General features: G+C 68.9%; 43 protein-coding genes and 4 pseudogenes (1 of these 47 running past the window's edge). 21 read left to right on the forward strand and 26 right to left on the reverse strand.

What is annotated here, in order from left to right:
* The first annotated feature begins 457 nt into the window (after positions 1-457).
* From ACH34Q_RS05465 to ACH34Q_RS05480, 4 genes are read left to right on the forward strand one after another with little or no spacing between them, the layout of a single operon-like run.
* Positions 458-4,003, forward strand: coding sequence for a WD40 repeat domain-containing serine/threonine protein kinase (locus tag ACH34Q_RS05465; RefSeq protein ID WP_395981640.1), 3,546 nt, complete (start codon positions 458-460; stop codon positions 4,001-4,003).
* 37 nt (positions 4,004-4,040) lie between these two features.
* Positions 4,041-6,356: an AAA family ATPase gene (locus ACH34Q_RS05470; protein WP_395981641.1), complete on the forward strand. Its 2,316-nt coding sequence runs from the start codon at positions 4,041-4,043 to the stop codon at positions 6,354-6,356.
* Positions 6,356-7,666: a protein kinase gene (locus tag ACH34Q_RS05475; protein ID WP_395981642.1), complete on the forward strand. Its 1,311-nt coding sequence runs from the start codon at positions 6,356-6,358 to the stop codon at positions 7,664-7,666. The genes ACH34Q_RS05470 and ACH34Q_RS05475 overlap by 1 nt, the downstream gene beginning before the upstream one ends.
* Positions 7,667-7,714: 48 nt before the next feature.
* A complete protein-coding gene (locus tag ACH34Q_RS05480; RefSeq protein ID WP_395981643.1) occupies positions 7,715-7,846 on the forward strand; it encodes a hypothetical protein in 132 nt (43 codons plus the stop codon).
* Between the two features lie 53 nt (positions 7,847-7,899).
* On the opposite strand, the gene ACH34Q_RS05485 is transcribed toward ACH34Q_RS05480, so the two are convergent.
* The gene (locus ACH34Q_RS05485) at positions 7,900-10,119 is read right to left on the reverse strand and encodes a hypothetical protein (protein WP_395981644.1); all 2,220 of its coding nucleotides are present in this window, start codon (positions 10,117-10,119) and stop codon (positions 7,900-7,902) included.
* 1,720 nt (positions 10,120-11,839) lie between these two features.
* On the opposite strand from ACH34Q_RS05485, the gene ACH34Q_RS05490 reads away from it, so the two are divergent.
* Positions 11,840-12,382 carry a hypothetical protein gene (locus tag ACH34Q_RS05490; RefSeq protein WP_395981645.1) on the forward strand — a complete coding sequence of 181 codons (543 nt, stop codon included), beginning with the start codon at positions 11,840-11,842 and terminating at the stop codon, positions 12,380-12,382.
* 351 nt (positions 12,383-12,733) lie between these two features.
* On the opposite strand, the gene ACH34Q_RS05495 is transcribed toward ACH34Q_RS05490, so the two are convergent.
* The 3 genes from ACH34Q_RS05495 to ACH34Q_RS05505 form a co-directional block, all read right to left on the reverse strand.
* Positions 12,734-14,932, reverse strand: coding sequence for a DUF6461 domain-containing protein (locus tag ACH34Q_RS05495; RefSeq protein WP_395981646.1), 2,199 nt, complete (start codon positions 14,930-14,932; stop codon positions 12,734-12,736).
* Between the two features lie 1,053 nt (positions 14,933-15,985).
* Positions 15,986-16,927: a tyrosine recombinase XerC gene (gene xerC / locus ACH34Q_RS05500; RefSeq protein WP_395981647.1), complete on the reverse strand. Its 942-nt coding sequence runs from the start codon at positions 16,925-16,927 to the stop codon at positions 15,986-15,988.
* 81 nt (positions 16,928-17,008) lie between these two features.
* Positions 17,009-17,770 (reverse strand): alpha/beta fold hydrolase, encoded by a 762-nt coding sequence (locus ACH34Q_RS05505; RefSeq protein WP_395981648.1) that lies wholly within the window; start codon positions 17,768-17,770, stop codon positions 17,009-17,011.
* 324 nt (positions 17,771-18,094) lie between these two features.
* On the opposite strand from ACH34Q_RS05505, the pseudogene ACH34Q_RS05510 reads away from it, so the two are divergent.
* From ACH34Q_RS05510 to ACH34Q_RS05525, 4 genes and pseudogenes are all read left to right on the forward strand, one after another.
* Positions 18,095-18,417: pseudogene (locus ACH34Q_RS05510) on the forward strand (Tn3 family transposase); the annotation flags it as partial.
* 90 nt (positions 18,418-18,507) lie between these two features.
* Positions 18,508-19,533: a hypothetical protein gene (locus tag ACH34Q_RS05515; protein ID WP_395981649.1), complete on the forward strand. Its 1,026-nt coding sequence runs from the start codon at positions 18,508-18,510 to the stop codon at positions 19,531-19,533.
* Between the two features lie 139 nt (positions 19,534-19,672).
* Positions 19,673-20,437, forward strand: coding sequence for a recombinase family protein (locus ACH34Q_RS05520; RefSeq protein WP_395981650.1), 765 nt, complete (start codon positions 19,673-19,675; stop codon positions 20,435-20,437).
* Between the two features lie 631 nt (positions 20,438-21,068).
* Positions 21,069-21,413 (forward strand): annotated as a pseudogene (locus ACH34Q_RS05525) (SAM-dependent methyltransferase); the annotation flags it as partial.
* A gap of 383 nt (positions 21,414-21,796) precedes the next feature.
* Here ACH34Q_RS05525 and ACH34Q_RS05530 read toward each other — a convergent pair.
* A complete protein-coding gene (locus ACH34Q_RS05530; protein ID WP_395981651.1) occupies positions 21,797-23,215 on the reverse strand; it encodes a GntP family permease in 1,419 nt (472 codons plus the stop codon).
* Between the two features lie 193 nt (positions 23,216-23,408).
* On the reverse strand, positions 23,409-24,104 hold the full coding sequence (locus ACH34Q_RS05535; protein WP_395981652.1) for a GntR family transcriptional regulator: 696 nt from the start codon (positions 24,102-24,104) through the stop codon (positions 23,409-23,411).
* Positions 24,105-24,302: 198 nt separating this feature from the next.
* Here ACH34Q_RS05535 and ACH34Q_RS05540 point away from each other — a divergent pair, with 198 nt between their 5' ends.
* Genes ACH34Q_RS05540 through ACH34Q_RS05550 form a run of 3 tightly spaced genes read left to right on the forward strand, consistent with a single transcriptional unit; the run spans position 24,303 to position 26,946 of the window.
* On the forward strand, positions 24,303-25,061 hold the full coding sequence (locus ACH34Q_RS05540) for an SDR family NAD(P)-dependent oxidoreductase (RefSeq protein WP_395981653.1): 759 nt from the start codon (positions 24,303-24,305) through the stop codon (positions 25,059-25,061).
* 23 nt (positions 25,062-25,084) lie between these two features.
* Entirely contained in the window at positions 25,085-25,957 is an 873-nt protein-coding gene (locus tag ACH34Q_RS05545; RefSeq protein ID WP_395981654.1) for a transketolase, read from the forward strand.
* Complete coding sequence (locus ACH34Q_RS05550) at positions 25,954-26,946, forward strand: transketolase family protein (protein WP_395981655.1); 993 nt, start codon at positions 25,954-25,956, stop codon at positions 26,944-26,946. Before ACH34Q_RS05545 ends, ACH34Q_RS05550 begins: the two co-directional genes overlap by 4 nt.
* Positions 26,947-27,743: 797 nt before the next feature.
* Here ACH34Q_RS05550 and ACH34Q_RS05555 read toward each other — a convergent pair.
* A pseudogene (locus tag ACH34Q_RS05555) lies at positions 27,744-27,962 on the reverse strand (transposase); the annotation flags it as partial.
* Between the two features lie 292 nt (positions 27,963-28,254).
* Here ACH34Q_RS05555 and ACH34Q_RS05560 point away from each other — a divergent pair.
* Complete coding sequence (locus ACH34Q_RS05560) at positions 28,255-28,812, forward strand: hypothetical protein (RefSeq protein ID WP_395981656.1); 558 nt, start codon at positions 28,255-28,257, stop codon at positions 28,810-28,812.
* Positions 28,813-29,039: 227 nt separating this feature from the next.
* On the opposite strand, the pseudogene ACH34Q_RS05565 reads toward ACH34Q_RS05560, so the two are convergent.
* Positions 29,040-30,137 (reverse strand): annotated as a pseudogene (locus tag ACH34Q_RS05565) (IS3 family transposase).
* 766 nt (positions 30,138-30,903) lie between these two features.
* On the opposite strand from ACH34Q_RS05565, the gene ACH34Q_RS05570 reads away from it, so the two are divergent.
* Entirely contained in the window at positions 30,904-31,473 is a 570-nt protein-coding gene (locus ACH34Q_RS05570; protein ID WP_395981657.1) for a hypothetical protein, read from the forward strand.
* Positions 31,474-31,542: 69 nt separating this feature from the next.
* On the opposite strand, the gene ACH34Q_RS05575 is transcribed toward ACH34Q_RS05570, so the two are convergent.
* A complete protein-coding gene (locus ACH34Q_RS05575) occupies positions 31,543-32,289 on the reverse strand; it encodes a hypothetical protein (protein WP_395981658.1) in 747 nt (248 codons plus the stop codon).
* A gap of 557 nt (positions 32,290-32,846) precedes the next feature.
* On the reverse strand, positions 32,847-33,272 hold the full coding sequence (locus ACH34Q_RS05580; protein ID WP_395981659.1) for a hypothetical protein: 426 nt from the start codon (positions 33,270-33,272) through the stop codon (positions 32,847-32,849).
* A gap of 475 nt (positions 33,273-33,747) precedes the next feature.
* On the opposite strand from ACH34Q_RS05580, the gene ACH34Q_RS05585 reads away from it, so the two are divergent.
* Positions 33,748-34,158 carry a hypothetical protein gene (locus ACH34Q_RS05585; RefSeq protein WP_395981660.1) on the forward strand — a complete coding sequence of 137 codons (411 nt, stop codon included), beginning with the start codon at positions 33,748-33,750 and terminating at the stop codon, positions 34,156-34,158.
* Between the two features lie 1,114 nt (positions 34,159-35,272).
* Here the strand turns inward: ACH34Q_RS05585 and ACH34Q_RS05590 are convergent.
* Both ACH34Q_RS05590 and ACH34Q_RS05595 read right to left on the reverse strand, forming a co-directional pair.
* Positions 35,273-35,839 carry a DUF1772 domain-containing protein gene (locus ACH34Q_RS05590; RefSeq protein WP_395981661.1) on the reverse strand — a complete coding sequence of 189 codons (567 nt, stop codon included), beginning with the start codon at positions 35,837-35,839 and terminating at the stop codon, positions 35,273-35,275.
* Positions 35,836-36,750: an NAD(P)H-binding protein gene (locus tag ACH34Q_RS05595; protein ID WP_395981663.1), complete on the reverse strand. Its 915-nt coding sequence runs from the start codon at positions 36,748-36,750 to the stop codon at positions 35,836-35,838. Before ACH34Q_RS05595 ends, ACH34Q_RS05590 begins: the two co-directional genes overlap by 4 nt.
* 39 nt (positions 36,751-36,789) lie before the next feature.
* Here ACH34Q_RS05595 and ACH34Q_RS05600 point away from each other — a divergent pair, with 39 nt between their 5' ends.
* The gene (locus ACH34Q_RS05600; RefSeq protein ID WP_395981664.1) at positions 36,790-37,704 is read left to right on the forward strand and encodes a LysR family transcriptional regulator; all 915 of its coding nucleotides are present in this window, start codon (positions 36,790-36,792) and stop codon (positions 37,702-37,704) included.
* Between the two features lie 95 nt (positions 37,705-37,799).
* On the opposite strand, the gene ACH34Q_RS05605 is transcribed toward ACH34Q_RS05600, so the two are convergent.
* From ACH34Q_RS05605 to ACH34Q_RS05625, 5 genes are all read right to left on the reverse strand, one after another.
* Complete coding sequence (locus ACH34Q_RS05605) at positions 37,800-38,084, reverse strand: hypothetical protein (RefSeq protein WP_395981665.1); 285 nt, start codon at positions 38,082-38,084, stop codon at positions 37,800-37,802.
* 69 nt (positions 38,085-38,153) lie between these two features.
* Positions 38,154-39,053 (reverse strand): DUF4158 domain-containing protein, encoded by a 900-nt coding sequence (locus ACH34Q_RS05610; protein WP_395981666.1) that lies wholly within the window; start codon positions 39,051-39,053, stop codon positions 38,154-38,156.
* 206 nt (positions 39,054-39,259) lie between these two features.
* Positions 39,260-39,421 carry a hypothetical protein gene (locus tag ACH34Q_RS05615; protein ID WP_395981667.1) on the reverse strand — a complete coding sequence of 54 codons (162 nt, stop codon included), beginning with the start codon at positions 39,419-39,421 and terminating at the stop codon, positions 39,260-39,262.
* A 158-nt stretch (positions 39,422-39,579) separates the two neighbouring features.
* Complete coding sequence (locus tag ACH34Q_RS05620) at positions 39,580-42,339, reverse strand: AAA family ATPase (RefSeq protein ID WP_395981668.1); 2,760 nt, start codon at positions 42,337-42,339, stop codon at positions 39,580-39,582.
* Positions 42,340-42,794: 455 nt separating this feature from the next.
* Positions 42,795-43,289 (reverse strand): hypothetical protein, encoded by a 495-nt coding sequence (locus tag ACH34Q_RS05625; protein WP_395981669.1) that lies wholly within the window; start codon positions 43,287-43,289, stop codon positions 42,795-42,797.
* A gap of 86 nt (positions 43,290-43,375) precedes the next feature.
* Here ACH34Q_RS05625 and ACH34Q_RS05630 point away from each other — a divergent pair, with 86 nt between their 5' ends.
* Complete coding sequence (locus ACH34Q_RS05630) at positions 43,376-43,660, forward strand: hypothetical protein (protein WP_395981670.1); 285 nt, start codon at positions 43,376-43,378, stop codon at positions 43,658-43,660.
* Positions 43,661-43,957: 297 nt separating this feature from the next.
* Here ACH34Q_RS05630 and ACH34Q_RS05635 read toward each other — a convergent pair whose 3' ends face one another.
* The 4 genes from ACH34Q_RS05635 to ACH34Q_RS05650 all read right to left on the reverse strand — a co-directional run bounded on the left by ACH34Q_RS05635 (position 43,958) and on the right by ACH34Q_RS05650 (position 46,745).
* Positions 43,958-44,731 carry an SDR family NAD(P)-dependent oxidoreductase gene (locus ACH34Q_RS05635; RefSeq protein ID WP_395981671.1) on the reverse strand — a complete coding sequence of 258 codons (774 nt, stop codon included), beginning with the start codon at positions 44,729-44,731 and terminating at the stop codon, positions 43,958-43,960.
* A gap of 294 nt (positions 44,732-45,025) precedes the next feature.
* A complete protein-coding gene (locus ACH34Q_RS05640; RefSeq protein ID WP_395981672.1) occupies positions 45,026-45,373 on the reverse strand; it encodes a hypothetical protein in 348 nt (115 codons plus the stop codon).
* Between the two features lie 285 nt (positions 45,374-45,658).
* Entirely contained in the window at positions 45,659-46,048 is a 390-nt protein-coding gene (locus ACH34Q_RS05645; RefSeq protein ID WP_395981673.1) for a DUF4260 family protein, read from the reverse strand.
* 1 nt (position 46,049) lies between these two features.
* A complete protein-coding gene (locus ACH34Q_RS05650; RefSeq protein ID WP_395981674.1) occupies positions 46,050-46,745 on the reverse strand; it encodes an NAD(P)H-binding protein in 696 nt (231 codons plus the stop codon).
* A 157-nt stretch (positions 46,746-46,902) separates the two neighbouring features.
* On the opposite strand from ACH34Q_RS05650, the gene ACH34Q_RS05655 reads away from it, so the two are divergent.
* The 4 genes from ACH34Q_RS05655 to ACH34Q_RS05670 all read left to right on the forward strand — a co-directional run bounded on the left by ACH34Q_RS05655 (position 46,903) and on the right by ACH34Q_RS05670 (position 51,209).
* Positions 46,903-47,358: a hypothetical protein gene (locus ACH34Q_RS05655; RefSeq protein ID WP_395981675.1), complete on the forward strand. Its 456-nt coding sequence runs from the start codon at positions 46,903-46,905 to the stop codon at positions 47,356-47,358.
* A 272-nt stretch (positions 47,359-47,630) separates the two neighbouring features.
* Positions 47,631-49,049, forward strand: coding sequence for a hypothetical protein (locus ACH34Q_RS05660; RefSeq protein ID WP_395981676.1), 1,419 nt, complete (start codon positions 47,631-47,633; stop codon positions 49,047-49,049).
* Positions 49,042-49,785, forward strand: coding sequence for a hypothetical protein (locus ACH34Q_RS05665; RefSeq protein ID WP_395981677.1), 744 nt, complete (start codon positions 49,042-49,044; stop codon positions 49,783-49,785). Before ACH34Q_RS05660 ends, ACH34Q_RS05665 begins: the two co-directional genes overlap by 8 nt.
* A 998-nt stretch (positions 49,786-50,783) precedes the next feature.
* Positions 50,784-51,209, forward strand: a complete 426-nt coding sequence (locus tag ACH34Q_RS05670) for a hypothetical protein (protein WP_395981678.1) — start codon at positions 50,784-50,786, stop codon at positions 51,207-51,209.
* Between the two features lie 36 nt (positions 51,210-51,245).
* On the opposite strand, the gene ACH34Q_RS05675 is transcribed toward ACH34Q_RS05670, so the two are convergent.
* From ACH34Q_RS05675 to ACH34Q_RS05695, 5 genes are all read right to left on the reverse strand, one after another.
* Positions 51,246-53,528, reverse strand: coding sequence for a PQQ-binding-like beta-propeller repeat protein (locus tag ACH34Q_RS05675; RefSeq protein ID WP_395981679.1), 2,283 nt, complete (start codon positions 53,526-53,528; stop codon positions 51,246-51,248).
* A 28-nt stretch (positions 53,529-53,556) separates the two neighbouring features.
* Positions 53,557-54,087 (reverse strand): PQQ-binding-like beta-propeller repeat protein, encoded by a 531-nt coding sequence (locus ACH34Q_RS05680; protein ID WP_395981680.1) that lies wholly within the window; start codon positions 54,085-54,087, stop codon positions 53,557-53,559.
* Entirely contained in the window at positions 54,081-55,565 is a 1,485-nt protein-coding gene (locus ACH34Q_RS05685; RefSeq protein ID WP_395981681.1) for a protein kinase, read from the reverse strand. Before ACH34Q_RS05685 ends, ACH34Q_RS05680 begins: the two co-directional genes overlap by 7 nt.
* A gap of 39 nt (positions 55,566-55,604) precedes the next feature.
* Positions 55,605-56,309: a hypothetical protein gene (locus tag ACH34Q_RS05690; protein ID WP_395981682.1), complete on the reverse strand. Its 705-nt coding sequence runs from the start codon at positions 56,307-56,309 to the stop codon at positions 55,605-55,607.
* A 369-nt stretch (positions 56,310-56,678) separates the two neighbouring features.
* Positions 56,679-57,671: the 3' portion of an alpha/beta fold hydrolase gene (locus tag ACH34Q_RS05695; protein WP_395981683.1), read on the reverse strand. The gene runs 732 nt beyond the window's last position; 993 of the gene's 1,725 nt are visible here — the last part of the coding sequence; its start codon lies beyond the right edge, outside the window; the stop codon is at positions 56,679-56,681.

Raw genomic sequence — 57,671 nt, forward strand, 5'->3', positions numbered from 1 at the left:
TGCGCCTCCAGAACCACCCGCCCGGCGAACAACGCGATACCGGCCTCGCTGAGAGCCCCGAGTTCGCCATCGGAGAACAGATCGGGTGGGACACCGTCCGGTACGACCGTCATCGGCGCAGTTTAGAGGCTGATGCGCACCCCCGAAGATCCCAGACCCGACATCACACTCAATACCGCGATACCCGCGCAGACCACAGGCCTGACGGGAGCAGCCGTGCACCTCGGGCAGGCGGCGATGGCCGCCCCGCAGGACGCTGAACCGGCCGGACAAGGTGTACTGGCCGAGACGTTGAGAACTGCTCCACTCGGGCGGTCTCTGGTCCGGGAAAGGGCGATATCCCGGAACGATCACTCGTGGATCCTCGGGCCGCCGCGGCTTCAACGGGATGAGGGGGCACCGCGCGTCACAGTACGATTCCACCGTTATGCGTCGGGATGGAGGGGCGGGGGTTGGAGTGACCGAGGCCCGCGAGGACGGACCGGCGCGCGCCTGGCGGCCCGGTCGGGTGGTCGAGGGCCGGTACGAGGTCGTCCGCGAGCTTGGCCGGGGCGGGATGGGCGTGGTCTACCAGGTGCGGCACCGCGGATGGGGGTGCGACCTCGCGGTGAAGGTGCCCCGGCGGGAGATGTTCGGTGACGAGGCCGACCGCGAGCGGTTCTCGGCCGAGGCCGAGACGTGGGTCGGCCTGGGCCTCCACCCGAACGTGTGCGGGTGCCACTATGTCCGCACCATCGACGCGGTCCCGACGATCTTCGCCGAATACGTCTCCGGCGGGAGCCTTGACGGCCGCATCGCGGACGGGAGCCTCTACTCGGGCACCCCTCGGGACGTGCTCGCAAGGATCCTCGACCTCGCGGTGCAGATGGCCTGGGGGCTGGAACATGCTCATTCGATGGGCCTGGTGCACCGCGATGTGAAGCCCGCCAACGTCCTGCTGGACGACGGCTGGACGGCGAAGGTCACCGATTTCGGCCTGGCGGTGGCGCGTGACACCGGTGGCCGCGAGAGCCTTGAGCGGCCCGGTGTCAGCGTCCCGGTGCCCAACGGCGGCCTGATGACCCCTCAATTCTCCTCTCCGGAGCAGTTGGCGGGCAGCCTTCTGGGCCGGGCGACCGACATTTACAGCCTGGCGGCCACCATCGTGGCCATGTTCACCAGAGGTCCGGTCTGGCTGGTCGGGATCGCCGTCGGTGAGGCACTGGAGGATCACCGTGCCAACGCGACGGCAGATGCCCTGGAGATCCCCGACGATGTCGCCGAACTACTGCGGGCCTGTCTCCGCACCGCCCCTGGGGCGCGGCCCGGCTCCATGGCCGCCGTCGCCGGCTCGCTCCAGGAGAGCCATCTCCGGGTCACCGGCCGGGCCCATCCGAGACGCACCCCCACGGTCGCCGACCTGCGCGCGGACGACTTGAACAACCGTGCCCTCTCACTTCTCGACCTCGGCCGTCCAGGTGAGGCGGACCAGGCGCTCACGGCGGCGCTACGGGCGGACCCGCACCATCGCGGCGCGAACTTCAACAGCGGACTGCTGCGCTGGCGGCGCGGAGAGATCACCGACGAGGGCCTCCTCGTCCTGCTGGACCGCCTGGACCAGGAACTCGGCGACCCGGAGGAGGGAGTGCTCTCGCGCGCACTGGTGGAGATGGAACGCGGCGATCGGGCGGCCGCCCGCACCCTGTTGGAGGGCGTCGGCCCGGAGCGGGCGGACCACCAGGAGGCGCGGCATCTGCTGCGGGGAGGCGGGATCGTCCACGCGGACTGCGTCGGAACGCGGCCGGTGCCCTGGCGCACCCGTGGCCGGGCACCCGCCGGCTACGAGATCCGCATGTCCGCCGACTGGCGGCTGGCGCTCACTCCCGGCGAGGACCAGGGGGTCCGGTTCTGGGACGCAGCGGACGGACGGAAGTTGCGCACCCTGTACGGGCACGGTGACCGAGTGACCTCCGTCGACATGAGCGCCGACGGCCGGCGAGCGGTCTCGGCATCGTGGGACGGAACCGTCCGGCTCTGGGATCTCGCCTCGGGGGCCTGCCTGGCGATCGGCGAGGTCACCCCATGGACGCAGGGTCTGGGGGAGCGGAAGCGGCGGGAGGCCGAGGAAGCGGACAGACGCGAAGGGCGCATCGTCGACCGCACCTACGTCCCCTCGAATTCGCCCGATCTCAACAGCGCCTACTCCCCCGCCCGGCTCAGCGCCGACGGATCCGTGGTCGCCTGGGTCGAGGCGGACGGCCGGATCCAGGTCTGGGATTTCGACCGCGCCGGCCCGAGGATGACCATCGACGGGCACGACGGGGCCTCGCACCTCGAACTCAGCGCCACCGGCGACCGGGCTCTGACGTGTTTCGGCGGGAGGGATGACGGCGCTGTGCGGCTGTGGGACCTGGAAAGCGGCCGCACCGTGTGGGTGGTCGATGGCGGGGACTGCCGGTTCATGGCGTTCGGGCCGGGCGACCGTACCGTGATCACGGTCGACGGGAATCGCACGCTCCGCGTCTGGGAACCGGCGTCGGGCCGGATGCTGGGCAGCCTGACCCTGCCGGAGCGCCGGCACGTCGCGTCGGTCGCCTTGAGCGAGGACATGCGCGTCGCCCTGATCGGAGAGTGGGACGGGAACGTCTCGTACTGGGACCTGGCGAACGGCCGCTGTGTGCGCACCTTCAAGGGGCACCAGGAGCGGGTGAGCGCCGTTCAACTGGGGCCGGATGGCGCCTCCGCGAGGTCGGCGTCCCTTGACGGCACGGTACGAACATGGCGGCTGCCCGCGCGGTTCGAGGCCGCGCTGCGGGTGAGCCGCCCGCGCGGCCACGACGAGGTCGCCGGGCTCGAATTCCGGCTGGAATCCCTGTTGGCACAGGCGAAGGCGGCGATGGCCTCCGGTGCCTACGCCCGATCCCTGGGAGCGCTGAGGGAGGCCAGGGCGCTACCGGGCTGCGAACGGCTGCCGCGCGTCCTTGAAGCGTGGAAGGATCTGAGCTGTCGCACGGCCCGCGTCGGCATTCGCAGCACCTGGGTCACCTGGGGGCTTCCGCCCGGCAGTGGCATGGCCCTCGCCATCAGCCGAAATGGTCGCCTGGTGGCGTCCGCCGCCAAGGACGGGCAGATCAACATCTGGGAACTGTCCACGGGCGCCCAGGTCAGGTCGATCGAGTCCGGCCAACGCGGGGTCGGCGTCCTGCGCTTCAGCCGTGACGGTGCCCACCTCACCTCCATCGGGGCCGACGATGAGATCAAGGTCTGGGAGACCGAGACAGGCCGGTGCGTGAACGTCGTCCCTCTCCCCAGGGCGCATCGGCGGGTCCTCAGCGACGACGGGCGCCTGGCATTGGTGGCCCACGGGGTCGAGGGGACCATCAGGCTCTGGGATGCCTTCACCGGGGCGTGCCTGCATGTCATACCCGGACCGCATCCCGTCACCGGGCTCTGGACCGATGCTGAGAGCCGCCGGTTCCTGTCAGCCGGGAACGACGGCCACCGGGACCCGCATTCGCGAGAACCCGCGCTGGTCAGACTCTGGGACCTGACCGATGGCCGCTGCCTGCTCACCCTGCGGCCTGAATCGAAGGAAGTGAAGTCGGTGTGCATGACTCCCGACCGCTCGTTCATCCTGGCCGGCGGGGGCCCGGAGAGACCCTCCCAGCGCGACGGCGCCTGGCTGAGCCGGATCCACATGTGGGAGGCGTCGACGGGAGACCTCGTGCGGACCTTCGACCCCGTGCCGCAGGAGGCCTCCAGGCTCCAGGTCACCCCTGACGGGCGCTTCGCGATCTCGGCCGGTTGGAGACCCGAAGCCCACATCTGGGACATCGCCACGGGACGCTCCGTCCGCGTGCTGGACGGCCACAAGGGTGGGAGCGCACTCGCCATCAGTCCCGACGGCACGCTCGTGGTGACCTCCGACGGTGAGCATGAGGTCAGGGTCTGGGAACTCGACTGGGAGTTGGCGGCCCTCACGCCGGAGATCGAACCAAGCGCGGATCACCCGCGTCTGAAGTGATCGTGGACGGCCGCTTCCGGTTGCGGATGAGGATGTGATGGACGACGGGGAGAAGGGTGTCTATCTGGCCCTCCTGCTGGCTGAGCGTGAGGCCAAGGCCGGCGGTGCCGCCACCTTGGAGCCCGGGCACGTCCTGATGGGCTTGACCAGGCTGACCAGCCTCGACCAGGAGCTGCTGCGCGCATTCCCCTCGGCCCAGCAGACCGAGCTCACCGACGTGGGCCGGTTCATCCATGAAAGGTTCGCCAAAGCCGGGCTGGATCCGCAGATCCTCCGCCGGGCCCTGCGGCGTGCGCACAAGGTCCCGGGCACGCTCCCGCGGACTGCCAGGTCACCGCTCGACCCGCTCGTCCACGCCGCGATGAGGCGGGGCTGGCAGGAGGCGGACGGTCAGGAGATCGGGGTCGACGAGCTGCTCTACCAGATCGTGGCCGACCTGCCCGCGCGCTGCCGGAGCGTCTTCTCCGAACTCGGTGTGAAGGACCCGGTCGCCGTCCTCTACCCGAACGGCAGCCCCGTCCGGCTGAAAGGGCGGCCGCACCGAGGACCCGCCAAGGCCGCGACCAGAGCCGCGGACCCGCCTGTCGAACCGGAACCGAAGCCGGAACGGGAGCCGACACCCGATCCGAAGCCGGCGCCGCCGCCCGTCCCGACTCCGTACCTCGACAAGTACGGCCGCGACCTGACCCGGGCGGCACGCGACGGCAGGCTGCCCACGGTGATCGGGCGCCGTACGGAGCTGAAGATGCTGGCGCGGGTGCTGGTCAGGCAGCGCAAGCCCAACGCCGTCCTGGTGGGCCCCGCGGGCGTCGGAAAGACCGGGATCGTGGAGGCCCTCGCGAGCCATCTCACCACCGTCGGCACACCACCGGACCTGGCCGGCTCGCGCATCCTGGAGATCTCCATGTCCGCGCTGCTCGCGGGCGCGGAGTACCGGGGCGACTTCGAACGCCTGCTGCGGGGAGTGCTGAAGGAAGCACAGGCCGCCCCGGAAGTGATCCTCTTCATCGACGAACTGCACACCGTGCTGCGCGCGGGTGGCCGGGGTGCCGGCGACGCGGCCGACATCCTCAAACCCGCGCTGGCCCGCGGGGAGGTGCGCTGTATCGGCGCGACCACGGCCGAGGAGTACACCCGGTACATCGAGCAGGACGCCGCGCTGCAGCGGCGGTTCGAGGTCATCCGGGTCGAGGAGGCCACGCGCGACCAGGCCGTGACGATCCTGCGGGGACTTCTCGACGGATTCACCGAGCATCACGGCGTCCGGATCGAGAACGACGTCCCGCAGACCGCAGTCGACCTGTCCATCCGGCACCTGCCGGAATCACGGCTGCCGGACAAGGCCATCGACCTGGTGGACGGGGCCTGCGCGGCGGTGCGGATCCGCACGCTCAGCCCGGATGGGCCGGACGGGCCGACCGCCGACGCGGTCGTTCAGGCGGCGGACATCGTCGAGCTGGTGGCCGAGCGCGCCCGGATCCCGGTCGAACGCGTCACCGCCGACGAAGCGGCCCGGCTGCTGAAGATGGAGCAGCACCTGCGGCAGCGGGTGATCGGGCAGGACGATGCGGTACGGGAGGTCGCCGAGGCGGTGCGCGCCGCCAGGGCCGGCCTGGGCGACCCGCGCCGTCCGATCGGGGTGTTCCTGCTCGCCGGGCCGACCGGTACCGGGAAGACCGAGCTGGCCAAGGCGGTGGCGGAGTTCATGTTCGGGGACGACCGGCGGCTGGTCGCCATCGACATGTCCGAGTACCAGGACCGCTACACCGTGAGCCGGCTGCTCGGCGCGCCGCCTGGCTATGTCGGGCACGACCGGGAGGGCCAGCTCACCGGGCCGCTGCGGGAGCACCCGTACAGTGCCGTGCTGTTCGACGAGATCGAGAAGGCGCACCCGCAGGTCCTGGACATCCTGCTGCAGATCTGCGACGAGGGCCGGCTGACCGACGCGCGCGGCCGCCGCGTCGGCTTCACCGAGACCGTGATCTTCCTGACCACCAACCTGGCCGACCCCGCCGCCGAGCTCCGCCCGGAACTGGTCGGCCGGCTCAGCGGAGTGATCGACTTCCGTCCGCTGGACGCCGCCGCACTCGGCTCGATCGTGGACAAGCTGATCGACCGGGTCCGGGCCCGGGGCGCGTCCGTGCGGCTGACCGACGCGGCACGGCAGCTGCTGGTGTTCCTCGCCCTGGACGCCCCGTCCGGGGTGCGGACGGTCGAGCAGGCGATCGAGCGGCAGATCGTCCGGCCGCTCAGCGGCGCGCTGCTCGCCGGGCTCTTCCAGGATGGCGAGCCGGTCGTGGTCGACGCCCGCAGAGGCGAACTGGTACTGCGTGAAGCGGAGGAGGCGTCCTGATGACGGCGGCGGTGACCCTGACGCTGGTGCCCGGCGCGCAGGACGGGGCCGCCGAGCCCGTCGAGTACGTGTTCACCGAGCGCACCACCTGCGTGATCGGCCGCGCGGCCGACTGCGAGCCGCGGCTGCGCGGCGACCAGCGGGTATCCCGGCACCACTGCCTGCTCGACATCAACCCGCCGCAGGCGCGGATCCGCGACTTCGGCAGCCTGAACGGCACCCACGTCAACGGCCGGAAGATCGGCCAGCGGGCCGAGGGCCAGACGCCCGAGGAGGGCGCGCGCCTGTCCTTCCCCGAGCACGATCTGGCCGACGGCGACGAGATCGAGATCGGCGAGACCGCGCTGCGGGTCTCCATCCAGGCTCCGCGGACCAACGTCCTGGCCCACTGCGCCCGGTGCGGCGAGCAGGCCGAGGGCGGCGGCGACCTCTGCCAGGGCTGCCGGGAGGAGGATCCGGCGGCGGTGGTCGAGCTGCTGCTGAAGCGGGCCGACAGCGGCGCGGACGGCCTGGATCCGATCACCGGCTTCACCCTGCTGCGCGAGCTGGGCCGGGGCGGCATGGGGGTGGTCCACCTCGCCCGGCACGAGGCGACCGGCCGGGAGGTGGCGCTGAAACTGATGTTGCCGAAGGCCGCGGCCAACGAGACCTCCCGCCGCCGTTTCCTGCACGAGGTGGCGCTGAACCGGGTGCTGCGGCACCCGCACATCACCGAGCTCTACGACGCCGGGTTCGGCGGCGGCGCCTTCTACTTCACGATCGAGTACTGCCGCGGCGGAAGCCTCGACAAGCGCCGCAGGCTTCCCGTGGACGAGGCGGTGTCGCTCATCCGCCAGGTGCTGGAGGGGCTGGAGCACGCCCACGACAACGGCGTCGTGCACCGGGACCTGAGCCCGTCCAACATCCTGCTCGACGACACCGGAACGGCCAAGGTCAGCGACTTCGGCCTGGCGAAGGCGTTCGACGCGAACGGCCTGAGCGGGCTGACCCGGACCGGCGCGACCGCCGGCAAGCCGTACTTCATCCCGCGGCAGCAGGTGGTGAACTTCCGCGACGCCACCCCCGCCGTGGACGTCTGGGCGGCCGCGGCCTGCCTGTACGTCATGCTGACCGGCCGCCCGCCGCGCAGGTTCCCGGCCGGCAAGGACCCGTGGCTGCAGATCCTGCAGAGCGAGCCGGTACCGATCCGCGAGCGCGCGCAGCGCCTGCCGTCCGGACTGGCCGAGGTCATCGGCCATGCTCTCACCGAACGCCCGCAGATCGGCTTCCAGACCGCACGCGAACTGCGCCAGGCCCTGGAGCCGTACTGACCCGCGGGAACCGCGTCGTCACCCCGCCTGGCCGGACTCGCCCGGCTCGTGGCCGAGCGCCGTGCCGCCGAGGACCTGCGCGGCACCTACCGCTACACCGAGATCGTGAAGGGCCGCCGTCGTGGTTGGGCGGCTCGGCCCGCCGTGGCCTCCACCTACGACCAGGGCACCCTGGGCTGAACACGCGAGGCCCGCGCCGTGCGACGCGGGCCTCGGTGTTTCAGCGTGCGGGGTCAGACCCGCTTGGACGGATCCCCACCGCCGCCTCCGCCGGAGGGCGGGTCGGCGTCGAGCTTGTTGAGCTTGCCGTGCCCGGGATCGGGTGCGGGGCCGGCGCCGCTGGGCGGCCCGCCGCTGCCGGGCGCGGCATTGCCGGACGGAGCACCGCCACCGTTGGGTACGGGGGCCGAGGGCGCCCCACCACTGGACGTGCCGCCGGACGAACCGTCGCCCGGGGAGCCGCTGTCGTTGTGCGAGTCGTAACTTCCGTTGTCCCTGTTGGATTGCCGCTTCCTGGTCTGCGACTCGCGACCGCTGTTGCCGTAGTCCGGGTCGACGGTGTTGGAACTGGTGCCCTGCCGGCCGTAGGTCTTGGGTTCGTCGTCGTCGAGGTGGCTGCCCACCTTGCCCTTGGTGACCTTGCCCGCCTTGATCCGCGACCGCGGCTCGTCCTCGTCCTCGTCCTCGTCGCGATCCTGCTTCGGGTCGGTCCTGGGAGCCGGAGCCGGTTCCGCGGTCCGGTCGCGCAGCAGCAGGTCCAGGTTCCTGCCCTCTTGGCCGGCCCGGTACTGGTAGAGCGCGTACCGGTCGTTGGGGTTCATCCCGATATCCGGCTCGGGCCAGTGGAGATCCATGAGATATTTTCTCAACTCGGGGTTGAAGTAGTCGTTGAGGAACTCCTTGTCATCAATTCCGAGGAAGTCCCTGACGTCCCGGCTAAGCCGCCCTGACCAGTCCATACCTTCGAATTCCTCGTACTCCGCGAGGTACCGGCCGGCGGCTGTCTTGTCGTGCGTCAGCCGATCGGCCAGCCAGGCCATGTGCTCGGCGAGCATTCGCCTGTAGACGATGTCCAGGCCCTGGACGGCGACGTCCGTGGCGATGTTGCCCTTGCTGAGGGGACCGCGGCGCCCCGGCGCCGACCCCGGCACGTTGTCGGGCGTGAACCTGGGCTGCTGAGGGATGACCGAAGGCCGCCTCGTCGACCAGGTGCCGTCCGGCGGCTCCGCCCCCGGCGCGGTGGGCGGCCTCCCGAGCCCGAAGCCGGGATCGGGGAACGGCGCACGCCCTGGACCGATCTGGGCGACCGGCGGACGGCCGGGCCCCTGCTGTCCGGCGGGCGGACGCTCCGCCGCCCCACCGGACGGCCCCGGCCGCACAGGCGGAGGCCCGCTCGGCCTGGCCGGCCCTGGCGCTGCCCCACCTGTCCCCCGGCCGCCCGAGCCGTTGGCCTGCCCGCCCCAGCCTCCGTTCGGGCCCCGCCCGCTGGGCGCGAGCCCGGCGCGGCCGGGAGCGCTGCGCGCGTCACCCCGGTACCCGGTCCGGCTGTCCGGCGCGTCACCGGTGCGGTTGGGCACGCCGCCCGCGCTGCCGCGCCATCCGTCCGCCGCCGAGCCGCTCGGTCTGGCGCCGGTACGACCGGGGGCGGAACGTGCATCGCCGCGCCAGCCGTACCTGGTCCGGTCGGTCGGAGAGGTGCCGTTACGTCCGGTCGCGGGGGCGGTGCCGCGGGCAACGCCGCGCCATCCGTCGTCGGCGAAGGGCTGCCGGACGTTGCCGGCTCGCGGAACCGCCGAGACGGGACGATGCGGGTTCGCCGGGGTAGGGGCACCGAGCCGGGGCCAGGCGCCGCGGCCGCCGCCGGGGACCGGCCCGCCCCGGGCGGAGCCGAGCCCGCCTCGGCGTCCCTCACCGGCCCGCCACCCGTAGCCCCGCGACCACGAGGACCTGTCGAGCTTCTCCGCCTTGTCGACGGCCTTGAGGACGTTCACATTGGCCTGGGTCAGGCGGGCGTTCGCCGCCCTGCGTGCGGCAGGGGTGCCGGCGCGATTCACCGCCGTCTGCGCGGCCTCCAGTCGTGCCCAGGCCCTGGGCAGTGCCGTCCTGATCAGGGCAATGTGCGCTCGGCGCGCCTGATCCAGGGCACGGTTGGCCGCGACCAGCTCTCGCTGCGCCATCTGCCTGGCCCAGGGACTCTTGTCCTGCGCTTGGTTCACCTGCTGCCGGGCGCTGACGACACGAGTCTCGGCGCGCGCCACGTCGGTCTTCCAGCCCGTTTCCGTCATGCTCTTGTAGAGCTCCCCGGACGCCGCGGCGACCCTCGCGCCGTTTCCGACGTTGGGGTTGATCGTGAAGGCACGCAGCGCCGATTCCAGGCCGGCGGCCTTGTCACCGGCCACGAAGACCGGGTTCGACGCCACCCGGAGCTGGAGCGAGTACCACCACTGCTGCATCGGGCCGATCGTTCTCGGCCCGCGGCTCAGCGGCGGGGGTGGGGGCAAGGCCGGCCGGCGCCCGATCGGGGGGGACCGGCGCGGCGCCGGCTCTCGACCGACCGGCTCGGTGCCCGGTGCCAGGGGGCCGGGGTTCCGCGGCGCGCCGGACGGCCGGTCGTCGCCGCTGCCGGAGCCGGACGGGGTCGTCCGCCCCGGCCCAGGGGCCACGGGCACGCCGGCGATCGGGGGGAAGGCCGGGGGCATCGGGGTGCTTGGAGCCAGGGGACGACGCACGGGAGGCACCAGAGGCACGGGACCGTCGGGCCTGTCGTCATCCCCTGACCCCTTAGGCTCGGCGCGTTCGGGCGCGGGCCGTTCGGGGGCGGGCCGTCGGGGCCGCGTTGGATCCTGGGATCGCGGCGCCGGACGGCTCTTCGGCGTCGAACGGGACTTAGGCGGGGAGGAGCCGCGCTCCGGTGACCGGCTGCGCGGCACGGTCGGCTGCTCGGCCCGCGGCTGGGACGGCGGCTTCAGGTTCTCAGGAATCCAGTGATGCGGGTCGCAGTACTCCGCCGGGAACCAGGGTTGTTCCTGGCAGCCGGGCTTCGGGGCCGCATTCGCGTCCCCGGCGGTGAACGTCTCATAGACCAAGCCGCCGAATACGGCGAAAGACAGGCCCCCCACGGAGGTGAGACCCACTCGGACGAGTCTGATCATGGCGACCACAGTAAGACACCAGTGTCTATTTGAGAATTACCATCGGACGCCCTTTCTCCCGATGCCTCTGGGGCCGATGAGGGCCGCGCCCGGCCGTCGCCTCGTATTGATGCTGCCCGCAGCCCTGGAGCACCGCCGAACAGCACGGCGGGGACCATCCCCGCACCGTCAAGTGTTCGAGCGCCGTTAACGACCGCGTCACCACCCGACGGCGTGCCGCCGGAACGGGTAGCGATCACACATGCTCGGACGGCCATGCAGCCACACCCAGGCCAACCCGTCCCCAGGGCGTGTACCTCGGCAGGCCGGTGTGAGTTACAGAAGGTCTCGAACTCACGGAGCGCTTGAAGGATGTGCCGCTGATCACTCGGCGGCCGGGATGGCCAGAATCACCGTATGTCCGCAGCGTCGACGAGGAAGAAGGCGATCGGCGCTGTGGCGATGTCCGGGCAGAACTTGCCGGGGCTGCTGGTTGATGTGGGCGTCCGCAGCGCGGAGCAGGTCGGCGGATGGCCCGCGGGAGTGCTGCACGGTCGGCCATTGCCGGCTGCCGCGCCGGCGCTGGAAGGCGCGGCCGACATGTTTGTGCGCCTGGATGACGAGCCCGAAATACTCCCCTCAGGTTCCCGTCAAGGCGTCCGTGGGCGCCAGGCGGGCCACCCGGACCGCCGGATACTGGCCCGCGATGGCGATTGGTCTACCTGTGGATAACCCGCCTTTTGGCTCGGTACGGGTACATCTCAGGGCATGGGCAAGCACGCTCTGATGGGCAAGGAAGCGGCCGCCCGGATCCAATCCGCGGCCGCGCGTGATCGCTGAAGTGATTCACCGCAGGAGGGCGGCGGCCCGGCGGGGACCGGCTCGGAGCGGCCGGACGCCCCGACGGCCCGTCGACGTCCAACGCCGCGAGCGGCGCCCTTGCAGCAAAGCCACATAGTCGGTGGTCCTGGCCGGGGCCAAGCGGGTCGGGCATCGGCGACGACGCGTGCCGCTCGCCGACGTACCCACGATCGTGGGGAGAATGAAGATGAAAAGTATTCATATTGCGGAGGCGGTGACGGCCGTCGTACTCATCGCGGGCGGCACAGGGGCGTGCGGGGCAGACGAACCGGCCACACCGCCCCAGCCGTCTCAGTCCCCCGTGGAGAGCCCGCCCAAGCCGCGGGAGCCGTCGCACGTGGAAAGCAGCCCTGCGACACCGGACAAGCCGAAGCCGCAGGAGCCGTCTCAGTCGCCTGATCGTGAATCGCAAGACACCGACACCGACAACCGGCCGCTTCCGGAAGAGTGCAAGCATCCGCCGGGCGGGAGTGTGCGGCAGGGCTGCATCGAGGAGTTCGGGCCCGATGGCGTGGGCACGGTCCAGCCGGTCCCGCCGGAGCGGGATCGCAACGACAACGGCATCGACGACTCTGTGGAGGAGCCGGAGCCCGAGCCGCCCCAGGACTCGGAGACCGAGCCGACTCAGGACGAAGAGCAGGTGCCATCAACGGAAGAACAGATCGAGCAGTGCACCGAGCAGACCGGCTCGCCGGAAGCCTGCCGGGAAAAGATCGATTCTTGAGTGGCTGCACCGTTGAAAGCGGTCGCATCAGCCCATTGACCACGCCCACCGACGGCCATGTTGGCTCATTGTTGGCTCGGCGGCATTGGCACGGGCTGGCAGCGCCCGGTATGACCTGGCACCGGAATGGGGCTGGACGTGGACAGATCTTTTAAGCCGTAGGTTGCGGGTTCGGGTCCCACGCGACTCACCACGCCTGACCGGTCCCAGCAGGCCTCGACGGCCCGTGAACGGTCATGCCCGGGGTCGGCCTGAGACCCTCTGGGGCCGGCCCCATCGCACAGACCAATCTCCCAGACCCGGCGTCGGCCCAGCCCCTGATGGCGGCAAGTCCAGCAAGCGGATGCTGAGTTATGGCGGGTTTGGTCTGGTGATCCTGCTCTGGGCGTCGGCGATCAGGTTCGCGGCGTGCGGGCCGGCGGCGTAGCGGGCCGCGTCGAGGGTGTCGGTGACTGCGGCGAGGGGGTCGGGGTTGGTGGCGCGGTGCAGGGCCAGCCAGAGCCAGCGGTGTTCGCCGTCGCTGAGCTGGGAGCGGCGGGCGCGCAGGTGGGCGTCCGGGGTCAGGGTGCGTGCGGTCAGGCTGGCGGCTATGTCGGGGTCTTCGGCGATCCCCGCGTAGCGGGCCGCCTCGGCGGCGATCCACCAGGCCAGGTCACGCAACGTGGGTTCGGGCAGCCCGGTCAGCACGTCGGCGGCGGGCCCGAGCGGGTTGTCGGGCTGTGGTCGGTGCGGGTGCAGCGTGGGCAGGTCCGGCACGATTCGGAATGCGATGTCGGCGGCCTCGATGCGGGCCAGGTCTTCGGCGGTGATGCCGTGGCCGGTGAAGCGCTGCACCGCGACCAGACCCATCATGGACTTGCGGCGGTGATGGTCGGCGAAGTCGAGGCCGGTGAGGGTCTCGGCGATCTGTGGTGGCGCTTCGAGCCCGCCGTAAGGTTCCTCCGATAGGAGGATTTCACCGTGCTCGGCGAACGACAGCCGGGTCAGCGCATTGACGTTCCAGTACATGCTGGCGGCCCGTCCGTCGGTGGAGGCCCTGGTCAGGACGGACGCACTCGAGCCCTGAAAGCCGTTGTACTCGACGGCGAGTACGGCGCCGCCGACGTCCAGCACCGCGACCCAGGGATCGATCGACCGTCGCTGCATCACATCCTCGCTGATGGCTCGCAGCGATTCGGGCCGGGCCGGGTCCGCGCCGAAGGCGCGCAGCACGTCCGCGACGTCTGCCCCGGTCACCACCGTGACCGTCGCGGCCACCGACAAGGCGCTGTCGCGCACCCATCGGTAGGTGGCTTCGGGTAGGGCGGGCCGCGCCGGCTCCGGCTCGCCGCGCAGCCGGTGTCCGAGCCGGTCCATGCGGGCGTGCACGATCTCGGGCGCGACGGGCGCCTGCCACACCACCAGCTCGTATCGCTCGGGCGCGGCGGGATCGTCCCGGCCACGAGCGTGCACCCGCAGCCGGTAGTCGCCCGGCCAGGGCGGGGCGACCCTGCGCAGATGCGACTCACCCGCCCAGGGCGGGGTGTCGCCGCGCAACTGCGGCTCGCCTGCCTGGGGTCCGACCACGGAGGCTCCGCCGGCATTCGCCCGCCAGCTGACCTCGACGATCTCCTCCCAGCCGGTCGCGACGTCCGGCGGTGGCCCGTCCAGGACGGTCAGCACGATCTGGACGTGTCCGGTCTCGACGCCGGTACGGATCACCGCACCACCCGAGGCGACCGCGACCAGCCCGTTGCCGCTGAAGTCGGCCTCGGGGACCTCATGCCCCTCCATCAGCCCGAACCGGTGCCCCCACACCAGCGCCGACCCGGAGGTGTGGCGGGGCAGCACGTACTCCGCCCGGGTCTTGGCGAGTAACGCGGCATCGTAGGCCGGGGGCATCGGGGCGTCGCGTAACAGCAGTACCGCGGTGCCGATCGCGACGCCGAGCACCGCAGGCGGCTCGGTGGCCCAGGGGTGGACGCCCACCCGGCGCAGGACGCCGGCCGAGGTGGCCACAGCCAGCGCAAGATGTGCTGCGCCGTGCGCCGCAGCGACATCCTGTTCTTCGATGAACTCAGGCCCCACTGCCAGGAGGGCGGCGACGCGCGGGTGGGTGGCCAGTCGGCGGGCCAGCGCGGCGACCAGCGGCACCGCGCCCGGGCGGATCTGGTTCAGCATGCCGACCCCGCTGACCGCCTCGCTGGTCCCGTCCACGCTGATGAAACCGACGTTGCCGGTGAGCGGCTCGCCCAGTAAAGAGCTCAGGTCTGGGACGTCGGCAAGGTCCAGCTCCGGCACGGTCAGCTCCAACGCGCCGAGCAGGCGTTCGGTCAGCAACGGCAGCAGCGAGCCGAGCGCGTCCCGCACCGGCGAATCGCCTGTCCTGCCCGAGCGGGAGTGAGCCACTGGATGTCGCCTGCCGCCACGGATCGGCCACGTGCCGTCCGCCATCGCCCGCAGCCGTCCGAGCTCGGCCGCCGGCGCCTTCGGAACGCGGGCGATGGCCAGCGGCATCGCCCCGGCGATCGGCCCGGCCAACTCCGCCAGTAACGTGTTGGGAACCTCCACCACAGCACCCCAGGTGAATCGCATGGACAAGACGACGGAACCGTAGCCGTCCCCTACGACAGTCCCGGCTATACCGAATGCTTGATGCGTCACTGATCAGAATCGGTGGATGTCGATGTCTGTCGGCGGCGCTGCAAAACTCACAGCGTCGCCAACAGGCCACCTGCGGATGGCATGGGTGTTCATATGGCGCGTCGTATGGGCCATGTGGTCGTGGCGGTAATCTGCTGTGGGGTTGCTGGGCAACTCACTTCACCGACACAGAATCCAAACTTTCAGGCGATGTTGAACCGGTTAGCGACGGTCAGGCACATTCCCCCGATTCGCAGGCGGGCAGCGTGCAGTCGGGCGTCTCAGGTCCGGTAGCGAATACGAATCCATGCCGCGGGTAGTGGCAAGCCCATGGCCCGTGTTGGCTCGTTGTTGGCTCGGCAGCATTGATACGGGCTGGCGCATTGCGACATCGCCTGGCACTAAAATGGGGCTGGACGTGGACAGAATGGTATCCGGCAGCACCAAAAATGCCGCGCTTGCACAACCGTTCTAGACTTTTAATCCGCAGGGTGTCGAGCACCACCGGAAAGATCGTCTCTCGCCGAGAGAGCTGCCAACAGTCCGAGACTCCATGTCCAGCATGCCCGGTTGTGCGGCGCGAGCGCGTCCTCGCTCCGGCGGCAGACGAGTGAGCGCTGGCGGACTGGTCCAGACTCCATCGACACAAGTTGTCGGCCATCCTGGGCCGCTGGAAAGCAGAGATGCCCCCTCGCCAGAGGGAGCCGCGGGGAGCCAATCGGGGAGCCATCGTGATCAGACCCAGTCGGCCTCACCGCGACTCCCCCAGTACGTTTGCCCAGGTGAGAGGCTCCCCGTTCGACTCACCTCGACCTAGATCGACTGCTCTGCCGTGGCTGGGGGTCAAGGGGTCGTGGGTTCAAATCCCGCCGTCCCGACAGAGTACGTGCAGGTCAGAAGGGCTTCGGAGATCACTCCGGAGCCCTTTTTTCAATCGTGAAAGTCGTTGAGGAGCCAAACGGGGAGCCACCGTCACGCGACCTACGCGGACTCTTGGGCCCTTCCCTGCGTCGTGGGCTCGGTCCCGCCCTCGCCGAACACCGCGTTGATCGCCGCGGCGCCCCTGGTGATCACCGGCTTGAGCTGGTGCCGGTAGACCTCCTCGGTGACCGCCGTGGACGAGTGCCCGCACAGATCGGCGATGTTCTCGATGGGCACGCCGCTGTCACTCATGATCGACACGAACGAGTGACGCAGCTCGCGGGGAGACCAGGTCTCCCCGAGCCCCGCCTTCTGAGTGATGAGCCGGAACGCCCGCCGCACGTTGGCGGCGTCCAGCGGTGTCCCGATCGGTGAGCAGAAGACGAGGTTGGTGCTCTGCCAGGCGTTGGCCGCCTTGAGCCGCTGCGCAGCCTGGCGCTTGTGATGCTGGCGGAGGGCCTGAGCCGCACGCCGGGGCAGTTCCAGCGTGCGGCGCGACTTCTCCGTCTTGGTGTCGCCGTGCGCCCGTACCGACCGCCAGACGTAGACGGCGAACCTCTCGTGATCGAAGCCGGCCTCGGTCACCGGCCGCCACACGTTCTGGGCTTCCACCCACGCGACCACGTGATCCCACCGGAGCGCACGAGCCTCCTCGGTACGGACACCGGTCATGAGGCTGAGCACGACGTAGGCGTTCAGCCGTGACGACCCGGCCGTCTGCAGTACGGCCGCCGCCTGGTCGAAGGTGAGCGCCTTGCTCGGGCGCCCGCTCCTGCCTATGGGCGTCTTCACCAGTTCGGCGACGTTCCGCACGACCATGTCCCGCGCCTGCGCCTGCCGGATCGCCCGTTTGAGGATGCCGTGAACCAGTCGCAGCGTCCGGGTGGACAGTTTGCCGGTGAGCCCATCGAGCCACTCGTCGACATCGTCGACGCCCACTGCCCAGTGATGGTGTTTGCCGACGTCGATGCCGATCCAGATGCGTTGATGCGGTCCGCTCATCCAAAGCCTCGCCTGAGGTGGTCCACCATGGCCGGTGATCCGTGAGCACCCCGCCGTCACAGCCTTAGTTTAGAGCGTGTCTCATGTGGTGGTGGAAGAAGCTCGCCACGTAACGCTCCCGCGCAGGAAGGTCTCAAGCTGTTCGGCGAAGCCCGGTGCGGCGGCGACGAAGTGACCAGCGCCCGGATGCACGCTGCGCTCGCCGCCGAGCGCAACCGCCAGAGCGTCGCAGATCCGCTCGAGCGCGGCCGCATGGTCTCCGGAGGCCACGAGCACTGGGACGCCGGCGTCACCGATCGCGTCGAGGTGTGGGCGCGCCTCGCTGGTCACCCGACCACCGTGCGCCCGCCGAACGCCGGCGACCACGTCCTCGGGGAGCGGGCCGTCGCCGATGGGTGCCCCCGCGACCTGGAGGAACTCGCGCAGCTCGGTCGGGTCCATGTCCATCCCGTGGGTGAGGACCGCATCGCCGATGCGCTCGAGTCGCGCCACCTCGGGATCGTCAGGGACAAGGTAGTTCAGCGGCGGCTCGATCAGGGTGAGCGAGCGCACGCTGCCCGGCGCGGCAGCGGCCGCGATCAACGTCCCCAGGACGCCGTAAGAGTGGGCGACAACGTGCGGGCGGCCCACGAGCAGCGGCGCCAGATCCCGGGCATCCACCTCGAAGTCCTGGCACTCCTGCGGTGGTGGACTCGGCGGAAAACCACGGCGATGGACATATGCCAACGTCCACCGAGCGGCCAGCGGAGCCAAAGCGCCCCACGTCGTTCGCGGGCCGGCACCACCATGCACAAGCAGGATCTCCGGCCCAGAGCCATCGCGCACCACGACGATCTCGCTCACGAGGTGAGGGTAACGGCCCGCGAGGAGGCTGAGTGCAGAAATTAGCGGTAGCCCGTTGAGTACTCAGGTTTCTCTCGAACGTGACCTCGTCTCCGGATTGGGGACAGACTTTCTGGACGTAGGTTTCTGGATGGTGTTCGCGCTGGTCGTTAGAGTGTCCAGAAAAGTAGATGTTTCCGGACGACTGCGCCGTTGGAGAGCGGGCGGGCGGCGGCGCAGGACAGCGCGCCCCTCAATCGAACCGGGATGTAGGTCGCTACCGGCTGTGCTGCCGCCTATTTGATCTTGATTTCTATGAGCACCGAGCGTGCTGTCCCCGCATTGAGTGAGGCTGTCAGGATCTTCCACGGCAAGAAGGGCGAGCTGTACAGCGGTACTACAAGGGCATGGAAGACCAGCTCGGCGCCCTCGGCCTGGTCCTCAACTGCATCACCCTCTGGAACACCTTCTACATCGACGCCGCACTCGGACAGCTCAAAGACCAGGGCTATCCCGTCCAAGACGAAGACGTCGCACGGCTGTCGCCCTTCGTCCGCCGTCACATCAACGTCAACGGCACCTACTCCTTCAGCCGACCCGACCTCGGGCCAACCGGCATACGCCCGCTGAGAAGCCCCGACCAGCACGATGATGACGAAGATCTATAGGTGCGACGGATACCAGGTCGGGCCCTGAGCAGGACGGGGGCATGCCCGGCGCCACAGCTACCCTCGCTCTGGCATTTGGAAGGGGCACCGATGATGTCGTGGAAGAACGATCCGGTCTACCTGGCGATCGTTCAGGCGTTCGTAGATGGCGACCCGGAGGCACAGGCGGGTGGCCCGCTTGACGTCCGAGCGGTCGTGGCGACACTTTCCCGCGAGGTCAAGGACGCGTTCGCCTACGACCAGGTCCCCTGGGATCGCTTCCCCCGCGGCGCCGAAACCCGGAACGACGTGGCGGGCCTGCGTTCTGACAACGCTGACGTGGTGCGTGAGTCGCTGTGCGGCGTGAACGGGGAATTGGCCAACAGCACCTGGTCGGTGGCGGCGATGGCCGCGCCGTTCCTTCTGCGCGTCGCAGCCGACCCGCACGGCCACTGCCGCGCCTACGCACTGGAGCTGGCGGCGGGCATCGTCCAGTGGACGCCGGGACCGGGCCGATGCACCCGTGAGGAGCTGCTGCGCCTGTCCGACGGCCAGTGGCGGTACGAACCCAGCAGTTACTTGGGGAACTGGGGGATCCAAGCCGCACGCGACGTGGTCGCCGCCGACCTCGATCTCGTCACAGCGCTGCTCGACGATCTCGATCCTCAGCTGCGCGCCGCAGCCGCATACGCGGCAGTCGTGGCATCCGAACGCATTGACGAGGTCCGCAGTGCTCTGCACGCACGCCTGCGCGTTGAGGCCGACTCGGTGGTGTGCGCCGGCTTGGTGCTCGCGCTTGCGCAACTGGCGTTTGTGCATCCCGATTCCGACTCGGAGTGCCCAGCGTGGACTCAGACCTTGTGGTCCGATCCTGCGACGCCTGCGGTGGTGCGGGTCAGTGCGGCGCTGGGATGGCTGTGCCTGACCGATATTCCTGTCCCGGGGGACCTGCTCGACGCGCTCGACGCGTGCGCAACCGACGAGACAGCCCGCCTTATGGCACCGCTGCCGTTGATGCGCGCCATCGACTACACGAGTGACACGGCCCTCCACCGTTGCACGCTCGGCCTGCTTCACCCTGACGACGCCGAACCGGTGCTGGATGATCCCTGGGCGTCGCCTTCAAAGCTCACCTGAGCGATTTTTCTTCCGGGCCGGCTGGCACGGTCGGCCGAAGGCAGTTTCTCAGGGTGTTGAGAATCGTTCGATTCTCAACACCCCCGGCCGACCACGCCCGCGGAACTGACCCACCTCGAAAATCTGTCGAAAAAGCGCGTTGCAGGATCATGGTGTTCAACAAGTTCGGCACAGCCCTTTCTCCTACACTTTTCGGCATGAGCGCCCCGCCTGGCCCCGGACTGGCCCTCGCGATCACCGGCGACCAGCTCGCGGCCGAACCGGCGGTCCTCACCGGAGCGCTCGTCGGCTACGCCCGAGTCTCGACCAAGGATCAGCGGCTCGACCGGCAGACCATCGCGCTGCAGGCTGCATCCGGATCTTCGCCGACAAGAAGTCCGGAAAGAACGTCGAACGCGAAGAGCTCTGGAAGGCGATCGACTACATGCGGCCCGGAGACACGCTCGTCGTCCCGAGCCTCGACCGGCTCGCCCGCTCCCTCTCCGACCTCATCGCCATCGTCGCCGACCTCCGCAAACGCGGCATCGGCTTCCGATCGCTGAAGGAAGCGCTCGACACCACCACCGCCGGCGGCCGCCTCGTCTTCCACGTCTTCGCCGCCCTGGCGGAATTCATCCGCGAACTCATCATCGAGGGCACCAACGAGGGCCTGGCCGCCGCCAAGGCCCGCGGCGCCCGCCTCGGCAGACCGCCCGCGATGACCCCCGAGCAGATCCGACACGCCCGCGCCCTGGTCACCCAGCCCGACGCGACCATCGCCTCCATCGCTCGGCTCCTGGGCGTCAGCCGCTCCACCATCTACAAGTACATCCCCGAGCTCAAGATCAGCTCACCGCAGCAGATCGAGACCGACGTACCCCAACCGCGTCCCGAGATCGACGAGAGCCGGCAAGCACACCGCTGACCTGCACAGATTCCCCCGCGAGAGACATCGGAACGAAAAGTCACGCTAAGGAGCTCAACCCAACGCTCTTAGCGGGACTTTTCGTTCCGATGTTCGTCGACCCCCGACCAGACGCCGGTCGGCACCCCGACCTGGGACCCGCTGGCGCCCGATGAGGCCATGGAGGCCCGGGGCTCGGGTGTCGCGAATCCGCATCAGCTGCAATTGACGGCGCGATCAGGATGAAAGGTGGCTGTGTGTAGCCGCTGTAACTGACCGTGATGATGTGGAACGGCCCGGGGCAAGTCGGCGGTGTTCTCCCGAACGTGCCCCAGGCGGTCCCCCCAGGTCCGCAGGGGGCCGGCCGGTCCCCCCTGCTCTGTCCCCGTCGTCGTCTTCCTCGCCGCGCCAGGGCAGCGCCTTCTTGGACGGGCGCTTGGGAGCCCCGACTTCTCCTCCTAGGCTCAGCCCAGCGTCGTACTGTCAGGGAGGCCGAAGCGGGCGAACAGGCGCAGGTCGTGCTACGTGATCACGAGATCGCTGAAGCCGAGCACCGCATCCTCAATCCGTTCACCGAAGAGAAGCTTCTGCTGCTGGGCCAGGTGAGCCTGATCGGGCCCGGTGACAGGGTTCTCGATCGGCGTGTGGCAAGGGCGAGATGCTGTGCCGCTGGGCCCAGGTGTTCGGTTCCACCGGCCACGGGGTCGACCTGAGCGAGGTGTTCCTGGCTGCCGCACACCTGCGAGTCCAGGAGCTGAACGTCGCCGACCGGGTGAGGTTCGCGCATGGCGACGCCGGTCGGTATCACGCTCCCAGGGCCTTCGAATTGGTCGCCTGCATCGGCGCGACCTGGATCGGCGGCGGGCTGACCGGGACGATCGACCTGATGCGTGCCGCGGTGGCCTCCGACGGCCTGCTGTTGATCGGGGAGCCGTACTGGATCGACGAGGCGCCTGATGGCGCCTACAAGGCGCTGATCGTTATCGGGGGTAGTTGATTGAACTGGCAGGTCAGCGGTTTGGGGATCGGTCCGCCATGTAAGGCAAGTAGATGATTCGCGTTTTGAGGAGGCCCGCGAGGAGGCTGAGTGCAGAAATTGGCGGTAGCCCGTCGAGCTCTCGGTCTTCTCCTAAATAGCTGGGCTGGGCGCCGGGCGGGTGTCCACCGAACCGGTGCCGGCGGTGAAGCTGGCAGCGCCGGCACCGGTACGGGACGGCGTCCAAAAGCCCCGACGCTACGGGATCTGGAGGAGCGGCGGCAGACCGCGGCGCTGCGGGCCACCGTCCGGCATCTGGAGACCACGTCGATCGACGACGTGCTGGACCCCTACGTTCACCTCATCTACGGGCCGTGGCAGACCGGCGGCCACCGCTCCGTTGCCTACACAAAGATGCCCGCCACCAGCACCATGCCGAGCGCGACGAACGAGAGGATCGATTGCGCCACGGTGTAGACCTGGAATGTTCCGCGTGTGGTCAATCCGAGCAGGGTCTTGAACATCCAGAATGTGTTGTCGCTGACATTGCCGCCGAAGCTGGCTCCCGCTGCTGCGGCGAAGGCGATGAGTACCGCTGGTGTGCCCAGGTCGGCTACGGCTGGGGCGATCAGGGCTGCGGCGGTGATGGCGGCTACGGAGCCGGAACCCTGCGCCAGTCGGAGCAGTGCGCCGACCGCCCAGGTCAGCAGGAGCGGGAAGGACGCGTTGGCGGAGAAGAGCCCTTCGACGATGTCGGCGACACCGATTTCCACGAGGACTTGACCGAGCGAGCCGGCCACGCCTGTGAAGAGCAGGATGACGCCGCTGGCGCTTGCGCCGTGGGAGATGACTTCTTCCACTCCGGCGCGACCGAGGGTCGGCACCGCCAGGACGATCGCCAGGATGAGCCCGATCAGCAGTGCGACGACGGGGTTGCCGAGGAAGACTACGAGACCTGTGCTTGCCCCGGCCGCTGCTGTGATCGTGTTGACCACGATCAGGATCACGGGGACCAGCACCGGCAGCAGCATGAGAGCCAGCGGCTTTTGCGACGTGGTCGCCGTGGCGGTGGTGCCGGTCCCTGTGCTCAGGGACGGACCTGCGCCGCTGGCGGTGCCGGGGTGGTCGTCATGGTGGCCGGACGCACCAACGATCTCACCGCTGTTCTCGTCGTAGTCGGCCAGCGGGTCCACGTCTTTCTCAGGGTTCCAGGTTCGTCCCATGAGCATGGTGTGCAGGGAGATGCTGATCACGATCGCGGCTGCGCCGAACGGGATGCCCCAGAGCAGCATGGTTCCCAGCGCGATGTCGAGCGATCCGGCGACGGCTAGGGCCGCCGCCCCGGGAAGCACCATCAGCAGAGCCACTTCGAGGCCGATGGCGAGGGAGCCGGCAAGGGGGGCGACGCTTCGGCCTGTGCGCACGGCGATGGACCGGGCTATGGGCGCCATCATCACGAGTGCGACGTCGAAGTAGATCGATGGGAAGACGATGCCGGATGCCAGCCCAAGGGCTTGTGGTGATCGCTTGGCGCCGACGAGCCGCAGGAGTACATGAACGACGCGTTGCAGGGTGCCTGTCGCCGAGAGCAGTGAGCCGATGAGCACACCGAAGCCGATGATCAGGCCCACCTCGGCCATCAGGGCGCCGAAGCCCTTAGTGATCGCGGTGGGTGTGTCCTTGAAGCCGAGACCAGAGGCCAGGCCGAGGTAAAGCGCTCCGACCACCAGGGCGATCACCGGATTGATTCGCGCCCAGACGACCATTGCCACGATCCCGCCGATCGTGATCCCTGTGTGGATGAGGACTGGCCAGTTCTCCATTGTGTTCTCCCACAGCTACAGCGCCCGATCGGCGGGCCGGACCCGTGGGCCGGGACACTGCCTCACGAGGGGCAGGCGTTCTGCCTCGCGGGGCCGAGGTCTCGCTCCTGCGACCCGCATCACATGATCGAGCAGTATGTTGACTGTTAACACTTGATGTCAACAGTCAACTTCGCGTGTGGCGCGTGTGGGATCAGTTGCGGGAGTCCAGTGCGGCGGCCAGGCTCTGAGCCGCTGCCTCCATGTGCTCGGTCACCAGGCGGCCCGCTTCGGTGGCACCGAGGTTGCGGATCGCTTCCACGATGGTGGCGTGGCGGTCGGCGTCCATGTTGGCCAACGCCTGGGCGCGGCCGACGCGCACGATGGTCGCTCGGATCAGGCCTTCAAGGCTGCTCCAGGTGCGCAATAGGGTCTGGTTGCCCGAGGCCTCGCAAAGGGCGTGATGGAAGGCGAGGTCGGCTTCGAGTTGCTCGACAGGGTCGCCTTGGGAGGCCCGCAACCGGTCGATGGCCGCATCGAGCCTCTCAAGGGCCCGCTTATGGCCGTCTTCATCCGGCAGCTCGATGATGGTTCGCACGGCGAGCGACTCCAGAGCGGCACGGACGCGGTACACCTCGTGGATCTCGCCACTGGTGACCCCCCGAACGCGAAGCCGGCCGCGATAGTCGGAGGTGACGAGCCCCTCCTGCTGCAGGTGCCGCAGCGCCTCTCGAACGGTTCCCCGGCTGATCCCGAAGCTCTCGGCCAGGTCCACCTCGCTGAGATGCTCGTCCGGCTCGAACTCGCCGGAGATCAGTCCGGCACGAAGCGCGTGCAGAGCCCGCTCGCGCAGAGTGCTGCGTTCCAGGCCCTTGATGTGGTTTCTCGGCACTCCGCCACCATAGGTCATCGGCCAACTGTTGACAGTCAACAGAGAACGCACTCTAATGTGACTTCGGTGTTGCTTGAACGGCTACACGCCTGCTTCCCGAACGCTGCCGACACGCTGCGACGGTGCGAGCGGACCGTCCACGCGGAGCCCGGCAGTGCCGGGATGAGGTAGGAACCAGCGGGATGACCTGGAGCGATTCACATTTCTGGAGTACCAATGACCGTGCAGTACACCGCCGTCGTTACCGGCGCCGGCTCCCGCCGAGGGATAGGACGGGCCATCGGGCACGCCCTGGCAGCCGACGGCTGGCAAGTGGCGGTGCTCGACATCGATGAGGCCGCCGCCAAGGAGGCTGCTCACGAGATCGGCAATGAGCACAACGTAGCCACGATCGGTGCGCTGTGTGACGTGACCAGTGGAGACTCCGTGCGCACCGCGATCGGCGAGACAGAGAAGGCTCTGGCTCCGATCGGAGCAGTGGTCAACAACGCTGGGATCACATCGCCGGCCCGATTTGTCGAGGTCTCTCAAACGGAGTTCGACCGTATTTTCGCGGTCAACGTCACCGGTACGTTCCTGGTCACCCAGCAGGTGACCGCGGCACTCATCGGGCGTGGCTTCGGCCGGATCGTCAACATCTCGTCGGTTTCTGCCGAGCGCGGCGGCGGAGTGTTCGGCGGTGCGCCGTACTCGGCGGCCAAGGCGGCCGTGCTCGGCTTGACCCGAGCACTCGCACGCGAACTCGGGCCGGACGGCATCACGGTGAACGCCGTCGCGCCGGGGCTCATCGAGACCGACATCACCGCAGGCAAGCTCTCGCCAGAGCGGAAGGCCCAGATGATCGCAGAGACTCCCGTTCGCCGACCCGGCAATCCGCAGGACGTGGCGGCACTGGTGGCCTTCCTGTGCCGGAACGAGGCCGGCTACATCACTGGGGCCACCTACGACATCAACGGCGGATCGCACATCCACTGAGTGTGGGGACGGAGGGAACCGAGATGGTCACCACAATCGATACGCGCACCGCTACGCCGGTTGATCCCCAGCGCATCCAGAGGGTCCAGGAAGCCGCAAAGCGCATCCGGCGGCGAGCCCTCGACATGGGCGAGGTGCAAGGGCAGGGCTACATCGGCCAGGCCCTGGGAGTCGCCGACGTCCTCGCCGTTGCCTACACCGACCAGCTGCGTCTTCGCCCCGAAGACCCCTCCTGCCTCGACCGTGACAGGTTTCTGCTCTCCATCGGGCACTACGCGATCGCCCTCTATGCCGCACTGGCCGAGGCCGGCGTCATCGCCGAATCGGAACTGGAAACCTACGGGGCCGATGGCAGCAGGCTGCCGATGTCCGCCATGGCCACCTACACCCCCGGCGTGGAGATCAGCGGCGGCTCACTCGGGCACGGGCTCGGCATCGCGGTCGGGATGGCGCTAGGACTGCGCCACCAGGGCAACGACACACCGCGTGTCTTCAACCTCCTGTCCGACGGAGAACTCAACGAAGGCTCCACGTGGGAAGCGGCGATGTCAGCCGCGCACCACCGGCTGGGGAACCTCACCGCGATCATCGACGTGAACGCCCTGCAAGCGGACGGCCCAACAGACGGCGTCATGCGCATCGAACCGGTAGAGGACAAGTGGCGTGCCTTCGGCTGGAACACCCAGCGCGTGGACGGCAACAGTATTCCCGATCTGCTCCGCGCCTTCGACGCCGCCGCTGCCACCGACGCTCACACCCCGGCTGCGCTCATCTGCGACACCAAAGTGGGCAAGGGGGTTCCCATGCTCGAAAGCCGCGAGAAGGCCCACTTCATGCGGGTCGAAGAACACGAGTGGCAGATCGCACGCGACCAACTGGAGGCCCAGGCACGATGACCACCACTTCGACGCGCAGGCCCACCACTTCCGCGATGATCGCCTCCTTCGTGGAGGAGGGCCAGGAGACGGTGAGCGCGCCCTTCGGGCACGCCCTTGCAAATCTCGCCGAGGAAAGACCCGATATCGTCGGCCTGAGCGCCGACCTGGCCAAGTACACCGACATGCACATCTTCGCCAAAGCGCACCCCGACCGCTTCTACCAGATGGGGATGGCCGAGCAACTGCTCCTTGGTGCCGCAGCCGGGATGGCCGAAGTCGGGCTCGTGCCATTCGCCTCCACGTACTCGGTCTTCGCGACCCGCCGCGCCTACGACTTCCTCTGCCTCGACATCGCCGAGCCGGGCCTGAACGTCAACGTCGTCGGCGCTCTCCCAGGGCTGACCTCCGGCTACGGGCCGAGTCATCAGGCGACCGAGGATGTCGCGATCCTGCGCGGTATTCCCGGCCTGACGATCGTTGACCCCTGCGATGCCGTAGACATCGAGCAGGCCGTGCCCGCACTCGCCGCTCATGAGGGCCCGACCTACATGCGGCTCCTTCGCGGCAAGGTACCGAAGGTACTGCATGATTATGACTACCGCTTTGAACTCGGCCGCGCATCCCTGCTGCGCCCGGGCAACGACACACTATTGATATCGACAGGCCTGCAAACAATGCGTGCTCTCTCGGCCGCACAGGACCTGGAGCGCGACAACATCGATGTTGCAGTTCTCCACGTGCCAACGATCAAGCCGCTCGACATCGATACCATTACCCGTGAATGTGCCCAGGATCGATTGGTGCTGACCATTGAGAACCACAGCGTCGTCGGCGGACTCGGCGAAGCCGTGGCAAGCGCCCTGGCCTTCAACGGCAGCCCCCGCGCAATCCGCCCCGTAGCGCTTCCGGACGAGTTCCTCGCAGCCGGCGCGCTACCGACGCTTCACGACCGCTACGGCCTGTCGACTGAGCGTGTCGTTGAAGCGGTACGCAGCGGACTCGCCTGATCCGGTATGGCGGGGACTGACGGGCTTGGCGGCCAGAGGGAGAAGACCTCCTGCGCATCCCTGCTCTGACCTGCGAACACAGGCTTCACTGTTTGCGCAGATGTCCGAATGGGCAAGATCTGGCGGTGCCGGTCTCGATCAACCGGCGACGCGGCGCGCGGTGGGAAGCACTTCGACCAGGTCCGCCATCGTCAGCCCCGCGCAGATAGGCCCACGGCGGCAACGGCTCATCCACCAGCCACCACTTCATCGCCACCAACTGCGCAAGAGAAGGCCTCGAACTGCCCAGGCATCTTAACCAACCGGCGTTGCCGTTAGCCGTGGGCGATTCTGACCGTGGCGATTCCAGTGAGGCGGTCGCCATTGCCGGAGTCACGCAGTTCCGCCCGACCGAGACCATGGCTCAGGTGTGCGGTGGCAACGACAGGACCCACACGCGCGGGCTGCAAGTACCGCAGCCCCATGGAACACAGGGCGCCACCGGGTGCCAGCGACAGCGCCGCCTCCTCGCCGGGCCGGTAGCAGGCCATCCCGGCCACCGACACGCAGCCTGGGAAATCAGGGGAAGGTCAGGGATATCCCAGATAGCACTGGAGATGCTCCTCCTGTCACGATGAGGGCATAGACGTTAGCATCGGGGCATCCTGGTGACAGGAATCCGGATGCCGGAACGTCCCCACTTCTCACCGCAAGACCAGCGGAGGGTAGAGTTGAACGTGCTGGCGCGAATCGCATTCGATGCAGCCATCATCTTCATGTCACTGATGACCTCGGCAGCGGTCACCTAAGAGCGTGTCTCATGTGGAGAGTCTGGCGAGTTTCTTGTAGCAGGTGATGGCGGCGGCAAGGGTGAGAAATGCGGTGAACAGATGGCCGTGGCGTTCGTAGCGGATGGTCAGCCGCCGGTAGCCGAGCAGCCAGGCCAGTGTTCGCTCGATCACCCAGCGGTGGCGGCCCAGGCGTTCGCCGGACTCGATTCCGGGCCGGGCGATGCGCGGCACGATCCCTCGCCTTCGTAACCAGGCCAGGTGCTCGGCGTTGTAGGAAGCCGGCGGAACTCGACCTCACCGTCCGCCGCGCGGCACCGACCGCCGTACCGGCGATGCACGGGCAGGCCTCTGAGCGGGGAGGCCTGTGAGCGGGGAGGTCAAGGTGCTGCCCAGCCTGGGCAACACCTGTGCACCCCTGGGTTCCCCGCCTCGCTGGCGAGATCGTTGTTGGCCTCAACTGCCTAACTTTTGCAACGGGACCCCCAACCGTAGGCCAAGGCCATCGGGTAGGGGGCCTGTGCGTCTTAGCGTCGCGATCGTGAAAAACGAGTTCATGCCGCACGAGCTCCACGCAGCCACCGTCGGCCTGGTCACCGAGGCCACCGATCGGCTGCAGGACGTCCTCCAATACAGCCACGCCCCTACTGAATGGGAATGGCCTCGGATGGTGCTCTACAGACTCACCGACGCCCAGGACACCCTCGGCGTCCTCGTCGGTCTCCACGCCGCCTACGCGCGCCGTGAAGGCTGCGAACCCGATGTCCTCAACAGGTACCTGCAGACCTCCCAGCAGCGCTCTCGCACCGAGATGCCGCAACAGCAAGACCTCGACTACCTCGATGGACTCACGGGCCAGCCAGACGAAGACCGAAACTCTGGCCGGTATATCCACGGCAAGGTCCAGCGCGACCACCTCGGCGACAACAACCCGCATCAGGAGTGGACCCTCGCTTGCCTCCACGCCCTCCATGCCTTCGGCTGCGATGACCCGGACGCACTGCAGGACCTGCCCGCGCACATCAAGGCCAAGGCGCAACGCGTCCTCACGGTCCTGGTACAGCAGGGCAGCGAGCTGGAGCCTGCACCATCCACATAAGCCAGTGCGGCGATACCGGCGCAGTTGAAGTTGCCGAAACCGAGGGCAGCCCGTCCACCCACAGCCGATCAGCCAACGGCCATCCAGCCGGGGCGCTACCGAATCGCCGCCACAGGGTGCCACCTTCGTTTATCGCCCCCCGGTTTCCACACGATCGACTTCGAGATCCGCCGGGTCCGGACGACCTCGCCCGGGCCTGGAGTCCACCGGGTTTGGTGAAGTCTGTTCTACCTGGCGCCGGTTGGCGCTGGTGTGTTGAGTGAACGGTAGTAGGTGGTCTCGTACTCGACCGGTGGGACGTCGCCGATCGCGGTGTGCAGCCGGCGGTGGTCGTACCAGCCGACCCACTCGACGATGGCGTATTCGGCCTGGTCACGGGTGCGCCGGGTGCGGCGGTGGATCAGCTCGGTCTTGAACGTGGCGTTGAGCGATTCGGTCATCGCGTCGTCATACGAGTCGGCGACCGAGCCGACCGAGGCGGTCACGCCCAGGTCGGCGAGCCGGGTGGTGTAGCGGAAGCTGACGTATTGACAGCCCCGGCCGGAGTGATGGATCAGGGTGCCGGGCTGCACCGGCCGTTGGCGGCCGCGCTGCCACAGCGCCATCTCCAGTGCGTCCAAGGGCAGGTCGGTGCGCAGGTGGTCGGCCAGTTGCCGGCCCACGATCCGGCGGGAGAAGGCATCCAGCACGAACGCCACGTACACCCATCCCTGCCAGGTGCGCACATAGGTGATGTCCGCCAGCCATAGCCGGTCGGGTCGGTCGGCGGTGAACTTCCGGTTGACCGGGTCCGGCGGCCGCGGCGCCGTCTGGTCCGGTGTGGTGGTGCGCTGCCGGTCCCGGCGGTGCACGCCGTGCAGGCCTGATGGACGTCTGTGATCTGCTCGAGCAGCACCGCATCCCGCTGCGCGCGGGCCGGGGGCGGGCGGCGTTCACGGCCGTAGCAGGTGCCCGGGCACAGGTTCAGGACCCGGCACACCGGCTCGACCCGAAGCGGTCACGCAGGTGGTCGACCAGTATGACTGCCTCGTCCGGGGCTGGCCGAGCTCGGCGGCGAAAAGCGCGCTGGCGGCCTTCAAGATCTCGTTGGCCCGCTTCAGCTCGCTGTTCTCCTTGCGCAGCCGCTTGAGCTCCTCGCGCTCGGCGGAGGCCAACTGCTCGGGCCGCCGGCCGGCGTCGGCCTGGGCCTGCCGGACCCAGGTACGCAGTGCCTCGCGGTGGATGCCCAGATCGGCCGCGATCTGAGCGATCGGACGATCGGACTCCAGCGCCAGCCGCACGGCCCGGTCCCGGAGTTCCTGGGGGTATTTGCGTGATGCTGCCATCGCGGTGATTCTCCCTCCTGCCAGCCAAGATCACGCTGGCTTCCAGGACTTCACCGAACCCGGTGGACTCCATCGTGCCTGGCCGGGCCCCCCACGCGCACCGTGCCACCGCGCCGCTTGCATCCCTGGTGGATGCCTAGGACAACCTCTGACGACTCAAGACAACCATCGGACGTCCAGCGTCGCGCGTTGTACGGTATTTACGCAGCTAGACCCCACATTATCGTAAATAATCATTGCTGCCTCAAATGAGAACCATTGGCATCTACTGTTGTGATCACTGCTTTTTCGGGGGGCGACCTTTCAGGCGTCATCACCCGCCACGTGCCGCTGCTGACCCTCGAACTGGACTGCCGCGCAGGTCCGCATCCATGCCGTGCTCGGCTGACCGGCCCGGCATCCACCGGCCACCGCCGGTGGGCCTGCGGGGAGGATCGGAACGGCCAGTAGCGACAACGACTGGATCTTCGCTTCGGTTCGATCACTTGGCTCGTTTGGCCTGGTCACAGCTTCTACGTTGCCGGGCATGCCAGTGGATTTCTTGTCTGATGAGCAGGTCGCCAGGTACGGGCGGTTCGCGGTGGAGCCGTCGCCGGGTGAGCTGGAAATGTTCTTCCGGCTGGATGAGCGTGAGAAGCCCTAGCGAAAGATCGGACACGCCCACAGGATTGAGACACCCGCGGCGTGAGGGCAGTAGAGGCGCCTGCCGCCGCTCCATCGACGAGCCCCCCCGGCTCGCAGACCGCTAACCCCGAGGAGCCGCCGCATGTCTCGCGCGTTGACCGTCGCGCTCGTCGTTACGTCCCTCGCGGTGGGTGGAGGGCTTTCATGGGCCGCGAACTCTCTTTCCGGCGAGGACCAGGCCCCCAGTCCCAGGTACGAAGAGATGTGCGATGGCACACCCCAGGCATTCCCGCAAGCGGCCCCGCGCGCCGCCGCCGGCCCGCGGCCGATCTACATCCACAACTATTATCAGGACCTCGGGGAGGTGGCTCGCCTTCTCAAGCAGGGCCCGGACATGAACGCTGTCCCAGATGTCGCCGTTCAACTGGTTGCCTGCCTCACCGAAACCGACAGGGAAACCAAAGTCGTCAATAGCTGCAGGTACGAGAACGGGTATTTCTACAACCTCGTCAAGGCCACGTACCAGTTGTCGGTGTACGACGCGCGTTCCGGCCGTCTACTGGGCTCTGCGAAAGCCGTGGGCGAAGGGGGGTGTGACCCTGTCACCCGGCATGTACCTGATCGCAGTGGCGAGACAGAACCGGAGAAAAGACCGATGATCCCCACTGCCACCCGGATGGGTGACCTGCTGGCCCCTTACGTGCTCCAGTGACAGTGGCTACTTCGCCCCTGGTGCGGCGATCCTTAACGGCACCCCTTGTGGCGTCCGGCCAGCGACTACTCAGTCGCGGCCCCAGTATCGAGACCAGAACTCCTTGTCCTGGTCAGCGGGTTGGCCGGTCCCCCGGGCCAGACGCTCGGCGCGCAATTGGCGTTCCCGCTCCGGCGAGATCACGCCGAGCCGGTACTGCACCCAGCGGAAGTCGCCCTCGGCGAGGACGAACGCGTGCTTGGCTGCCGCCAGCTCGTGCTCGGCTGCCCTGATCTCGTGCCCGCCAACGGGCCCGGCGCGCTGGATGTCCCGTAGTTCGCGTTCGGCGGCCTCCAGCTCCCGCTTGGCGGCCTCGCGCGCTAGCGCGAGGACCTGGTACCACAAGATGGTGTGCTCTAGTTCGATGGCCGCCAGCTCACGTGCGACGGCCTGTTGCTCGGGAGTCAGGCGAAGGACCACCCAGGACGAGTATCCGTCGGCGGGGGCACCGCAGCGCAGCCCGGCAACCTTGACTTCAGCGCGGTACACCCGGCGTTCGGCAGCCCACAGGTCGCGCTCGGCGGCCCGGCGCCGACGGCTGGCGGCCCGCATGGCGCGCGCCTCGGCCAGCCATTCCCACCCGCCGCCGTCGCGAATCGGGCCGCCATCGGCGCCGCCGGGGCCCACGTCGCACGCAGCCCGCACATCGCGCTCGGCGGACCGGGATCGATCAACCGTGTGTTCGGCGGCCTGCCGCTCCCGCTGGGCGGCCGCCAACTTGCGTTCGGCGGCCCGCAGCCGGCGCGAGACGGCCCGCTCTGCGCGGCCCCGACTCATCCGCGGTGCGCTGCCCGGCTGACCGGGCCGAATCGGGCGTAGTAAGCCCGCTGCGTCCCGGGCAAGCGTGGGAAGTCCGCCATGCCCAAGACCTTACTGACTCCAGCCGCATCCGGGAGGCGGTGAACGTACGGCCATTGGTACATGATCGGCGGACTTTTGGGACTTTTGGTACGCACGCCGATCTGCTCGTGGAAGGTCTGCCGGGATGGCGGTCTTCTCCCGAACGTGGGCCTCAGGGCCAAGGTGGCGCCTGGAGGCTGACCGCCCCGGACGGCCAGATCGCCGGGACCGTGGCCCGCGACGACCACGACGGCCGCCGGCGGTGGCGCGCCACCGCCGGCGATCCCACCCGCCGCTCCTACCCGCCGTTCCGCGTCACCCGCACCCCGACGACTCCGGCCGGGCCGCCGAGGACAACCTATGGCGCACCCGCACCGCCGCCGTCGGTGCCCTGGCCGCCTGGCACGACGGTGTCGTCCCGCCGCCGGCCGGAAGAGGTCCGGCGAACTGGGGATAACCGCCGGTCGGATGTCCGCGGCCGCCGGTACCGCTGGTCAGGAGATTGTCACGCAGGGCAGTCCCACCGACCTCCATTTTCCGGCGACGCGTGACCAGCCTTCCGCGCATGCCGTCCCATTGCCTTCTGCGCGCCAGCGTTGCGTGTCCGTACCCGCCGGCCAGTAACCGTTCGGCGAGCTGCGCCGCGGGAGGTTCGGCCCCCAGACGTCGAGATGTCCGTCGACCACGTCCGTGTGTCTGAACTCCGCCCACACCTGGTAGCCGTTGCCATCGCAGTAGCTGTAGATCGTCACGTTGTCGCTGGAGCCGTGATCTCCGCATTCCTTGAGCTGAATGGTGTGCGCCGGACTCGAGGTGACCGTCGCGTGGGCGTTCGGGCTCGCGGTCAGGATCGCCGGTGCAGCAAGCGCGCCGATGGCGAGCAGTCGCACCGGGATCTTCGGGGTGACCTTGACCTTCATCCGTCCTCCTTGGCTGGCCGTGCTCCGAAGAGCCGACGTGTGAGCGCGTGCCGACCAAACGGCCAGTTGCTCGACAGCCAGTCCACATCCGCTCCTGGCGTCTCCAGCCATTCGGCCTTCCTCGCTGGAGAGTGCGCGCCGACACCAAGCCCTGTCTTTCGTCTGCGTGCACTCCCCCGCAGACCGCCAACGACCCTGGTGGGGCTGGTGCTGTCGAGCCCTGGAGTGTCGAGAGATCAGAAGATGCTGGACGAATCGGCACCCAGCGTTGTCGATGAGCTCACCTCCGCCACACAGATGTCCGACCGGATCGCCGGGGCCGGCTACACCGGCGTCCAGGCCGCCGAGCGTGCGCTGGCCGAGGTGGTGGTGGAGATGTGCCAGCTGCCCCACGATGCCGCCGCGCTGGCCGACGGGCACCGCTGGGAGACCGGCCTGGCCGCCCGGGCCCGCGCGGTGGCCACCGCCGCCGCAGGTGGCCGACCTGGCCGGTCGGACGGCGATCGGCTGGCGCGGGCACTGCGCGTGCGGCTGGCGCGGCCAGCTGTGGGAGCGGGTGACCGACCCGGCCGAGCACGACCTCACGGCCCGCCGGATCCACGACCCGACCCTGATCGACGGCGACCTGGTCGACGGCCAGCGGTGGGGCGACGCGCCCACCGAGGTGGAGCAGGCCGTCCACCGCGAGTGGCACGACCACGTGCGGCCACTGGAGGCGCTGGAGCTGGTCCGCGCCGAGCACGCCGCGGTGGCCGAGGCGCAGCGCCGGCTCGACGACGCCGTCCGGGCCGCGCGCGAGGCGGGCAGCTCCTGGACCGAGATCGGGAAGGCCGCCTGGATGACGCGCCAATCCGCGCACGAGCGGTGGGCCGGCCGAACTGGCTGAGCGAACCGGGTTCCCTCGGGGTTTCCCCGCGCCCGCATCTCCCTCACGCGCGCCCGCGCGTGGGGGTGCCGCAGATGTGGCAAAACCCCACCGGGTGTGCCGGGCCGTGCCCGGCCCCGCCCGATCGCGGGTGATTGTTTCCGGCTCGCCCGGTCTCACATAAATGCTGTCCCGGTCTCGATACGGATGACCTTGGTGGGCGGCCGCTCCAGCACGATCTGGCTACCGACCGTGCTCCAGAGGTGGTCCATCCGGTCGGTGAGCCCACTCGGCGGGGACTTCCAGCTGGATCCTCGTCAACGTCCCCGCGGCCGCGACCTAACCAGCGAATACGGCCCGGGCCACTCGACGCCAAGACACGGTACGTCCCCTGTCTTAACATGGGAATTGTGGGTGTGCTTAGCGCTCCCGCTCGTGGCATGGATGAGGGGCCGGCCCTTTTGCTTTGCTGGTGGAGGCCGACCCCTCGGCACGTCCGTACGGTGAGGGTCCAGGGCAGCCGCCCTGGGCCCTTTCCGGTTGTCCTGGTCCTAGTTGGTCAGGACAGCCACGACGATCATCGTGATGATCGTGATCCCCTGGAGGATCACCCCGGCCACCGCCACCTGAAGAGGGGTGGGGCTGGGACGCCACCAACGCCGTCGCCGTCTCGGACCGCGGCGCTTATGTCCTGCCGCGCCATCGTCACCGCCGGTGTGCTCCGGTGGCTGAACGGCCACCAGATCACCTGCATGATCAAGCCGTTAGCGCTAATGGCTGTTCCGTTGTTCCCCGAGGCCGTATTAGTGGAACGATGAACCGGGGTTAGTGCCACGACTCCCCTTCAACAGCAAGCCGTCGCGAAGCGCCTTCTGCTTGCTGTTGACAGTATTGAAGCCCTCCAGACCCCGCCACACCATGATCGTTCTTGCTGCTACTGGCTGTCCGCCGGCTACAACAACTCCGAGGAGATCTCGACCACGTTCGACGACCGCCAGGCTTGCCTTCAACTGGCCCCCTCCTGCGGGCGTGGGCCCCATCGGTGCCGATGAGGCCCACGCCCGGCTGATCTTTGTTGAGTGCCACTCAAAATGTTCTGACACTTGCCGAGGTCGTGTTGCCGGCGTGGAGGAGGTCAGTCGGCCGAGGTTTGGTGCATTTCGTGGGGGGTGGTCGCCGGTGATGTCTGCTGGCTTACCGAAGCCGGGCGGTCGGCGCCGAACACGATCAGGGCCCAGGCCAGACAGCCGAACGCGGTGGTGTGGACGAGGGCACGGATGGTGTTCCAGAACACCCAGGTGCTCTCGAACTGTTCGCGTACAGCGGCGAGGTGCTTGATGTGTTGTGCGTCCCCAGCCTTGGCGAGTCGGTCGTTCAGCGGGACGTTGACGCCGCTGGTGATGAGGAAGGCCACCAGGTAGAGCACGAGCGCGGCGATGATCCAAGGTAGCGCGGGCCTGCCGTACCCGCGCCAGGCCAGGACGCCCGCGAGGGCTACGAGCGGGATCGATCCCATGAAGAGGACCATGAAGGTGGGGTTGATGATGGCCTTGTTGATGTTCTGCATCGCCTCGACCATCGTGCGGTCGGAGGAGCGGCTCAGGCCCGGCATCACCGAGTAGGCGAAGGCCGCGAACAGCCCGGCCATCAGACCGGTGCTGATGGTGCAGGCGACGAGTACGGCGGTCTGCAGGAGTTTCACATGCGGTCCTTTTGGCGCCAGATGCCGGTGGCCGCGGTGTCGCGAGCGTAGTCGGCGAAGTCGCGCGGTGCGCGGCCCAGTGCGCGTTGCACGCCGTCGCCGAGGTGGGCGTTGCGGCCGTCCATGACGGTGGTGAACAGGTAGCCGAGCAACTCGACGATCTCGGCGGGCACGCCCTCGGCGCTCACTGCGGCGGCGTAGTCTGCCGCGGGGATCGAGGTGAAGGTGATGTCGCGGCCGGCCGCCGAGGCGATGGCGCCGACAGCGTCGGCGAAGGTGAGCAGAGCAGGACCGGTGACCTCATAGGTCTGACCGGCGTGCCGCTCTTCGGTGAGCGCCGCGACCGCCACGTCGGCGATGTCGTCGGCGTCCACGAACGGCTCGGAGATGTCACCGACAGGCAGCAGGACGTGGCCTTCCAGCACGGGCTCCAGCAGGTAGTTCTCGCTGAAGTTCTGGTTGAACCAACTCGCCCGCACGATCGTCCAGTCCGCCCCGGAGGCTTGGACCGCCTTCTCCGCCGTCTGCGCCTCCTGTTCGCCCCGGCCCGACAGCAGCACGAGCCGACGTACGCCGGACCGCACGGCGACCGCGGCGAAGTCGCCGACCGTCTCCGCGGCGCCCGGGACCGCCAGGTCCGGGTAGTACGCCACGTAGGCCGACGTCACGCCCTGCAACGCCGGGGCCCAGCTCGCCCGGTCAGTCCAGTCGAAGGGCAGCCCGCCGTTGCGCGAGCCGATCCGCACGGGAAGATCCCTGGCGGTCAGCCGCTGAACAACACGTCGCCCGGTCTTGCCGGAGCCGCCCAGAACCAGAGTCATGGCCATGTGAGTTCTCCCAGGTGATCGAAGTTTTGCCAACACCTCGACGATCTCTGTACGGCGGAACAGGAACAACATGCGGTTGCGCAACGTTCGTTGCCTGAGTGGAAACGATCAAAGGGGAACGGTGTGGAGCAGCCGGATGCGCGGATCTTTCTGGCGTTGGCCGAGGAACTGCACTTCGGCCGGACGGCCGAACGTCTGCGGGTGTCGACTGCCCAGGTCAGCAAGGCTGTGAAGAAGCTTGAGCGGCAGGTCGGGGCGCCGCTGTTCGAGCGCAGCAGCCGGAAGGTGACCCTGACGCCGATCGGGCAGCGGCTCCGCGATGACATCGCGCCGGGCTACGAGCTGATCCAGGCCGGCTTCGCGCGAGCGGTCGCCGCCGGTCGCAGCGTCAGCGGATCGCTGGGAGTGGGATTCGTGGGCGCGGCGGCGGGCCGCTTCATCATGGAGGCGGCCAAGGTGTTCCAGGACCGGCACCCGGACTGCGAGGTGCGGATCAAGGAAAGCCAGTACGGCGACGGCCTCGACCTGCTCCGCCGGGACGAGGTCGACGTGCTGTTCGTCGCGCTTCCCGTCATCGAGGTCGACCTCACCGTGGGGCCGGTCTTGGCCAGGGAGGCACTGGTGCTGGCCGTGTCGGCCCGCCACCCCTTCGCCGGTCGTGATGCGATCTCCTTCCAGGACCTGGCTCGCACGACCCTGCTCCGCGCGCCGCTGACACTTCCGGACTATTGGGATGCGTCGCTGGTGCCCGCGCAGACCGCTGACGGCAGGCCGCTGGTCCGCGGTCCGGCGTTCGCCACGACCGAGGAGATGCTCGCCCTGGTCGGCGCGGGCAAGGGCACCTATCCCGTCCCCGTCCAGGCCGCCCAGTTCTACGCGCGGCCCGATGTGGCCTACGTTCCCATCCACGATGCGGCGCCCTTCGAATGGGCCCTGAGCTGGCGCAACAACGGCGAGACCACCCGAGTCCGCGCCTTCAGCGAGGCAGCCCAGACACTGACCGCCCTCACCCCACACCCCCCGGCCGCCCTTCCATAGGGACCACGTGATCCACCGCGCTGGCCTTGGTCCACGTGCGTCGACCACGATCCGTGCCGCGCTGGTCCGGGCGCACGTGCTCAGCTGTTGCCGCCTCAGCGGCCCCGCTCGCTCACGGGGTTCATCTTCCTGATCGTTGCGGGGCTGGCCATGCTGATGTGGTCGCCACGGTTGTCCGTGCGCGCCGCCGCCGGAGCGGGCCTGCTGTTCACCCCGCCGGTGCACACCGCCATGGCGTACCGGTCCAGCGGGTCGGAGATCTTGGGGTCCGAGCCCGAGGCCGGGCCGAAGTGGTGGTGCCAGCCCAGCCAGTGCGCGGTCCGCGCCACGATGCCCAGCAGTGACCGCTCGGGCATCCGGCGGGCGATCGCCTCGGCCATCTGCTCGGCCGCCTGCGGGGTGCCGGTGCCGCGGCGGCGCTTGAGCGCAGGTTCCCCTGCGGGCCTTCTTCAGGTTGCCCGCCACCCGCTTGCACAGCATCTCGGCCAGGTCATCGCGGGCCCGCGTCCGCGCGGTGTGCACCAGGCACGCCACCAGCGCCAGCCGTTCACCGGCTCGTACCGCGACAGGGTGTCGACGTCCTGCGCGGCGGCCTCCCCGGCGAAGTCGGCGACCTTGCTGGGCGCGATCCCCTCCAGCCACGCGCCGGTGTCGCCGAGCGCGTCCTCCTGGTCCAGGTACTCGGCCTGGGCCTTGAACTGCGACCAGGACGCCCGCTGAGCCGGCTTCTTCAACCGGTTGAACATCGAGGCGCCGCCCGGCCCACCCGTCGTCAGCAGCGCTTCCAGCCGCTGCCGCCCCTCAGGCCCCGTCCGGGCGGCGACGCGGGCGAAGATCCCGGCGTTGACCTCGGCGCGGATGGTGGTCGCCATCCGATCCAGGGTGGAGAACGCCGGCAACTCCAGCGACGCCTCGATCAGCCGTTCCAACGCCACGTTGATCAGGTCCGGCGGATGGTTCTTCACCAGCGCCTCCTCGCGGATCGCACCGGCCGCCAGCGCCCGCGCCCGGCGCTGGTCGTACTTCACGCCCTGCCGCGCCCGGACCTGCTTGCGATGCGCCTTGGCCGTCCGCCCCGCCCCGTGATCAGGCTCGACCTCCCCGCCCAGCTCCAGACACCGCCGCACGTGGTCGACGACCACCTCCGGGATCTCCTCCAGCCCGCAGAAACGCGCCATCTTCTGAAAGCACTTCAGCTCCAGCACCAGCGCGAACAACGCCTCGGGGCTCGCGGTCCGGGCCCGCGCCCACCCGATCTCCTCACCCGTCGGGGTGAAGAACACGTGCAGCACCCGAGCCGAGGTCAACCTCTTGAACTGCGGATAAGCGGTGCGCTCGATCGACGTCAACGCGGGCTCCTCTCCGGCCGACCAGATCCAGAACCCACGCACCGTAACCGTCAGCGATCAGCCCACACCTCACAGACCGGACACTGACCCATCTCACCCCAGGTGGCCGTGCTACGGGGGGAACCTCATACTTGGTCTGCCCCCCTTGATGACCTGACTGCGGTCTGCGCCGAAGTGCTTCAGGACGCGGTCGAGGTTCGCGAATATCACCTCACACTGCTTGACGATGTCGCCCTCGCCCACCAGGCTTGGGAGTCGTGAGCGAGCTGGCCGGAGATGTAGATCGTGTCGCCCACGCGGAGTGCCTGGCTGTAGCCGTAGGCGTCCTCCCAGGGCACCCCGTGGTTGAAGCTGTCACTGGTGGTCATGCTCATTCCTCCTCCATGTGTACTTCGAGCCTGGTGCTTGAGGCGATGACTTCGCGTCGGTGAACATCACCGACTACTCACCGACTACGTGTGCGTACCTTCAGACCTACGGAGTCGGTGCTGCATGAACCAGATCGAGGCGGTTCGTGCCTGCCGAGTCAGGGAAGAGACAGCTCCTTCAGCTGTCTGCGGGAGGTGATGCCGAGTTTGCCGAAGATGTTGCGCAGGTGGGCCTCGATCGTGCGGGGGCTCAGGAACAGTTGCGCGGCGACCTCCCGGGAGGTTGCCCCGGTGGCTACCAGCCGGGCGATGTGCAGCTCCTGGGGGGTGAGGGCATCGGTGGGTTGGGCGGCGCGTTTGCGTGGGTGCTCGCCGGTGGCGCGCAACTCCCGGGCGGCGCGAGCGGCGAACGCCTCTGCACCGATGTCGGACAGCAGGTCGTGGGCAGTGCGGAGCTGCTCGCGCGCTTCGCGACGGCGACCTTCGCGGCGTAACGCCTCGCCGTAGACGAGGTGGGTGCGGGCGAGGTAGGCGGTCATCCGGCAGCCTCGGAGCTGCTCTATCGCCTCGCGATAGAGTTCTTCGGCCTCGGAACCGGTAGTGACGAGCGCTCGCGATCGCGCCGCGAGCCCGAGCCCCCATGGGGTGTCCGAGGCGGTCGCCCGCAAGGTGAGCTGTTCGAGCGCGTAGGCCGCACGCTCCGGCTGAGCGGTCCGAGCCGCCGCCTCGACGAGCTCGGGGAGGACCAGGTTCACGTGCGGCGGTTCGAGGCTCTGGAACCCCTGCTCCGCAAAGTCGAGCGCCTCGGCGTAATTGCCCAAGCCGTTGTGCAGGACCGCCAGCGTGTGCTGGGCCACGGCTACCTCGTTGGTGCTCCCGCGTGCCGTGGCGTCCCTGACGAAGGTGGCGTGCAACTCGGTGACCTCGCTCGACGACCCGCGCCATGCCGCCAGCAGGAGCGGCGCGACGAGCAACGACATGCCGCCGGTGGCGTTGGTGATCGCAGCCTCCTCGGCGATCAGCTCGGAGGCTCGTGCCGACTCGCCGGCAAGCACGGACACGGACGCCAAGAAGAGCAGTGCCGCGGGAAGGGTCGCCAGCGCACCGGCCTCGCGGGCGACGCGGACGTTCTGTTGCGCCAGCGCGTAGAGGAGTTCGTCGTCATAGAGCGTCAGCGCCGCGCGGGCGGCTAGCCACAGCCATCGGCTGTCGCCGCAACCGCGAGCCTGCGCAGGTCCTCCATCGTGGCAAGTGGCCTCAAGCGCGCTGCGGAGCTCAGGAACTCCCGCCGCGTAGCTGTGCGTGTACATCGCCACCAAGCCGTCGAGCAGCAGGTCAGCCGGAGTCGGCGGCTCCGCAGGTGGGGGTGCGGACCGCGCGGCCTCGGCCACCTCCCGCACCGCGTGTCCGTCGTTCCGCCCGCCGATGATCATTGTCACGTCGAGCGATTGCAGGTAGGTCTCGCGCGACAGGGCGGCGTCCAGGGGGGCGAGCGTCCTCGCGGCGTCCAGCAGCAGTCCGGGCACTTCGCCGCGGCGGGTCAGGTGGAACGCGAGCTGGGCACGCAACAACTTGCTGCGGGCGCTCTGCAGTGCGTTCAGCGGCCCGGCCGCGGCGACCTCCAGCAGCGCCAGAGCCCCGGCGGAGTCGCCTACTTCGTGCTTGGCGGATGCGGCTTCCAGCGCCCGCCTCGCACGATCAGCGGGCTCGGGGGTCAGGTCGGCGGCCTGCTGGAGGAACGCGGCTGCGGCTGCGAGACCGCCTCGGGCGCGCGCCCGACCGGCCGATCGCTCCAGTCCGGCGGCGGCTTCCTCGTCGGTGCCTTGCACCGCCTGGGCACTGTGCCAGGCCTTCCGGTCGGGGTGGGTCCGAGATTCGGTGGCGGCAGCCAACGCTGCGTGCGCACGACGGCGATCTGGTGGGTTGGCGGCTCGATAGACCGCCGAGCGCACACACGGATGCCGAAACCGCACTTGCGTATCGATCGTGACCAAGCCGGCGGCCTCCGCCGGCGCGCCCGACTCGCGAGCGATTCCCAGCTCCGTGGCGGCGCGCCACAAGAGCTCCGCGTCACCGGTGGGCTCGGCCGCCGCGACCAGCAACAGCAGCTGTGTCTCGACGGGCAGGTTGCGTGAGCGGCGCTGAAACATGGCCTCGATCCTGAGCGGCAAACTCATGGCGTCAGGAAGTGCGAACCCACCGGCCAAATGAGTCGGTGAGGCGCTGCGGGGCAGCTCCAGCAATGCGAGCGGATTGCCTCGCGCCTCAGCGAGGATCCGTTCCCGGACCTGCTCGTCCAGCGGTGTGGGCACCGCGGCGGCCAGCAGCGCCCACGCCTCCGGTGGGCTGAGTCTGTCCACGCGAAGCTCAGGCAACCCCGCGAACAAGCTGGGATCGAGGTTGTCGGTGGGGTCGCGCAGCAGGATCATCATGGCCAGGCGCTCGGCCGCGACCCGTCGCGCCGCGAACGCCATCACCTGTGCGGTCCCTTCGTCCAACCACTGTGCATCGTCGATGAGGCACAGCATTGGGCCGTCTTCGGCGACCTCGGCCAGCAGGTTCAGGACGGCCAGCCCGATGAGGAACCGGTCTGGGGCAGGGCCTGCCTGCTGTCCGAACGCGACGTTCAAGGCGGCGCGTTGCGGGTCGGGCAGGAACTCTGCCCTGTCGAGGAGTGGCGCGCACAGCTGGTGAAGGCCACCGAAGGCGAACTGCGCCTCGGACTCGACTCCGACCGCGCTCGCCACACGAAACCCTGATGAGGACGCGAGGGCGCGAGCATGCTCGAGCAGCGCGGTCTTGCCGATGCCGGCTTCCCCTCGCACCACCAGCGACCCGCTGCGCCCGGCGCGAGCCTCTTTGAGCAGGTGCTCGACCGCCTCACGCTCCACGCGCCGGCCCACAAGGTCCACCACCACGCCCTGCTCCTTGTCCCAGCAAGCCCCGACTACGTGATTCTCACTTATGCGAACAACGTTTGTGCCTACTCGGCTCGCCCCAGTGAGTGCGGACGGTCGGGTACGACATCGGGTTTTCACCGACGCGAAGGCGCTGGATCGTGCGCGAACCTGATGACACGGCAACACAAGTATGTCGCACAACAAGGGCCGGCCGGGCTGTCGTACTTCCTCGGCCCGGGGGAGCGGGGGCTCCCCGGGCCGAGGAGCGACCTCGGCTGACACGTCACGGACGCCCGTAGAAGCGAAAGGAACGACTGGGAGCCACGCCGATGAGCACGTTTCGGACACAACGGCGAAAGACGCCCGGCCGTCGGTCGGCTCGGGCGTCTTTCGGGAGGTCAGAGGTTCTTCATGATCTCCCGCATCAGGACGGCGGTCTCGCTGGGGGTCTTGCCGACGCGGACGCCGACCTTCTACACGGCCGCTCCGTCCTTGCCCGAGTGCGCGGTGATCAGGGTGGCGTCGATGTCGATCACGATCCAGCCGGTCAGCCGTTTCCCGGCCACCACCGGCCACGGGAACCCGCCCGGCCGCAGATGGAGCAGGCTCCATACGTGCCGGCGGACGCGCGCCCGTGCCCTGGCGACCTTTGCCGCCAGGTCGTCGTCGACCGCGGCCTGGGTCCGGCCGATGGTGGAGTCCGAGGCCGGGACGCCGAACACCGCGGCCTGCTGCGCCCAGAGCCGTTCGACGTCGGACAGGTTCACCGCCCCGGCACGATCGCCACCGCCGTGCCTGCCATGGTCACGCCCCCGGTCCCACCACCCGGCGGCCTGGCTGTAGGGCATCACCGCCGACAAAGCGCAGGTCAGCCCGGTGCGGTCCGCGCACGTCCGCAGCAGCACCGCGCCCGCGTGGCCGACCAGCCCCCGGCCGTCTCCTGATGCCGTCGACGCACGCCTGGACACCCTGATCGCGCTCGCCGCCCGCGCGGGAGAACAGGTCTCTCGCTCCCAGATGCTCGCCGCCCTCGTCGCCGACGCCTCGATGGACGATGGCGAGTTGGGCGAGAAGGTGCGCCGCTACCGCAGTCAACTCCCGGCGGACGTCGACGACGACTACCCGCATGCACGACGTCTTCCATCTCTCCTACGCCGCGGTCCTCGGCTGGTCGCCGGTGATGAGATCGCTCATGAGACGCAAGCGCAAGTCCGACCCCGCTATCGATGAGGCCGAGGACGGTGGCCGCGCGATCGCCATCGAAGAGGGCATTTCCACGATGGTGTTCTCCTACGCAAGCCGTCACAACCGAGCCGACCCAGCCGCCCGCGGCCGGTGACGGCGGCGGCCACGATGGCGGGTCGCCGGCCACCACCGGCGACGCCAGGGGGATTGCGGCCGCCGCCGCGCTGGCCCTGCTCGGCGCTGGAAGGGTGGTCGTGCTGCGCCGCCGCCCCGCCACCGTCCGCCAGATCCTCCCGGTGCCCGGCGCGGAGCTGCTCAGGTCTGCGCCGGGCACCGGGGCGGTCCCGCGACCCATCGCATCACCGCGCTCGGCTGACACGGACGTCGTCGCGCGTCGGCGGAGGAGGACGCCACGGCTCGGAGAGGCGAGGCGGCGGCATGACTGAGGGTGTTAACGCCCGCGCTCCTCGCTGATGGAGTTGGCTCCGTCGACCGTGATCAGCTGACCCGTTATGTACGACGCGCCTTCGCCGGCGAGGAACGCGATCACGTACGCCACCTCGTCTGCGGTGCCGGACCGGCCGACGGGTGTCGCCGCGCCCATCTTCCGCTCGTGGTCGGAGGCGGATGCGGTGTCGATCCACCCCGGAGCGACCGCGTTCACCGTGACGCCCGCCGCGGCCGTGTCGATCGCCGTCGAGCGCGTCAGTCCGACAACGCCGGCCTTCGCCGCGTGGTACGCGACGTCGCCGCCGTAGGCGGCGACGGGCCCTGACACCGAGGACACGTTGACGATACGGCCGTAGCCGGCAGCCCGCATGTGGCCCAGGACGGCGCGGGTCATGAGGAACGTCGTGGTCAGATTCCGATCCAGCGAGGCATGCCAGTGGTCGAGGGGAAGTCCGTCGGTCGCACCCGAGCCGTACGAGCTGGACACGGCAGTCATCCCGGCGTTGTTGACGAGGATGTCCACGCCGCCGAACGAGTCCAGTGCGCACGCGACGACGGCGTCCACGCCGGCCTGATCGGTGAGGTCGGCGATCACCCCTTCCACGCGGATACCCACGGCGCGCAGCTCTGAGACTCTTCCGAAGATGCGGTTCGTCGTCGACGTGATCACCACCTGAGTTCCGCTGGCGCCGAGCAGACGTGCCGCCGCGAAACCGATTCCCTGCGTGCTTCCGGCGCCGGTGATGATGGCGACTGGCGGTCTTTGCGTGGTCATGGTGACGCCTTCCGTTGTTGTGGCATTGCCGCGCTGGAGTCACTGCGGCGGTTGACGGCACATCCCGCGACGATCAGCAGGCCCTCGGCCGCTGTGATTCTCGCTGGGCCGCGAGTGGTGGTGTCACTCGCCCTGGTCGCGTCGAACTGAGCCATGACCAGTGCGGCTGTGCTCGCAAATCCGGACGCGAGAAGGAGGAGCAACGAGGGGGCGAACTCGGCGGGTCGCGGTATCCACCCGCCGAGGGCCCAGGGCAGGATCATGGCGGCCAGGACGGCTGCGCTCGTCGCCCACTCATCGATCACGAATGCATGGGACATGCCCGATCTGCCACTGGCCAGGGTGCGACGTCCGGTATCCACGGTCAATATGGTCAGGACCATGCCGAGGACGGCGAACGCGATCGCGCCCCAGAGTGGGGTCCACCGCCGCCAGGAGGAGCGGGACAAACAGAGGGATCGAGTATGCGGTGAAGACCCATCGCGTGCCGGATCGGAGGTACACGTCCGTTGCTTGAGAACTGGCCAACCGGCGATGCATGTCGGAGTCGATGTAGAAGAACACCCCGACGATGAAGGTTCCCAAAAGCGTGGCCGACACACCAGCCAGGCCCAGCAAGAATTCCTCGTCCACTGCGTTCATGAGCGTTCCCACTCTCTCTGGCGACTCGCCGAACAGGACGCGATGCGCTGCTGCGAGTACGACCCCATCTCCGGGTGCGTCCGGACATCTTTCGTTCGTATCTCAGAACCTGTTTTTCCCACACGGTCAAGGGGGTCCCGCTCGACGAACGAAGGAGACGCTGCCGGTGGCGCTCCGGTGGCCGCGGACACAGGTTCGATGCGGCCACCTAGCTCCGTGATCGGAGGCCCGGCCGATGCGCCGTGGGGGCCGTTCCTGCTCGTCGTCAGCACGAGATCACCGACCTCAGTCCGCCGCATCACGCGGTTGGCGACCGATCCGGCCAAGGTGCGTGTGGGTGAAGCCCTCGTCGAACTTGAGTCCGTACCCGAGTGCTCGATCGACCGCGACGTGGAAGGCCCAGCACGCCGCGAGGAGCGAGAGCCAGATCACATGGTGGCCCACGATGATCAGGGCGAGGTACAGCGCCGATGTCATCGCCGGGCCGGCGTAGTTGTGGACCGCGTTGTAGGAGACGGCACCGGCACACGGGCCGCGGAGGTACCCGACGGCAGAGAGGTCGAAGAGCAAGAACGCGGCGAGGAGCAGCCACCACGGCTGCCCGAAGGCCACCATCGCGAGAAGGAGCGCGACGGCGATGGCAGCGTTCTCGATTCGCTGGATCGTCGTGGCCATGTCAGTCCCCGTCACCGAGACCTCGCCGTGCCCTACCATGTGGTCCACCGCGGATGCTTGCCTGGACGGCGTTGACGATCGGCGTTGAGCCCTGGTTGAGCTCGAGGATCTGGCGGCCGATCCTCGGCTCATGGAGCAGCACTGCCAGGGTGGCGGCGACGTCCTCGCGAGCGATCTCGTCATGCGGCTGTGCCGGGCCGAGGGACACGCGCCCGGTTCCGGCACGATCGGTGAGCAGGGAGGGCCGGAGGATCAGCCAGTCGAGCTCACTCGTGCTGACGTTGACGTCGACGAGTTTCTTCACCGCAAAGTAGAACTCCATGTCGTCGTCGAAGTCCTGCCCGCGCCCGGCCTCGGGAATGACCGACACCAAGGTGAAGCGGTCCACGCCGGCGATGCTCGCCGCCTCCAGAGCCTTCATCACGCCCTCACCATCGACGGCGGCGGTAACCTCCCGGGCACCGCCGTTCGACCCTGCGGTGTACACGAGGGCATCGACGCCGTCGAGCATGGCCGCCAGGGAGCCGGCGGTCAGCTCGACGAGCTCGCCGACTCGCGCATCGACGTCCCACCTCGAGAGATCGGCTCGCTGCTCCTTGCGACGTACCAGGCCGGCGACGTCGTCACCGCGCTCGGCAAGGTCCCGTGCCAGCAGCCGTCCTACCGCGCCGCTGACTCCAATGATGAATACCTTCATCGAATGCTCCTCTCCGCCGTCGCAGTTTGAGGTGGGCCGAGGCGACGGCTCTGCACGCAGGTCCCGGCAATCCGCTCGCCGCGGGTCCCTGAGATCTCCTCAGGCTCACACCGGTGGCGGAGCCTTCGCATCGGTAGAAGCCCCTTAGGTCACCGGAGTGTCCAAGAGTGGCTTGATCCATCACTTCGGCAGTCGGGACCAACTGCTCATCGCTGTCGTGCAGGACGTGCAGGAGCGCTTCCGTGCGACGGTCCTCAGCCACCTCGACCTGTCGGAGAACTACCCCGGGAAGATGCTGCGGGCCTACGTCCGCGCGCTCTGCGAGGAGAGCTCACAGGCTGTGGCGGCGCGCGACTTCACGGCAGTCGCCTCCTGGGGCGGCCTGCACGCGCTCCCCGCGGTCTCTGCGGTGTCCGACGAGCACAGCGCATGGTGGCATGATCGGTTCGCCGTCGACGGGCTGGGTGCCGAGCGTATCCAAGTGGTGCGTCGCGCCGCCGAGGGTGTCGCCCTCGCTGCCTTGTATGGCGAGGAGGACGAGGCCAGCATCGGGACGGCCCGCCGCCTGCTGCTCGCACTTGCCACGGACGGCACCTTTCGCACGCCGATATGACGCCGCAAGCCGTGCGCTGGCGTCGTGCGCAGCGGCCGTGTCAGGGCAACGACAATCCGGCACCCCCGCAGGTACTCGATCGACTCCCGGTAGTGCTGCTCGGCAGCGGGCCCGTTGCCGGTCAGCGCTCGTGATCGCGCCGCGAGCCCGAGCGCCCACTGCGTACCGCTGGCGAGTGCTCGCGAACTGAGCTGCTCGAGCGCGGCACCAGCGCGCTCCTGTTGGCCCGCGCGACACGCCGCCTCGACCAGCTCGGGGAGAGCGAAGCTGGCGTGCGCCAGCTCGTCGGACTTACATGCTTCTGCAACGGCGTCCAGGGCGGTTGGGTAGTTGCCCAGGGCATTGTGCAGCACCGCCAGCGCGTACTGAGCCAAGCCAAAACACCGGATTCCTGCGAAATGCTCGTCAACCGGAGCATCGACCCCGCCGATCGAGTGACGTGCGACCATGCGACATGGACGGTCGGCGGTCAACAACAGACCGGAACGTTGACGGCCCAATATCGCCATGTAGTCCACGGTGGGAGTCCGGCGTGCACCGCTGTGACCTGCAGATCAAGGTCTGTGCATGGTCGCCGTTATGTGATCTCCATGTCCAATCCGGCTTCGTCGGCGACAATGGAGGAAAAGCGCATGGCCACACCTGATCCAGATCCATCCCAGGCGAACCCGGCATTGAGCCGCCGGGGGGTGCTGGCGTCCGGCGGTGGCATGATCGCGGCGCTCGCGCTGGGGACCTCCTCACCTGCCGAGGCGGCACCGGCGGGCGCGGTGGCGCTGCCCGATCCGGGCAGGTTCGACCTGTACGACGCGGCGACCGACCTCTTCCGGCACAAGCCGCTGCACGAGCCGACCGTCATGCAGTCGTTCGCGTTCGACAACGTCAACCGGCGCCTGTTCGCAGCGCAGGTGAGGGGCACATCCGGCGCCGCGGCGCGAGGCGACCTGTGCGTCACCAGGCTCACCTTCGCGGGCGACCGGATCCAAGGCCAGTGGATGCACCTGAACGGATTCGGCCATGCCGTCTCCTTCGGCGTGGAGCCGCGCGGCACCGAGTCGCACCTGTGGATCGAGGTGGATCCGGAACAGGTCAACGGCAGCGCCCGTGGGCAGCGGCTGACCCGTGTCCGGTTCCAGGCCGGCAAGACGATCAGCGGGACGAAGGACCTGCCGCGCTACACCCTGATCCCGGACGCCGAAAAGGCCAGGCAGCTCACCTGCTCGATCGACCCGGTGTACGGGAACATCGCGGTGCGGTACCACACCCCGTCGGGCGGGTTCAGGTTCGCCGTCTATGTCCTGCCGCTGTTCAGCCAGGGCATCTTCGTGCGGCTGGCGGACATCGCCACGCCCAGCGGCCTGGGCGTCTTCCAGGGATACGCGCTGTACGGCCGCTACCTCTATCTGTACGCGGGCGAGGCTTACAGCGGCGACAATCAACCCCCCGGCAACACCTACATGAGTTGCGTCGACCTGGCGACCGGGCGCGAGGTCAGCCGCTTTCTCAGCCGGGCGGGCAGAACCCTTTCGCACCGCGAACCCGAGGGCCTCGCGATCTACCGCACCCGGGCGGGCGAAATGCGGCTGTTCCAGGGCATCGCCTCGGGCCCGGTGGGTGACCGGCGAGCGAACCTCTTCTTCAAGAACAAACTCATCCGAGCGACTCCCGGGAGCGCGAAGAATCATGGATGAACTGGTGACGGAGATCATCGTCATTGCGGTGGTCCTGCTGATTATCGCCTCAGTCGTCGTGCGGCGTTTTTGGGGGCCGCGGTCCCTGGCGCGACGGGCGAAGGCCCTGTCCGATGTGGCCGACAGCCAGGGGTGGACGTTCACCGCGGAGCACGGGGAGCTGGTGCCGCTCGTCCAGCGGCTTCCGCAGTCGCTGGGACGGGCGAGGGACCTGATCACCAGCGCTGTCGTGAGGTCGGAACCGACACGCCTGGACGTCGGTTCGCGCATCCTGCACGTCCTCAAGGGCACCGTCGGCACGCGCCGCGTCCTGATCTTCGACTGGCTTGCCGGACACGGGACCGGCGCCGGCAGGGCGGCACTGGTCTTCCTCCACACGGTCTGGGCCGTGCCCCTGCCCCAGCCACAGTTCTGGGTGCAGGCCGCGAGTAGATCGCAACCCCATGACAGGTGGCGGCCCGGTCGGGCGTTCCAAACCGGCGACGAAGCCTTCGACAAAAGGTTCCTGACCACCGCGGATGACGCTGGCCACGTCACTGCCGGTCTCACCCCGCAGACACGCCGGATGCTCCTGGAATCAGGCTTCGATGGCTGGCGGTTGGATCCGGAGCTTCAGATGCTGCTCCTCTGGACGCACTCCAGGCGTCGATACGCTCCGGTGGAACAGATCCTTCCGATGACGCAACAGGCGATGCGCATCGCTGCCGACGCCATCGCGACCCAGCGGCGTGGATGAGCCGTGACCGGAGTCGAATCTGACGACGTTCCGCGGTCGCAGGTCCGCCTGCTCGTCGCGGGCAGAATGATCGGAGCTGTGTCGTTCGTGGTCGTCGTGGCGGGGCTCAACGAGATCGCGAAACCGGCGGTGCCCAATAACGCTCCGCGGCTGCCGTCGTCCCGTCCTTCGTTGCCCGGAGACCATCCCACCGCGCCGCGACTTCCCTCCGAGCTGCCCGGCATGCCTCCGCTCCAGGGCGGTGGACCACGATGACCTGTGGCGTACCGAGGCCGTGGTGCTTGATCCCGGCAAGTTCTGGGTGCACCTGCATATCCCGATGAGCCCGACCGGGTCGTGGACGCCGATCGGGGGCGGACGGACGCGGGAAGGGGGCTGCTCGAGGCGGACCTGGAGATGAAACCCCCTGGGGCGACATGCCGGATCCCGGCACGCAGGTGGGTGCGCGGTACAGGGCGGAGCTGAGGGGGCCGCCGGGAACGATGGGGCCAAGTGTTTCCATGCGTCCGGCCACCGCACCTCCTTCGATCGGCCGATCGGCTCGGGGGACCTCGGTCCCGCCGAACTCAAGGGACGGCTGGAAGCCCCGCCAGGGTCTTCGATGAATACGCCGATTCAGTCAACAACGGGGATCTCACCCAAAAGCAGACCGTTCGTCAGGGCGACACCCTCATCACGTTCATGAGGACGTGCGGCGGCGTCGACTCGGCAAGCTGAACCCGACTCGCATCAGCTCCGCCCAGATGCGGCGGGACTACCCGGAGCTCCCGCGGCTCGTCCAGGCATCCAGCAACCGTCCCGCCACCGCTCCGAACGGATCGATCTGGCTGGGGGAAACGCCGGGGGTGTCGCGCAGTGGCCTTTTGTCCAGGGCCGTCGACTCGGCCCGTTCCTTGACGAACGGTCGCACCGGGATGTTGGTCCCTGTTCGTGGCCGCGATCGCCGTGTCGTTCCTCGGCGTCCGGGGCGGCACCAGCCGGCAGCGGAAGGAAGGCCGATGACGGTCGGCGGGCGCGGCTCAGAGCACATGCATTCGGAGCGAGGAAGGATGACGATGGCACTGTTGTCGCGTTGGGCGCCGATCGTCGTGAGCGCTCTCGCAAGCGCGGTTTCCGGTTTCTGCCTGCTGCTCACGCTGATGCTGCTCGGGATGACCCCCTGGTATCGCGGCGAGACCGGCTACTGCACGCCCCCTGATCACGCCGGCCCCTGCGACAGGATCCAGGAGATGAGCACCGGGAGCGCCACGATCCTGGCGGTCGTGGTGCTCGCTCTGTCGGGTGCCGCGTTCGCCGCCCTGATTTACGGATGGACGTTGACTCTGGGTGAACGCCGCGTGCGGGGCACCGTCATCATTCTCGCCGCAGCACTGGGGCCGGCCGCGGCGTTCGGCTTGATGGTCTACGGCCACTCCCCTGCTTGAGGCGCAGTTCCGTACCGAGGGGACGAGCCGACGGTTTCAGGATGGGGCGGGCCGTATGGCTCGGATGTACTTCTTGGAGTGCTCGACCGTCTCGGCGAGGTACAGGGCATCGCCTGCCGTTGTGAGGTCGCTCGGTTGTAGCCTCTGGACGCGGTTGACGACCTTCCCGGACTTGGGGTCGTAGGACAGTAGTGCCTTCTTGGTGGCCAGGTGGACGCGGCCTCTGGAGGCCACGGGATAGGTGTCGTCCCACTCGGTCACGTCGGCGACGTGCTGTTGCCAGAGTGCTTGCCGGGAGCCGGGGACGATGCCGTACAGCTGGTCGACTCCGTTGAAGATGACGGCGACGCCCGCGGCCGTCACCGGGCTCAGCAGTCGCGGGTTCGGCTCGGGTTTCGCGGTCTGGCCGCCGCCCACGCTGAGCGCCGCCAGCCGCCGCCCGCTTTTCGCGTCCAGTTGCTGGACGATGTCACCGGCGGTCGGGAGGAAGAGGACGGAACCCACCGGCGTGGGATTCCAGACTCCGCTGGCCAGCTTCGACCGGATGGCATTGCCTGCACCTGTGTCGATGCTCCAAAGGCGTCTTCCGTCGCCGTGAGCGAAAGCCTGCAGGCCGCCATCGGACGACACGAAGACGGCGTCCTTTCCCACGACGGGCGTCCGTACGGTGAGGCTTGGGCCGGGAAGCCGTGCCTCCCATCGGGTTTCCAGGGAGGGCCCGGCGTAGGCGATGAGGCGGTCGTCACCCAGCACGAAGAGGCTGCCGTGTGCGTGGACCGCTTCGCGGGCGACGGATGCCGAAGCCACCTGTTTCACGATCCTGCCCGTGGCGTTCTCGATCGCCTGTATCTGCCGGCCGGCGGGGATGAAGCTGAACCCGGACCCGGTGGCGAACGAACGGATGGGGGCGATTTTCCAGCGTTCCTTGCCCGTGCCGATGTCGATGGCGTGCAGGGTATGGGTGCGCTGTGCGGGCGGGCTTTCCGGATAGGCGACGGAGCGCATGAAGACCAGGCCGTCGCCCGCCCCTTCGAAAGCGAAGCCCATGTTGCTGAAGGACACGCGCCAGCGTGGACGCCCCGTACGTGCGTCCAGAGCATGCAGGTATCTGCGCCGGGACGCGTAGGTGCACAACGCCAGCACCACACCGGCCGAGACGTACAGGCCCTCACCGACCTCGACGTCGAACTGGGGGATCTTGTGCCGCCACAAGCCTTCGGCGCCGCCGAAATCCGGATCCGGTCCTTCCTCAGAGCCGGGGCGGAAGGGGGGCGCGGCGGCGCTGACGAGGGAGATTCCGGTTGCGGCGGTCGCGGCGGTGCCCAACGCGGCACCGGCAATGGCCAGGAGGTGACGACGTTTGAATCCCGATGGGGACGTCCCCGGCCGTGGGGCCGGTGCCCATCGCGGAGCGGTACGCAGCGGTCCTTGTGGGACCTGTTCCGCGGTCCGGGTGATGTCGGCGGCGGGGGCCTGCGGCAGCCAGGCGAGTCCCTGTGGCGCCGTCCCGTCCGGAAGCCGAGCGGTCAGCGACCGCAGCACCTGGTCCACGGTGGGCCTGCCGTTCGGGTCCTTGTTCAGGCAGGTGGCGAGCAACTCCTCAAGGCCTTGGTCTGTGACGGCGTCCAGGGCGGGGGGATCGTGCAGGACGCGGTACATGACCGCGTGCACCGGGCCGGTCCCGAAAGGTCCTGCTCCGGTGCGGGCGAAGGCGAGTACGGCACCCAGCGCGAACACGTCCGCCGCCGGTCCGGTCTGCCGCTGTGTTGCCTGCTCGGGGGCCATGTAGCCGGGGGAGCCGACCGCCATGCCCGACTGGGTGATGGTGCCGCCGTCGGTGGGACGGGCGATCCCGAAGTCGATGAGGCGGGGTCCGTCCGGGGTCAGCAGCACGTTGGACGGCTTGAGGTCGCGGTGCACCATCCCGGCGCGATGGACGGCCGCCAGCCCCTCTGCCAGCATGGCGCCCAGCGCGGTGACGGTCTCAGCCGGGAGCGGTCCGTGCCTGGTCACCGTCTCGGCCAGCGTGAGGCCGGGGAGGAATTCGGTGGCCAGCCATGGCGCGGGGGCGTCGGGGTCGGCGTCGAGTACGGCGGCGGTGAACGCGCCGCTGACCGCCCGCGCCGCGGTGACCTCACGCTGGAACCGGGCGCGGAAACCGGGTTCGTCGGCCGATCCGGCGTGCAGGACTTTCACGGCGACCAGGCGGCCGCTGGGCGACCGGCCCAGGTAGACGCGGCCCATGCCGCCCGCGCCCAGGCGGGCGAGCAACTGATAGGGGCCGATCCCGTCCGGGTCTTCGGCCTGCAACGGCTCCATCAGGGTTCCTCACATCCATTGAGTGCGATCAAGCTCGCAGCGTGTACAGGAAGCCGTCTCGGCAGCCCACGTGGACGACGCGACCGGCGACCACCGGAGGCGTGTTGACCGAGCCGCCTGTCACGTAGCGCCAGCGGAGCCGCCCGGTGGCGGCGTCCACCGCGTACACGGTGCGGTCGGTGGCTCCGGCGTAGACGACACCGCCCGCAGCCACGGGCGCCACCTCGATCCGGGCGGCGAGTGGGAGGCGCCGGCGCTGGGCCAGCCGCCCGTCCCGGGGTTGGAAGGCCAGGAGTCCGCCCTTGGCGTCCGGGATGTACACCAGGTCGCGTGCTCCGGTGGCACCGGCCGAGAACCTGATCTCCGACGAGAGGAGTTCGTGCTTCCAGAGCATGCGCTGTCCGCGCGTGTCGTAGGCCCAAGCGGTGCCATGCTGGATGGGCGTGCCGAACAGGGTGCCGCCGGCGACGGTCAGCACGCCGGTGGACGGTACGTCGACGCTCCGGGTGGGCCGCGTCGCACCGTCCTGGTACACGTCGATGCCCGAGGCGGTCAGCACGTATGCGCTACGGCCATCGGTGACGGGCGCGCCGAGAACCCGCTCGGACGCGGTTTCCGCCCGCCCTTCCCGGCCACGTCGAAGACCGCCAGGGACGGTGTGCCGCCACCTTCCTTGGTGCCCGCCCACACATAAACGCGGCCACCGCAGACCGCCGGTGGGCTTCCCAGCACACCAGCCTTCCGCGCCCATCGCCGCTTGCCGGTCGCCACGTCCACGGCGTGCAGGTATCCGCTGTCGTTCACGGCGTAGACCGTGGAGTCCGCCGCGACGGGTGCCGAGCCGAACGCGCCGCTTTCGCCTGCGGCGGGGACGTAGCGCCAGCGCCGGAGCCCGTTGGCCAGGTCGAAGGCGTGCAGTTCTCCGCTCGTGGTCGTCACGATCGCCAGCCCTTGGGCCAGCGCTGGGCCGCCTGCGAGGCTCTCCCCGACGCTGATCCTGCGGACCAGCGTCCCCTTGGGGACCGGGCCTGCGCCTGGACCGCCTCGGCTGCCCGGCTCGTCACCGGCCCGGCGCGCGGCGGCCACGGCGCCCGTGGCGGCCAGCGCGGTCAGACCCGTCCCAGCCAGGATGACCGCGCGGCGGCCGACCACGCCGCGCCCTGGCGGCATCGGTGCCGTGGCTTCGGTGATCGCTGCCGCCATGCTCGGGGGCAGCCACGCGACACCCTGCGGAGCACCGGACCCGAGACGCTGAAGGAGCCGCGCCGGGGTCGGGCGCCGGGACGGGTCCTTGTCGAGGCAGGCGGCGATGAGGCCCCGCAGCCCCGGGTCGTTGATCGCGTCGAGGGCGGGCGGGTCGTGGATGACCCGGTACACGGTGACCTCTGGTCGTGTGCCCGCGAAGGGAGCCTGCCCGGTCGCCGCGAACGCCAGGACGCCGCCGAGCGAGAACACGTCCCCCTGCGGGCCGGTCTCCTCACCCCGCGCCTGTTCGGGGGACATGTACGCGGGCGTGCCGACGATGGCCCCCGACCTCGTGATCGCGGTGGCGCCGGTGGTGTGCGCGATGCCGAAGTCGATCACCCGGGGTCCGTCCGGGCTGAGCATCACGTTGCCCGGCTTGAGGTCCCGGTGGACGATCCCGGCCCGGTGGATCGCGACCAGCGCCTCCGCGAGGCCGGCGCCGAGCGAGGCCACCGCCCGCGGCGGTAGCGGCCCATGCCCGGCGACGGCCTCGTTCAGCGGCCGTCCCTCCAGGAACACGGTGGCCAGCCAAGGGTGCGGCGCGTCGGGATCGGCGTCGACGACCGCGGCGGTGAATGCGCCGCTGACCGCCCGCGCGGTGGCGACCTCGCGCCGGAACCGAGCCCGGAAGCCCGGATCGGCGGCGATCGCCTCGTGGATCACTTTCACCGCCACCGCGAGCCCGCCCGGAGAACGTCCCAGGAAGACCTGGCCCATGCCGCCCGCGCCCAGGCGCCCCATAATCCGGTAAACGCCGATCCGCCACGGATCCCCGTCCAGCACAGGCGCCACATGTTTCCCCGTCTCCACTCCGAAACAACTCGCCTCGGCTCAGTCCACGGTGGTGAGGAAGTTCAACCCGGTGTCGCGCACATCCAGGGCGTACCTGTGATGCTTGTTCCGTTCGTCGGTGGAGTAACAGAAGTAGTTGGTCCGGCCTGGCCGGACCAGGATCCTTTCCGGGATCCGGTCGCAACGAAGATCCTTGTCTCCGGCCCGTGTCCGATCCCGCCAGAACTCCGCGTACACGCCCGCGCGGGTCACGGGCAGTTGTTCGGCTCGCTGGTCCCAGTTGAATGCGGCCAGTCCGATCGCACTGGCGTCGGTCACGTCGGCGATATCCACTCGGAAGGGCACCCGCAGGCCCATGTATTGGACGGTGCACCCGAACGTCCGGGGCTGCGGAGGGATCTCAGAAATTTCACACTGGGCCGTGGTGGGGGCACTCACCCCGCCCACCTCGACGACGTCGCTCTGCAGCTCATATTTGATCTCTTCCAGGCCGGGACCGTTCTTGGGTTCGGGCACCATCGGGGTGGGACTCGCGTGACCGGCGGAGGGTCTGGAAACCGGTACACCCGCATCGGCGTACTTGTCGCGCCCTTCGAACCACCAAGCCCCAGCGGCGGCGCCCACCAAGAGGAGGGCGAAAGCCAGCAACCTCGGCAGGACGGCAAGACATCCTTGCTTCAAATGTGCGTCCTCGATTCTCACTCGCGGCGGAAGGCTGTTATCGGATCCAATAACATCGACCATGCACGAACCTTGATTCGCAGGTCACAGCACCAAGCCCGACGAAGGCCCCATCTCCGCGGCCACTTATCCTCACTGGAGGGACACCGTGAACGACATCGCCGTGAATGGCGTCCTTTCGCCGCCTCGATCAAGAGCCAGGAATGGCACGTCGTGTGGTATCCACCTCCTGACCCACCGCCGGGTACGCCACACGGCGCGGAGGCGGTGTGCGTCACCGGCGACCCCAGGCGTTCCAGTCCCTGACCATTCCCGACGGCCTTGGACCCCTTCATCGTCGGCTCTTCGTCGAAGCCTCCATCACCGGCCCCGACGTCCACGATCTTTGCCCACTACTCGTGCGCGTTCTCCTCTACCGCTTCGATGCGGAGGTCAGGCGACCGTTGCGAGGAGTTGTGCGAGTTCGGTGATGACCGGGTCGGTTTCGCCGAGCCAGATGATGTGGTCGCCGGGCAGTTCCACATACCGCGCGCCGGGTATCTGTTCTGCGAGATAACGGCCGTAGAACGGGTGCGAGAAACGATCGTCGAGACGTTGCAGCACCACGGTGGGCACCCGCACGTCCGGCAGGGCATCGCGTACGTCGATGTCTCGGATCAGCCGGAGCATGCGGATGAAGTCGCTGGGGCTGACCGACATGCGTTCGCGCCGGCCGACCAGTTCGCGGGCACGCCGGGAATCCGCCAGATGCTGGCAGTACCACTCGATGGTGTCGCCCTGGCCCCACGCATGCCGGGCGGTGTCCTCCAGCGCGGCCATCGTCTGCTCGAACCGGTCACCGCACGGATAGCCGGCATCCGGCGTCCATCGTGCGGCCCCGCCCGCAAGGACCAGGCCGGCGACCCGATCCGGGTGGGCGGCGGCGCAGACGATGCTCATCGGGACGCCCTCGGAGATCGCGAACAGCACCGCACGGCGGCTGCCGCACGCTTCCATGATCGCGAGTACGTCGCCGACCCGTTCCGCCGGCGAGTCGTCCCCCATCCCCCGGTCGGACAGGCCGGTGTCCCGCTTGTCGAACATGATCAGGCGACCGAGCGCGGCCAGCCGGTGGAAGAAACCGGCCGTCGGAGCGTCCTCCCACCACAGGTCCAGGTGGCTCAGCAGCCCGGGCACCACGACGATGTCGGGCCTGCCCGGCCGCTCGGGACCGACCACCTGGTAAGCGAGATGGACCTGGTCTCTTCGCACGTACCGGACCGGCGCGACCCGGTGGGACGGGGGGCGCGGCTGCGCTTCCGGCGTGCCGACCAGGTCCGGATCGGCCCGGAGTGCGCGTACCTCCAGGTCGCGCAACCTCCTTGCGGGCTCCAGACCCAGCTCGTCGGCCATGCGCTCGCGGAACTCCCGGAACAGCTTGAGCGC

Source organism: Actinomadura sp. 9N407 (assembly GCF_044326315.1).
GTDB lineage: Bacteria > Actinomycetota > Actinomycetes > Streptosporangiales > Streptosporangiaceae > Spirillospora.

Coding starts and splice junctions, on each gene's coding strand:
- ACH34Q_RS05640 (WP_395981672.1), bottom strand. CDS start 45,373: ATGAACGCAGTGGACGAGGAATTCTTGCTGGGCCTGGCTGGTGTGTCG.
- ACH34Q_RS05635 (WP_395981671.1), bottom strand. CDS start 44,731: ATGACCACGCAAAGACCGCCAGTCGCCATCATCACCGGCGCCGGAAGC.
- ACH34Q_RS05515 (WP_395981649.1), top strand. CDS start 18,508: ATGATGTCGTGGAAGAACGATCCGGTCTACCTGGCGATCGTTCAGGCG.
- ACH34Q_RS05690 (WP_395981682.1), bottom strand. CDS start 56,309: ATGGTCGATGTTATTGGATCCGATAACAGCCTTCCGCCGCGAGTGAGA.
- ACH34Q_RS05570 (WP_395981657.1), top strand. CDS start 30,904: ATGTCTCGCGCGTTGACCGTCGCGCTCGTCGTTACGTCCCTCGCGGTG.
- ACH34Q_RS05530 (WP_395981651.1), bottom strand. CDS start 23,215: ATGGAGAACTGGCCAGTCCTCATCCACACAGGGATCACGATCGGCGGG.
- ACH34Q_RS05630 (WP_395981670.1), top strand. CDS start 43,376: ATGGCGAGTTGGGCGAGAAGGTGCGCCGCTACCGCAGTCAACTCCCGG.
- ACH34Q_RS05575 (WP_395981658.1), bottom strand. CDS start 32,289: ATGAGTCGGGGCCGCGCAGAGCGGGCCGTCTCGCGCCGGCTGCGGGCC.
- ACH34Q_RS05545 (WP_395981654.1), top strand. CDS start 25,085: ATGGTCACCACAATCGATACGCGCACCGCTACGCCGGTTGATCCCCAG.
- ACH34Q_RS05470 (WP_395981641.1), top strand. CDS start 4,041: ATGGACGACGGGGAGAAGGGTGTCTATCTGGCCCTCCTGCTGGCTGAG.
- ACH34Q_RS05605 (WP_395981665.1), bottom strand. CDS start 38,084: ATGGCCGAGGCGATCGCCCGCCGGATGCCCGAGCGGTCACTGCTGGGC.
- ACH34Q_RS05550 (WP_395981655.1), top strand. CDS start 25,954: ATGACCACCACTTCGACGCGCAGGCCCACCACTTCCGCGATGATCGCC.
- ACH34Q_RS05675 (WP_395981679.1), bottom strand. CDS start 53,528: ATGGAGCCGTTGCAGGCCGAAGACCCGGACGGGATCGGCCCCTATCAG.
- ACH34Q_RS05535 (WP_395981652.1), bottom strand. CDS start 24,104: ATGACCTATGGTGGCGGAGTGCCGAGAAACCACATCAAGGGCCTGGAA.
- ACH34Q_RS05670 (WP_395981678.1), top strand. CDS start 50,784: ATGACGGTCGGCGGGCGCGGCTCAGAGCACATGCATTCGGAGCGAGGA.
- ACH34Q_RS05645 (WP_395981673.1), bottom strand. CDS start 46,048: ATGGCCACGACGATCCAGCGAATCGAGAACGCTGCCATCGCCGTCGCG.
- ACH34Q_RS05580 (WP_395981659.1), bottom strand. CDS start 33,272: ATGAAGGTCAAGGTCACCCCGAAGATCCCGGTGCGACTGCTCGCCATC.
- xerC (WP_395981647.1), bottom strand. CDS start 16,927: ATGAGCGGACCGCATCAACGCATCTGGATCGGCATCGACGTCGGCAAA.
- ACH34Q_RS05665 (WP_395981677.1), top strand. CDS start 49,042: ATGGATGAACTGGTGACGGAGATCATCGTCATTGCGGTGGTCCTGCTG.
- ACH34Q_RS05475 (WP_395981642.1), top strand. CDS start 6,356: ATGACGGCGGCGGTGACCCTGACGCTGGTGCCCGGCGCGCAGGACGGG.
- ACH34Q_RS05485 (WP_395981644.1), bottom strand. CDS start 10,119: ATGCAGCAGTGGTGGTACTCGCTCCAGCTCCGGGTGGCGTCGAACCCG.
- ACH34Q_RS05615 (WP_395981667.1), bottom strand. CDS start 39,421: ATGACCACCAGTGACAGCTTCAACCACGGGGTGCCCTGGGAGGACGCC.
- ACH34Q_RS05650 (WP_395981674.1), bottom strand. CDS start 46,745: ATGAAGGTATTCATCATTGGAGTCAGCGGCGCGGTAGGACGGCTGCTG.
- ACH34Q_RS05540 (WP_395981653.1), top strand. CDS start 24,303: ATGACCGTGCAGTACACCGCCGTCGTTACCGGCGCCGGCTCCCGCCGA.
- ACH34Q_RS05490 (WP_395981645.1), top strand. CDS start 11,840: ATGAAGATGAAAAGTATTCATATTGCGGAGGCGGTGACGGCCGTCGTA.